This is a genomic window from Streptomyces sp. NPDC025833, assembly GCF_055558055.1.
Map to the genome: position 1 here is coordinate 480,573 of NZ_JBVHNF010000002.1, position 56,113 is coordinate 536,685.

A 56,113-nucleotide genomic window follows, 5' to 3' on the forward strand; every position below is an offset into this window, starting at 1 on the left:
TCCCGATCACCGCCGCCCTGGGCGACCAGCAGGCCGCCCTCTTCGGCCAGACCTGCTTCTCCCCGGGCGAGGCGAAGTGCACCTACGGGACGGGGAGCTTCCTGCTGCTCAACACCGGCACGGACATCGTGCGGTCGCGGCACGGGCTGCTCACCACCGTCGCCTACCGGATCGGCGACCAGCCGCCGTCCTACGCGCTGGAGGGGTCGATCGCCATCACCGGGGCCCTCGTGCAGTGGTTCCGTGACCGGCTCGGGCTGATCGCCAGCGCCCCGGAGATCGAGACCCTCGCACGGGACGTCGAGGACAACGGCGGCTGCTACATCGTCCCGGCCTTCTCCGGCCTGTTCGCGCCCCGCTGGCGCAGCGACGCCCGCGGGGTGATCGTCGGCCTCACCTCGTACATCACCAAGGGGCACCTGGCGCGCGCCGTGCTGGAGGCCACGGGGTGGCAGACGCGGGAGGTCGTCGACGCCATGAACGCCGACTCCTCGGTCCCCCTCCGGCAGCTCAAGGTGGACGGGGGCATGACCGCGGACAACCTGCTGATGCAGTTCGTCGCCGACGTGCTCGACGTGCCCGTGGTGCGGCCGCTGGTCGCCGAGACGGTCTCCCTGGGCGCGGCCTACGCGGCCGGACTCGCCGCCCGCTACTGGCCCGACCTGGAGGTGCTGCGCCGCAACTGGCACCGGGCCGCCCAGTGGATGCCCGACATGGACCCCGGGCGGCGGGAGGCGGAGTACGACAACTGGCAGCGGGCGGTGGAACGGTCGCTGGGGTGGGTCAGGCCGCCCCGCCCGGGCTGACCGGGTCGTGACCGGCGGGCAGCGGCCGTCGGGGGCGGCGCCGGGAGCCGCTCAGCGGCCGGCGCTGACCGGTGCCAGCCACAGGCCGACGACGGCGTCGGCGAGCCCGGTCGCCACCTCGCTCCAGGTGCCGCGGGGGGTCGGGGTGCCCTCGGCCAGTGCCCGCTCCTGCTCGGCGCAGACGTGCAGGATCAGCACCCGGACCATCTGACTGCGTTCGGCGCGGACGTCGGGCGGCAGTTCGGGCAGGGTGCGGTTCAGGCCCACGACCGCCTTGCGCAGCGCCGGCGAGGCCAGCGACTCCTCGACCACGATCCGGTGCAGCGCGGGGTCCGTCATCACCTGGGCGCAGAACCGGGCGTACCAGGTGGGGGCGCCGAGTCCGGCCAGGTGCTCGGTGACCGGACGGACCAGGCAGTCGACCCAGTCGCGGACGTCGGCCGAACCGGTGACCCTTTCGAGGGCCCGCTCCCTGAGCGCCTCGATGGGCCGGGCGTGGCCGCGCGCGACCGCGCGGACCAGGTCGGCCTTGGTGCCGAAGTGGTAACCGACGGCGGCGTTGTTGCCCTGGCCCGCGGCCTCGCTGACCTGGCGGTTGGAGACGGCGTACACGCCCTGCTCGGCGAACAGCCGTTCCGCCGCGGTCAGGATCGCCTCCCGCGTCGCGTTCACCTGCTCGGCCCGCGCCGACCTGCGCGCCATGCTCACCACCGCTCGGGGACGAGGCACCACCCCGGGCGGTCCGTCCCACGCCGCGCCGGGTCCTCCACCGGGGCGGCGAGGTCCTGTGAGCAGCCTACGGGCCGGTTCCGGCCGCTTCCGACCGGCCCGTCCGCCGGACGGCTCCGGGACCGCTACAGTAAGTCAGTCAGTTGACTTAAAACTCGGCCGCTTCCATCCGTCCTCCCGAAAGGCCTTCCATGTCCGACGCCACCGCCCGGTCCGCCGGGTCCGGCAGCCCCGCCCCGTCACGGCCGGGTGCCGTCGTCGCGGTGCTCTCGCTGGCCGGCATCACCGTGTCGCTGATGCAGACCCTGGTGATCCCGATCGTTCCGGAGCTGCCGGACTACCTGCACGCCGCCTCGTCCGACGCCACGTGGGCGGTGACGGCCACCCTGCTGGCCGCCGCCGTCGCCACGCCGGTCGCGGGCCGCCTCGGCGACATGTTCGGCAAGCGGCGCCTGCTGCTGGTCAGCCTGGTCATGCTGGTCGTGGGCTCGGTGGTGTGCGCGTTCGCCGACCGGCTCGTCCCGATGATCGCCGGCCGTACGCTGCAGGGCCTCGCCGCCGCCGTGGTGCCGCTGGGCATCAGCATCATGCGCGACGAGCTGCCGCCGGAGAAGCTGGCCGGCTCCACCGCGCTGATGAGCGCCTCGCTCGGGGTCGGCGGTGCCCTCGGGCTGCCCGCGGCGGCGTTCATCGCCGACCACTTCGACTGGCACGTGCTGTTCTGGACCTCCGCGAGCCTCGGCGTGGTCGCGCTCCTGCTCGTGCTCGCCCTCGTACCGGAGTCCCAGGTGCGCTCCGGCGGCCGGTTCGACGTGACCGGGGCACTCGGCATGGCCGTCGGGCTGGTGGCCCTGCTGCTCGCCATCTCCAAGGGCGCGGACTGGGGTTGGGGCAGCGGCACCACCCTGGGCCTGTTCGCGCTCGCCGTCGTGGTGCTCGCGGTGTGGGGCGTCTTCGAGCTGCGGACGGCGCAGCCGCTGGTCGACCTGCGCACCACGGTCCGCCGCCAGGTGCTGTTCACCAACCTGGCCTCCATCGCGTTCGGCTTCTCGATGTTCGCGATGGCCCTGGCGCTGCCGCAGCTCCTCCAGCTGCCCACCCAAACCGGTTACGGGCTCGGCCGCTCCATGCTCACCGTGGGCCTGGTCATGGCCCCGCAGGGCCTGGTGATGATGGCCACGGCCCCGCTCTCCGCCATGGTCACCAAGGCGCGGGGCCCGAAGATCACGCTGATGACCGGAGCGGTCGTCGTCGCCGCCGGGTACGCCCTCAACATCGTGCTGATGAGCGAGGTCTGGCACCTGGTCCTGGTCTCCTGCGTCATCGGCGCGGGCGTCGGCTTCGCCTACGGCGCCATGCCCGCGCTGATCATGGGCGCGGTCCCGGCGTCCGAGACGGCCGCCGCGAACAGCCTCAACACGCTGATGCGGTCCATCGGCACCTCGGTGGCCAGTGCCGTCGCGGGCGTGATCCTGGCCCACATGACGACCGACCTCGGCGGTCACGCGCTGCCGTCCGAGAACGCCTTCAAGGTCGTCATGGCGATCGGCTCGGGCGCCGCGGTCCTCGCCTTCCTGCTGGCCGCGTGCCTCCCCCGGCACCGTCCGGCCGGCCCGGTCCCGGTCCCCGCCGCCGAGCCGGCGGCCGAGAAGATCGCCTGACCCGCGGCCGGCCCGGCCCGTCCGGCGGACCCGTTCAGGGGAACCGGGCGGGAAAGGCGCGTGCGGGCGGCGGAGCCGGTCGAGACCTTCAGCCGTGACCGCCGAGACCCTGCCGCTCATCCCGCCGATGCTGGCCACCCCGGGCCGCCTGCCGCCCGCCGCCCAGGACACGCGGTGGGCGTACGAGACCAAGCAGGACGGCCAGCGGGTGATGGTCTACCTGCCGGGCGACGGCAGTGTCCTGCTGCGCGCCCGCTCCGGCGAGGAGATCACCGGGGCCTACCCCGAACTGCGGCCGCTGGGCGGGCTCCTGGGCGGCACCCCCGCCGTCCTGGACGGCGAGGTACTGGCCCTGGACGCCCGGGGACGCGCCGACTTCCAGCTGCTCCAGAGCCGGATGGGCCTCGCGCACGCCCCGGCGCGGGCGGCGCGGCGGGCCGCCCGGGTGCCGGTGCACTTGGTCCTGTTCGACGTGCCGTTCCTCGCCGAGCCGCTGGTACGGCTGCCGTACACGCGGCGCCGGGCCCGGCTGACGGAGCTGGGCCTGACCGGGCCGCACTGGTCGACACCGGGCGCCGTGACGGGACACGGCGCCGAGGCGCTGCGCGCCACCCGCGAGCACGGCCTGGAGGGCCTGGTGTGCAAGCGGCTGGACTCGGTGTACGAGCCCGGGGTCCGCTCCCGCGCCTGGATCAAGATCCGGAACACGCGCGCCGAGGACGTGGTCGTCGGCGGCTGGCTGCCCGGCCGGGGCCGGCTGACCGGGCTGCCCGGAGCGGTCCTGGTCGGCCAGCGGGACCCGGACGGCCGGCTGCGGTACGTGGGCGGGGTCGGCACCGGCTGGAGCGGGGCGGAGCGCACCCGGTTGGCGGAACTGCTCCGGGACGCGGCGAGCGACCGCTGCCCCTTCGACCCGGCACCGCGGATCGCGCAGGCGCGCTGGGTGCTCCCCCGCCTGGTGGGCGAGGTCGGCTACAGCACCCGGACCCGCGACGGCATGCTCCGCCACTCCTCCTGGCTCCGCCTGCGCCCGGACCTCACCCCGGAGACCTCGTCGGCGAACCTGCCGCAGGGCGAGGGCACTTGAGGAGGGGGCGGGCCGCGCCCAGGGCCTCCCCGGTCCCACCGGCGCCGGGTGCACCGGGCCCCCGGCCCGCCCGCGCGCCCCTTCGGCCGGCCCGGCTGAGGCCGCCGGCCGCCGGACGCGGCACCGGAGCGTGGTCCACCGGTCCGTGCGGGCCGTCCGGTCCGTCACGGCGTACTGTGACCGGTCGGAAGCGGACCGCTGCCAAGGGCTATCGTGGTCCCATGTCTGTGCCGGAACTGATCCGTATCGTCTCCCGCGACTCCCCCATGGCCCTGGCCCAGGTAGAGCGGGTCCGCGCCGAGTTGGCCGTACTGCACCCGGGTGTCAGGACCGAGGTGGTCCCGGTGAAGACGACCGGTGACAAGTGGCTGGGCGAGCTGTCCGAGGTCGAGGGCAAGGGGGCGTTCACCAAGGAGGTGGACGCGGCCCTGCTGGCCGGGGAGGCGGACCTCGCGGTGCACTGCGTCAAGGACGTGCCCGCCGACCGTCCACTGCCCGCCGGGACCGTGTTCGCCGCGTTCCTGAAGCGGGACGACATCCGGGACGCGCTGGTGCACCCCGGCGGCCTGACCCTGGACGAGCTGCCGGCCGGCGCCCGGATCGGCACCTCCTCGGTGCGCCGGATCGCCCAGCTGGCCGCCACCCACCCGCACCTCCAGTGCGTGCCGTTCCGCGGCAACGCCAACCGCCGGCTGGAGAAGCTGGCCGCGGGCGAGGCGGACGCGCTGCTGCTGGCGGTGTCCGGCCTGGAGCGGATCGGCCGGCCCGACGTGATCAGCGAGGTGCTGTCGACGGAGGAGATGATGCCGCCGATCGGCGCGGGCATCCTCGCCCTGCAGTGCCGCGAGGACGACGCCGTGCTGATCGACGCCGTCAGCGGACTCGGCGACCCGGACACGCACCGCGAGGCGACGGCCGAACGGATGTTCCTGCACGTCCTCCAGGGCCACTGCAACAGCCCGATCGCCGGCTTCGCGCGCGTGGACCGCGGCGGGGAACTCTCCCTGCGGGCCTGCGTGTTCACCCCGGACGGCAAGACGCGGCTGAACGCCCACGAGTGGGCGGGGCGGCTCGACCCGGCCACCCTCGGCACCTCGGTCGCGGTGGCGCTGCTGCGGCAGGGCGCACGGGAGATCATCGACGGCATCGCGCACTGAGCGAGTAGGGCGCGGCGCGTACGGCGCGCCGCGCACCGGACTCCGGCGGCGCCCCGGACCCGCCCCGTCCGCCTCAGGCGGCGCCGGGCTCCGCCTGGTCCCGCAGGAAGGCGGAGACCTGGTGGGCGAGGCCGCCCTGCCCGGCGCCCGTGGGCGCGGGGGCCGCGGTGGCCTCGGTGACGCCGATGCCGCCCGTCCACAGCCGGCGGTCGGCCCACTCGTCGTCCACCCGCACCTGCACCTGTACGTCCACGTGGGTGAGGGCGCCCTCGGGCGCGGCGGCGTAGAGCACGGCGGTGGCCCGGCGCAGCGGATAGACGTCGAAGCCCTCGATGAACTGGGAGTTGCGCCAGTCGATGAAGGCGCCCTCGCCGTCGGGACCGACGCGGACGTCGAGCTGGCCGTCCTCCAGGTGGATGCCGAAGTGCCGCGCGCCGCGGTTCTCGACGGTCACCCGGACACTGAAGTACGTCAGCCCGGCGGCGGCGTCGTCGCGTCCGCGCGGCGGCTCGGCGGCCTCCAGGCGGTGTACGCGGACCCGCAGACCGGCCTGCTCCTCGTACTCCTGCCAGTCCCCGACCACGTTCGGCTCGTACACAGTGCCCCTCTCGACCTTCGAGAGCTGCTGTCTATCTGTGTGCCGAGCGCACTGTCAAATGAGTGGAATGCGCCGTGGCCAGGGAATTCGCCCGCTTTGATCGTTGATCAAGCGCTGCGCAGGCACTATCCGTTCGGGAGCCGCTCCACACGCGTGCGCGTGCGTGCCGCACATCACGTCCGTCCCGGGACCGGTGGGCCGGACGGCGCGGGGACCGGGCCCCCCGCGGGGGGCGGCGGGCCCTGCCGGTGATGACTATGCATTCTCACCCATATGTCTCATTTGTTTTGAGATGTCCACCTGTGGGAAAGTGATGATAGTGCTTCGGACAGGAGGCACTTCCCGTGGGAGCCGGTGACGCCGGGCGCCCCGATGCCCTTCTCGGTCCGCGCGCACCTCCCACGGTGTCTGTTCACCAGCACCTGCTGAGAGAGGTGCGCAATGCCCGTCACCGGCAGCACAAAGCCCCATCCGCACGATGACGCCCCGGACACGGGCGAGGCCTTCGAACGGCTCGCCGCACTGGCCGACGGCCCCGAGCGCCAGGCACTCAGGGACGAACTGGTCCGGCTGTGGCTGCCGATGGCCGAGCGGATCGCCGTACGCTTCCGCGGCCGCGGCGAGGCCCTCGAAGACCTCTACCAGGTGGCCGCGCTGGGCCTGGTCAAGGCCGTCGACCACTACGACCCCGAGCGCGGCCGTGCGTTCGAGGCGTACGCCGTGCCCACCATCACCGGGGAGATCAAGCGCCACTTCCGGGACCACATGTGGACCCTGCACGTTCCGCGCCGGGTGCAGGACCTGCGCAACCGGGTCCGTACCGCCGCGAAGGAGCTGGCGCAGTGCACCTCGGGCCGGGCGCCCACCGTCGCCGAGATCGCGGCCCACACGGGACTCGCCGAGGACGAGGTGCGCGCGGGCATGGAGGCGCTGGAGTGCTTCTCGGCGCTGTCACTGGACGCCGAGGTGGCCGGCACGGACGGTTACGTACTCGGCGATTCGCTGGGCGGTCCCGACCCCGGGTTCGACCTCGTCGTGGACCGGGCCTCCGTCAAGCCGTGCCTGGCGATGCTGCCCGAGCGCGAGCGCACCATTCTCTACCTGCGGTTCTTCCGCGGGATGACCCAGAGCCGGATCGCCGAGCAGCTCGGCATCTCGCAGATGCACGTATCGCGGCTGCTGAGCAGCTGCTTCGAGCGGCTGCGCGAGGAACTGCTGGCGGAGATCCGCTGACCGGCCCCCGCCGGTCCGCCGGCCCGTCCCCTCACCGCCGGGACCCCGGCGGCGGGCCGGCCTGTCGTGCCCTCTCCCCCCTTGCCGTGCCCTCTCCCGCCGGGCGCGGTGGCCTGCCCCTCGGCCGGTCGGGGTACTCGGCGAGCGATCCCACCCCGTCCGGCCGGACACTGGTGTCAGACCGGTGGCCGCCCGGCCCCGAGAGCAGGACGCGACTGCCATGAACCACGACAGCACCGCCGCCGGCGGACCGCGCAGGAAAGACGTCATGTCCACCCACGCCGTCTTCGGCGCACCGTGCTGGGTGAGCCTGACCAGCCGCGATCTCCAGGCCACCCAGGACTTCTACACGGCCGTCCTGGGCTGGCGCTGGCGCGGCGCCAAACTCGGCGAGCACTTCCGGATCGCCCTGGCCGACGGGGTCCCGGTGGCCGGGATCGCGGCCGTCGCCTCCATGTGGCAGATGGCGGTTGCCTGGACGCCGTACTTCGCGGTGCCGGACGCCGACGTGGCCGCGTCCCGGGCCCGGGAGCGCGGTGGCACGGCGGCGGTCGGGCCGCTGTCGTTCCCGCCCGGCCGGGCCGCCCTGCTCGCGGACCGGGACGGGGCCACGTTCGGGATCTGGCAGGGTGAGCTGGTCACCAACTGGGAGACGTGGCGGCACGCGGCACCGACCTTCATACGGCTGCACACCCGGGACGCCTTCGACGCCGCGATCTTCTACGGCGAGGTCCTGGACTGGGCGACCGGGCTGCCGGGCTGCTGCGAGGTCGAGTACAACGGCGACGAGGTGATACTGCGCAGCCGCGGTGACGCGGTCGCGCACATCGACTCGGGCGCGGTGGAGGCCGCCCCGGACCCGTCCGTGCGACCGCACTGGCAGGTGCACTTCACCGTGGACGACGTGCCCGGCTGCGTCCGCGCGGCGGAGAAGCACGGCGGCAGCGTGCTGAGCGAGGACGAGACCGAGGCGATCCTGCGGGACGCCGACGGCGCGCAGTTCACGGTGACGGCACGCCACGCCCGCTGAGCCGCGGGCCGTGGCGCACCCCGGGTGCGCCACGGCCCGCCGCGCGGCCTTCCGTGACCGCTAGCGCGACCGCCGCGGCCTGCGTGATCGCTTGGACCCGCGCGACCCCTGTGACCCGCGTGACTTCTGTGACCCGCGTGCCCGGCGTGACGGCGGTGCCGGACGGGACGGGCGGGAGAGCAGGATGAGGCTGCGGGCCTCGACGCGCAGTCTGGTGCCGGCCTTGTGCTCGCGTTCGTCGGGGACGCCGTCCGGCTCGGCGGTGTCGATCAGCGCGGTCCAGCACTCGCCGAAGGAGTGGCCGGGCAGACGGAAGTCGACCGGCTCCCAGTAGCCGTTGACCAGCAGCAGGAAGGAGTCGTCGACCATGCGGCCGCCGTGCGGGTCGCGCTCGGCGATGGCGTCGCCGTTGAGGAACGCGCCGACCGTGTGCGCGTCGCCGCGCTGCCAGTCCCGGGCGGTCATCTCGCGGGCGTCCGGCCTGAGCCACATCAGGTCGGGCAGCGGCTGCTCGGCGTTGGTCGGGGTCTCGCCGCGGAAGAAGCGGCGGCGGCGCAGCACCGGGTGCGCGGCGCGCAGGGCGATGAGGCGGCCGGTGAACTCCATCAGGGCCCGCTGCTCCCCGGTCAGCCGCCAGTCGATCCAGGAGGTCTCGCTGTCCTGGCAGTAGGCGTTGTTGTTGCCGTGCTGGGTGCGGCCGAGCTCGTCGCCGTGGCTGAGCATGGGGATGCCCTGCGAGAGCAGCAGCGTGGCCAGCAGGTTGCGCTGCTGGCGGGCGCGGAGTTCGAGGATCGCGGGGTCGCGGGTCGCGCCCTCCGCCCCGCAGTTCCACGAGCGGTTGTGGTTCTCGCCGTCCCGGTTGTCCTCGCCGTTGGCCTCGTTGTGCTTGTCGTTGTACGACACCAGGTCGCGCAGGGTGAAACCGTCGTGCGCGGTGACGAAGTTGACGCTCGCGCGCGGCCGGCGCCGGCTGTGCTGGTAGATGTCCGAGGAACCGGTCAGCCGGGAGGCGAACTCGCCGAGCGAACCCGGCTCGGCCCGCCAGAAGTCCCGCACGGCGTCCCGGTACTTGCCGTTCCACTCCGACCACAGCGGCGGGAAGTTGCCCACCTGGTAGCCGCCCTCCCCCAGGTCCCAGGGTTCGGCGATCAGCTTCACCCGGCTGATCACCGGGTCCTGCTGGATCAGGTCGAAGAACGCCGAGAGCCGGTCCACCTCGTGGAACTGCCGGGCCAGGGTGGCCGCGAGGTCGAAGCGGAAGCCGTCGACGTGCATCTCGGTGACCCAGTACCGCAGCGAGTCCATGATGAGCTGGAGTACGTAGGGGTGGCGCATCAGCAGGCTGTTGCCGGTGCCGGTGGTGTCGTAGTAGTGCGCCCAGTCGCCGTCGACCAGCCGGTAGTAGGAGGCGTTGTCGATGCCGCGGAAGGACAGCGTGGGGCCGAACTGGTTGCCCTCGGCGGTGTGGTTGTAGACCACGTCGAGGATGACTTCGAGGCCGGCCGCGTGCAGCGCCTTGACCATGGCCTTGAACTCCTCGACCTGCCCGCCGCGGGTGCCCAGGGCCGCGTACCCGTTGTGCGGGGCGAAGAAGCCGATGGTGTTGTAGCCCCAGTAGTTGGCCAGGCCCCGGTCCTGGAGGACGCCGTCGTGCACGAACTGGTGGACCGGCATCAGCTCCACCGCGGTGACCCCGAGCGAGGTGAGGTGCCCGGTGACGGCGGGGTGCGCGAGGCCGGCGTACGTGCCGCGCAGCCGCTCGGGCACGTCCGGGTGGGTCATGGTGAGACCGCGGACGTGGGCCTCGTAGATCACCGTCTCCGCGTACGGCGTCCCGGGCGGGCGGTCGTCGCCCCAGTCGAAGAACGGGTCGGCGACCACGCCCAGCATGGTGTGGCCCGCGCTGTCGGCCGGGGCGGGTCCGTCCGGCGCCCGCTCGTACAGCGAGGGGTGGTTGTCGATCTGGCCGTCCACGGCGCGGGCGTACGGGTCGAGCAGCAGCTTGGCCGGGTTGCAGCGGTGGCCGAGCGACGGCTGCCAGGGGCCGTGCACCCGGTAGCCGTAGCGCCGGCCGGGGCCGACGCCGGGCAGGTAGGCGTGCCACACGGACCCGTCGACCTCGTGCAGCCGGACGGGGGTGTCGGTGCCGGCGTCGTCGACGAGGATCAGCTCGACGCGTTCGGCCACCTCGCTGAAGAGCGCGAAGTTGGTGCCCTGCCCGTCGAACACGGCGCCCAACGGGTAGGGGTGCCCGCTCCAGACGGGCACCCCTGCACGGGACGGGCGGGCGGTCACCGGCTGCCCTCCAGGACGTCGTCGCCGGCGGGCGCGAGTGCGGCCAGCGCGGCAGTCGGCTCCTCGCGGGGAACCCTCAGGCCCGTCCGCAGCGTGGAGTCCGGGGCGAGGGGCACCAGCGGCACCCGCTGGCCGGCGCGGGCGCGCTGGGAGAACCAGATGATCTTGCTGCCGGTGTCCGGGGCGCAGCAGCCCCAGCCGTCGCTCATGGCGGCGATGTCCGCCAGGCACGAGCGAAGGTCCTGGTCGGGGCGCAGGTCCGGGTCGTCGTCACCGAAGGCGGTGATGAGGTGCTGTCCGTTCCACCACAGCTCGATCGAGGTGTGCTTGTCCGTCGCGTGCGCGTCGATGGCCCGCAGCAGCATTTCGGCGCCGCGGCAGACGGGGTCCACGAGGGTGTCGAGATCCCAGTGGCGGAGGTGGGCGGCCAGGATGCGGCTGACCTGTCCCACCCGTTCCGGACTGACTTCCACGTCGAGGTGGTAGTAGCAGGGCACTGCGGTCTTCATCGTCGCTCGCTCCTCACCGGCGAAGCTCTCGCTCCCCTGGCCCCGTCCGGGAAGCACCCCGGACACATAGCGTGAGCGGTTGTCGCTTCCGAGTCACCTCCACGGTGCGGGCGCTACGCCATTCGTGCAACACGAGCACCCGGCACCCGTAACGGTTGAAGCTCCAACAAGACGCTGCGTCGTCCCGCGTGCACCATGAGTGAAAGCCTCGATCGCCGTAACGGTGCCGCACCCCTGCGCGCGGACACCACCCGACCGTCGGGAACGCGCCCAGTCGAGAGCGTGGAAGGTGAAGAGGGCCATGCTGCTACCCGCCAAGGGCGAAGTGGCCCGGCAGTTGCGGCGTTACCGGGCGTGGGAGCGCGTCATGCTCGCCTCGCCCCACGACCGCGCGGTCCGGGCCACCTTCGAGGACTCGGGTTACACGCTGTGCGTGCTGATGGGCAAACGCTGCGCCCGCGAGGCGGCGGACGCGGCGGAGCGCTATCTGCGCACGAACCCGGTCACCTACCTGCGCGAGCAGGACGGTCGGCCGCAGCCACGCCGGGCGGGGAGAAGAGCGTCGCCACCGGAGCGGCGATCCACGGCACCAAGCCCCTGACCTGGCACCGTACAAGGCGTTCCCCTCGGGCTCGGCACGCGCCGGCCCGACTATCGGATCGCGAAGCCGGGCCGGGTGCCCGGCTTCGCGCACGGCGGAGGTGAGATACATGCGCAGGACCCCGGCCATCGGCCGTGTACCGGTACGTGACGTCCGGCCGGCCGTGGAGTGCGGCAGGCGCCCGGCGAAAGCGGTGGCCGGGGAGACCTTCGAGGTCACCGCCACCGTGTTCCGCGAAGGGCACGACGCCGTGGGCGCCAACGTGGTCCTGCGCGATCCGGCGGGCCGGCGCGGTCCCTGGACGCCCATGCGGGAGCTCGCCCCGGGCAGCGACCGCTGGGGCGCGGAGGTCACCCCGGACTCGACGGGCCACTGGACCTACCGGGTGGAGGCGTGGAGCGATCCGCTGGCGACCTGGCGGCACGTCGCGTCCGTGAAGGTGCCGGCCGGGATCGACACCGGCCTGGTGCTCGAGGACGGCGCCGAGCTGTACGGGCGCGCCGCGGCCGGGGTGCCCCGGGGCCCGGAGCGCGACCTGGTGTCGGCCGCCGCACGGGCCCTCGGTGACGACACCCTGTCGGTGCACCACCGTCTGGAGGCGGCGCTGTCGCCGGAGGTGCGGGGGGTGCTCGCCCGGTATCCGCTGCGGGAGCTGGTGACCGCCTCGGACCCGATGCCGCTGCTGGTGGAACGCGAACGCGCCCTGTACGGCTCCTGGTACGAGTTCTTCCCCCGCTCGGAGGGCACCGCCGAGCAGCCCCACGGCACCTTCCGCACCGCGGCCCGCCGGCTGGAGGCCATCGCGGCGATGGGCTTCGACGTCGTCTACCTGCCCCCCGTCCACCCCATCGGCACCACCTTCCGCAAGGGCCGCAACAACACCCTCACCGCCGGCCCCGACGACGTCGGCGTGCCCTGGGCCATCGGCTCCCCCGAGGGCGGCCACGACGCCGTGCACCCCGCGCTGGGCACCCTGGAGGACTTCGACTTCTTCGTCGCCGAGGCCCGCGCCCACGGCCTGGAGGTCGCCCTCGACTTCGCGCTCCAGTGCTCCCCGGACCACCCGTGGGTCCACAAGCACCCCGAGTGGTTCCACCACCGCCCCGACGGCTCCATCGCCCACGCGGAGAACCCCCCGAAGAAGTACCAGGACATCTACCCCATCGCCTTCGACCAGGACATGGACGGCCTGGTCGCCGAGACGGTCCGGGTGCTGCGGCACTGGACGGACCACGGGGTGCGGATCTTCCGGGTGGACAACCCCCACACCAAACCGGTCGTCTTCTGGGAACGGGTGATCGGCGAGGTCAACCGCGAGGACCCCGACGTGATCTTCCTCGCGGAGGCGTTCACCCGGCCCGCGATGATGCACACGCTCGCCCAGATCGGCTTCCAGCAGTCGTACACGTACTTCACCTGGCGCAACGACAAACAGGAGCTGACCGAGTACCTCACCGAGCTGTCCGGCGAGGCGGCGGCCTGGATGCGGCCCAACCTCTTCCCCAGCACTCCCGACATCCTGCACGCCTACCTCCAGCACGGCGGCCGCCCCGCCTTCGAGGTCCGCGCCGTCCTCGCCGCCACCCTCTCCCCCTCCTGGGGCGTCTACAGCGGCTACGAACTCTGCGAGAACACCCCCCTGCGGGAGGGCAGCGAGGAGTACCTGGACTCGGAGAAGTACCAGCTCAGGCCCCGCGACTGGGAGGCCGCCGCACGCGAGGGCCGCACCATCGCCCCCCTGATCACCCGGCTCAACGAGGTACGCAGGACACACCCCGCGCTGCAGCGCCTGCGCAACCTCCGTTTCCACCCGACCGACAACGACGCCGTGCTCGCCTACAGCAAGAGCACCGGCACGGACACGGTCATCGTGGTCGTCAACCTCGACCCGCAGCACACCCAGGAGGCCACGGTCTCGTTGGACATGCCGCAACTCGGCCTGGACTGGGACGCCGCCCTGTCGGTGCACGACGAACTGACGGGCGAGACGTACCGCTGGGGCAGGACCAACTACGTGCGGCTGACGCCCGGTGACGCGCCGGCGCACGTGCTCCACGCCGGGCGTGCGACGCCCCAGAACGGAGGGCCCGCAGCCTCATGACCGTCAACGAGCCCGTACCGGACACCTTCGAGGACACCCCCGCCAAGGACCGGGACCCGGAGTGGTTCAAACGCGCCGTCTTCTACGAGGTCCTGGTCCGCTCCTTCCACGACAGCAACGGCGACGGCGTGGGCGACCTGAGGGGCCTGACCGCCAAGCTGGACTACCTCCAGTGGCTCGGCGTGGACTGCCTGTGGTTGCCGCCGTTCTTCAAGTCCCCGCTGCGGGACGGCGGTTACGACGTCGCCGACTACACCGCCGTCCTTCCGGAATTCGGCGACCTGGCCGACTTCGTGGAGTTCGTGGACGCCGCCCACCAGCGCGGCATGCGCGTGATCATCGACTTCGTCATGAACCACACCAGCGACCAGCACCCGTGGTTCCTGGAGTCCCGCAAGAACCCCGAAGGCCCCTACGGCGACTACTACATGTGGGCCGACGACGACAAGCAGTACCAGGACGCGCGGATCATCTTCGTCGACACCGAGGTCTCCAACTGGACCTTCGACCCGGTCCGCGGCCAGTACTACTTCCACCGCTTCTTCTCCCACCAGCCGGACCTGAACTACGAGAACCCGGCCGTGCAGGAGGAGGTGCTCGCCGCCCTGCGCTTCTGGCTCGACCTGGGCATCGACGGGTTCCGGCTGGACGCGGTGCCCTACCTCTACTCGGAGGAGGGCACCAACTGCGAGAACCTGCCCGCCACACACGCCTTCCTCAGGCGGGTCCGGCGGGAGATCGACGCGATGTACCCGGACACCGTGCTCCTCGCCGAGGCGAACCAGTGGCCCGAGGACGTCGTCGACTACTTCGGCGACTACAGCACCGGCGGCGACGAGTGCCACATGGCGTTCCACTTCCCCGTCATGCCGCGCATCTTCATGGCCGTGCGCCGCGAGTCCCGCCACCCCGTCTCCGAGATCCTGGCCAAGACGCCGGCCATCCCCACCCACTGCCAGTGGGGGATCTTCCTGCGCAACCACGACGAGCTGACCCTGGAGATGGTCACCGACGAGGAACGCGACTACATGTGGGCGGAGTACGCCAAGGACCCCCGCATGCGCGCCAACATCGGCATCCGCCGGCGCCTGGCCCCCCTGCTCGACAACGACCGCAACCAGATCGAGCTGTTCACCGCGCTGCTGCTGTCCCTGCCCGGCTCGCCGATCCTCTACTACGGCGACGAGATCGGCATGGGCGACAACATCTGGCTCGGCGACCGCGACGCGGTGCGCACCCCCATGCAGTGGACACCCGACCGCAACGCCGGCTTCTCCTCCTGCGACCCCGGACGCCTCTTCCTGCCCACGATCATGGACCCCGTCCACGGCTACCAGGTCACCAACGTGGAAGCCTCCATGTCGTCCCCGTCCAGCCTGCTGCACTGGACCCGCCGCATGATCGAGATCCGCAAGCAGAACCCCGCCTTCGGACTCGGCTCGTTCACGGAACTGACCTCGTCCAACCCGGCGGTCCTGGCGTTCCTGCGCGAGTACGGCGACGACCTGGTGCTGTGCGTGAACAACTTCTCCCGCTTCGCCCAGCCCACCGAACTCGACCTGCGTGCCTACGACGGACGGCACCCCGTCGAGCTGATCGGCGGCGTCCGGTTCCCGGCGATCGGTGAACTGCCCTACCTGCTCACCCTGCAGGGCCACGGCTTCTACTGGTTCCGGCTCACCCGAGTCGCATCCCGCATCGGCCGCCGCTGACCCGCCGGCGCCGAGGAAAGGACGCGTCACCATGCCGAAGACCATCACCCCCCGACCGCGCGCCGCCGCCGGCGCCGACGGGCCCCTGGCCTCGCTGGGCGGTCTGCTGCGCGAATGGCTGCCGAGGCAACGCTGGTTCGCGGGCAAGGACCGGCCCGTCACCGATCTGTCGGTGCTGTCCGTGACCGAGCTGTTCCCGGGCTGCCTGCACCTGCTGGTGCACGCTTCGCACGCGCCGGTGCCCGCCCCCGGCGGCACTCCCCCGCCCGGGGACTGCTACCAGTTGCTGCTGGGGCTGCGCCGGCACCTCGCCCCGCGCCTGCAACGGGCGTTCATCGGCCGCGCCGAGGAGGGCCCGCTGGCCGGCCTCGCGGTGTACGACGCGCTGTACGACCCGCGCTCGGCCGACCTGCTGCTGGAGCGGCTGCGCCGGCCCGGCGCGGCGGGCCCGCTGCGCTTCGGGACGGCCCCGGAGGCCGAGCTGCCCGGGGGGCTGCCGCCGCGGCTGCTGGACGCCGAGCAGTCCAACTCCTCGATCGTGTACGGCGACGCGTACATCCTCAAGGTGTTCCGGCGGATCCAGCCGGGCGTCAACCCGGACCTGGAGGTACCGGCGGCACTGGCCGCGCAGGGCTGCGCGCGGGTGCCCGCGCCGGTGGCGTGGTTCACCACGACCGCCCCGCGCCGGGCCACCCTCGGTGTGCTCCAGCCGTTCCTGCCGGACGCCACCGACGGCTGGTCGCTGGCGCTCGGCGCGCTGGCCGCGGGCGAGGACTTCACCGCCGAGGCCCACGCGCTGGGCCGCGCCATGGCCGAGGTGCACCTCGCGCTGGCCGAGGCGTTCCCGCCGGCCGGGCCGGGCGAGAACGGCCGCACGGCCGACGCGATGTGCGCGCGGCTGGACGCCGCCGCGCACGCGGTGCCGGACCTGCTCCCCTTCGTGCCGGGGCTGAAGGCCGCGTTCGGGGCGCTGGCCACCTGCGACGCCGGACCGCCCGCCCAGCGCATCCACGGCGACCTGCACCTCGGGCAGGTGCTGCGGGCGGGCCGCGACTGGTTCGTCATCGACTTCGAGGGCGAGCCGTCCCGTCCGCTGGCCGAACGGCGGGCCCCGCAGTCCCCGGTGCGCGACGTCGCCGGGATGCTGCGCTCCTTCGACTACGCGGCCCGGCAGCGGCGCCCCTGGCGACCCGAGTGGGCGCGCCGCTGCCGGGAGGCGTTCTGCGCCGGCTACGCGGCCCGCGCGGGCTGGGATCCACGCAAGAAGCACGCGCTGCTGCGCGCGCACGAGACGGACAGGGCGGTCTACGAGGTGCTGTACGAGGCGAGACACCGACCGGACTGGCTGCCGGTCCCGATGGCGGCGATCAAACGGCTCGCCGTGTGGGGAGGCTGACCCATGGCGCTGAAGGACACCACGCGTCCCGAGACCGCGGGCCCCGTGCCGCCCGCGGCCGTCCCGCTGGACCCGGCCGACCGCGGCCGGCTGCTGGCCGGCGCGCACCACGATCCGCACGCCCTGCTGGGCGCCCACCCGGTGCCGGGCGGCACGCTGTTCCGGGCGCTGCGCCCGAACGCGCGGTCGGTGAGTGTCGTGATCGACGGCACCCGCACCGAGATGTGGTCGGAGGGCGACGGACTCTTCGCCACCGTCCTGCCCCTCGCGGAGATCCCGCCGTACACCCTCGCGGTGGCGTACGGCGACGCGGAGCAGGAGGTGCAGGACCCGTACCGCTTCCTGCCCGCCCTCGGCGAGCTGGACCTGCACCTGATCCGGGAGGGCCGGCACGAGCGGCTCTGGCGGGCGCTCGGCGCCGAGCCGATGGTCCACCAGGGCGTGGCAGGCACCCGCTTCACCGTCTGGGCGCCCAACGCGCGAGGGGTGCGGGTGGCCGGGGACTTCACGTACTGGGACGGCACCCAGTACCCGATGCGGTCGCTCGGCGCGTCCGGGGTGTGGGAGCTGTTCCTGCCCGGGATCGGCGAGGGCACCCGGTACAAGTTCGAGATCACCTCCCGGTACGGGCACCGGTTCCTGAAGGCCGACCCGATGGCGCGGTGCGCGGAGGTGCCGCCGGACACCGCGTCGGTGGTGACGTCGTCCGGGTACGAGTGGGGCGACGCCGAGTGGATGGCGCACCGCGGTGACACACCCGTGCACCAGGCGCCGCTCTCGGTGTACGAGGTGCACCTGCCCTCGTGGCGGCCCGGCCTGTCGTACCGCGAGCTGGCGGAGGAACTCCCCGCCTACGCCAAGGACATGGGCTTCACCCATGTGGAGCTGATGCCGGTGGCCGGGCATCCCTTCAGCGGCTCCTGGGGCTACCAGGTCACGTCCTACTACGCGCCCACCCCGCGGCTGGGCTCCCCCGACGACTTCCGCCACTTCGTGGACGCCTGCCACCGGGCCGGTCTCGGCGTGATCATGGACTGGGTGCCGGCGCACTTCCCGAAGGACGACTGGGCGCTGGCCCGGTTCGACGGGGACCCGCTGTACGAGCCCGGGAACGCCACGCGGGCCGAGCACCCGGACTGGGGCACGTACGAGTTCGACTACGGCCGCACCGAGGTGCGCAACTTCCTCGTGGCGAACGCGGTGTACTGGTGTGAGGAGTTCCACATCGACGGGCTGCGCGTGGACGCGGTCGCCTCGATGCTCTACCTGGACTACTCGCGCGACTCCGGCCAGTGGGAGCCGAACGTGTTCGGCGGCCGGGAGGACCTCGACGCGGTCGCCTTCCTCCAGGAGATGAACGCCACGGTGTACCGGCGCTGCCCGGGCGTGGTGACCATCGCCGAGGAGTCCACCGCCTGGGACGGGGTGACCCGGCCCACGGACTCCGGCGGGCTCGGGTTCGGGCTGAAGTGGAACATGGGCTGGATGCACGACTCGCTCCAGTACATCCAGAAGGAGCCGGTGCACCGCAAGTACCACCACGACGAGATGACGTTCTCGGTGGTGTACGCCTACAGCGAGAACTACGTCCTGCCCATCTCCCACGACGAGGTGGTCCACGGCAAGCAGGCGCTGGTGTCGAAGATGCCCGGCGACTGGTGGCAGCGACGTGCGAACCACCGTGCCTACCTGGCCTTCATGTGGGCCCACCCGGGCAAGCAACTGCTGTTCATGGGGCAGGAGTTCGCCCAGGGCGCCGAGTGGTCCGAGGCACACGGCCCGGAGTGGTGGCTGCTCGGCGACGACTACCACTCCGCCGGTGACCACCGGGGCGTGCGGGACCTGGTGCGGGACCTGAACGCGGTGTACCGGGCGACGCCGGCGCTGTGGCAGCGGGACACCGACCCGGGCGGCTTCCGGTGGGTGCTGTGCGACGCCGCGGACGACAACGTCCTGGCGTTCCTGAGGTTCGCCGCCGACGGCGCCCCCCTGCTGGCGGTGTCGAACTTCTCCCCCGTCGTCCGGCGGGACTACCGCCTGCGGGTGCCCGGCGACGTGCCCGCCTGGCGGGAGGTGCTGAACACCGACGACGTCCGCTACGGGGGCGGCGGGGTCGGCACCGGGGCGCCGGCCGGGCCCCGGGACGAGCACCTGACGGTGACGCTGCCGCCGCTCGCCACCGTCTGGCTGGCGCCGGAGGGCTGAGAGCCGCAGGTGTCGGCGGCCGTCCCAGGGGCAGTCGGGGTCGTACGGATCCACGACTGCCCCCGCGGCACGGACAGAAGGGCGGCACCAGGTGCGCACCGTCGGAGTGGAGGAGGAACTCCTCCTGGTCGACCCGGACAGCGGCGACCCCAAGGCGCTGGCGGCGCCGGTACTCGCCCGCGCGGCTCGGGACGGCTCCGGGGACGACGTGTTCGAGAAGGAACTGTTCGGGCAGATGCTGGAGTTCGCCACGCATCCGCAGTCGGACATGACGGCCCTCGGCGAGGAGATCGTCCGCTGCCGCAAGGAGGCGGCCCGGCACGCCGGGGAGATCGGCTGCGGGGTGGCGGCGCTCGCCAGCTCGCCGCTGCCGGTCAGCCCCTCCCTGAACATGAACGAGCGCTACCGGTGGCTGGCCGAGCGGTACGGCGTGCCCACCCGGGAGCAGCTCGTGTGCGGCTGCCACGTCCACGTGTCGGTGGAGTCCGACGAGGAGGGCGTCGCCGTCCTCGACCGGATCCGCCCCTGGCTGCACGTGCTGCGCGCGATCAGCGGGAACTCCCCGTTCTGGCAGGGGCGTGACACCAACTACGCCAGCTACCGCAGCCGGGTGTGGAACCGCTGGCCGTCGGCCGGGCCGACCGAGCCGTTCGGGACCCCGGAGGAGTACCACCGGCGGGTGGCCGACATGGTCGCGACCGGGGTCATCCTGGACGACGGCATGGTGTACTTCGACGCGCGGCTGTCCGCCCGCTACCCCACCGTGGAGCTCCGGGTGGCGGACGTGTGCCTGGGCGCGGAGACCACCGTACTGATCGCGACGCTGAGCCGGGCCCTGGTGGAGACGGCGGCGCGGGACTGGCGGGCGGGCCGGCCGGTGTCCGACCCGGGGGTCAGCCTGCTCCGGCTGGCCGACTGGCAGGCCGCCCGGTTCGGACTGGACGAGGACCTGCTCGACCCGGCCACCCTGCGGCCCCGGCCCGCCCGGGAGGTGCTGGGCGCCCTGCTGGAGCACGTCGGGGACGCGCTCGGCGGCAGCGGCGACGCGGACCGCGCCGAGCGGACCGTCGAGGAGCTGCTGCGCAGCGGCAACGGCGCCCGCGAACAGCGCGAACTGCTGGAGCGGACCGGCAGCCTGCGGGACGTCGTCACCGAGTGCGTGCGGCGCACGCAGGCGTGAGCGCCCCGCGGGCCACCGGGGTTCACAGGATCAGGATCAGGGCGTAGACCAGGAAGAACGCCGCGATCAGCGCGACCAGGAGCAGGATCAGCGTCAGCGGGGCCTTGGCCCAGCCCCGGCTCCTGGCCTCCGGCTCCTGGGGTCCGGCCTCGGGCATGCTGCTCTCGGCGGGCGGTGTCTCACCGGGCGGAACTCCCCCGCCGGGTTCCAGTCCGGTCGTGCGCTCGGGTTCCGGGTCGGGGTTCACATGGCTCATGTCCCCCGAGTCCCCCGGTTACGCGCACATCATCAGCCGATCACGACTTCTCCGTTCCCGTCACCGGGCGCGGACACCTGGGCTACATTCGAGCACCGCCGACACCGAGCCGATCGGCGCAGTGGCCCTCCGCACACCAGGAGCAGCGCATGCGCGACGTCGCCCTCGCTCCCGTCCCGCCGCTCACCGGCGGCCTCGCCGACAGCGTCTTCACGACGGCGGAGCGGACCCCGGACCTGCCGGTGCTGGCGCGCCGCGCCGGTTCCGCCGCGTCCGGCTGGGAGGAGGTGACGGCGGCCGGGCTGCGGGACGAGGTGGTCGGGCTGGCCAAGGGCCTGATCGCGGCCGGGATCTCGCCCGGCCACCGGGTGGCCCTGATGGCCCGCACCCGCTACGAGTGGACGGTGCTGGCCCACGCGCTGTGGACCGTGGGCGCCGAGATCGTGCCGGTCCATCCGGCCGCCGCCCGGGACGAGGTCGAGCGGATCCTGCGGGACACGGGCTGTGTGGCCGTGGTCGTGGAGGACGAGCAGGGCGCGATGACCGTGGGCACCGCGTGTACGCGGCTGCCGCGGCTGCGGCACGTCTGGCAGCTCGACGCGGGCGCGCCGGCCGCTCTCGCCGACCGGGGCTCGGTGATCCCGTACACCACGGTGGAGTCGCTGCGCCGGATCGTGCTGCCGGACTCCACGGCCGCCGTCGTCCACACCTCCGGCACCACCGGGCGCCCGCTGGGCTGCGCGCTCAGCCACCGGGGCCTGGCTCATGCGGGCGACCGGCTGCGGGCCGGCCGGGCGCACCTCGCGGCGCCCCCGGGTGAGCGGCCGTCGGTGCTGGCCTTCCTGCCGTTCTCCCTCGTCCACGGCCTGACGGTCATGGTGATGTGTGTGCGCGGCGGGGTGCTGATGGCGCACGAGCCCGAGCTGACCGAGGCGGCGCTGACCTCGTCCCTGGGCACGTTCCGGCCGACGTTCCTGCCCGGTGCGCCGTGGGTGTTCGAGCGGCTGTACAAGACGTTCCTGCGGACCGCCGGGCAGGACGGCCGGGGCGCCCTGTTCGAGCGGGCCGCGCGGACGGCGCGGGACTTCGCCGCGGCCGAGGAGCGCCGGCGGCTGGGCACCGGACCGGGCCCGGGACTGGAACTGCGGCTCCAGCACGCGCTGTACGAGCGGACGGTGTACCGCGGGCTGCGGGCCGCGCTCGGCGGCCGGGTGCTGCGGGGCGCCTCCTGCGGGTCCGCGCTGGACCGCGAGCTGTGTCTGTTCTACGCGGGCATCGGCGTCCCCCTCCTCGACGGGTACGGGCTCACCGAGTCCTCCGGCGTGATCACCGCGCAGCCGCCCGGCCGGGCGAAGTACGGGACCGTCGGGCGGCCGCTGCCGGGCACGGAGATCGAGGTGGCGGACGACGGGGAGATCCTCGTGCGCGGGCCCTCGGTGTTCCAGGGGTACGCCGGTGCCGGGGCGGCGGCGCGGGGCGGCCGGCTGGCCACCGGGGACCTCGGCCGGCTGGACCCCGAGGGCTATCTGACGATCACCGGGCGCAAGCGGGACACCATCGTCACCAGCGGCGGCAGGAGCGTGGCGCCGGCCCCGCTGGAGCGGCGGCTGCGCCGGCACCCGCTGGTCCGGCAGGCGGTGGTGGTCGGCGACGGCCGGCCCTGCGTCGGCGCCCTGATCACCCTGGATGCGGACTTCCTCGGGCACTGGCGGGCCGCGCTGGCACTGCCGGGAGACCGTCCCGTCCGGGAGCTCCGCGAGGAGAACGCGCTGCGGGAGGAGATCGCGCGGGCCGTGGCCCACGCCAACAGCGGGGTGCCCCGCGCGGAGTCGATCAGGGTCTACCGTGTGCTGCAGGAACCGTTCGCGCCGCACGACGGGTTCCTCACACCGTCCATGACACTGCGCCGGGACGCCGTCGTGCGGCACCACGCGGCCGAGATCGAGGCGATGTACCAGGCGCGTCACCGGTCACGCCCGTTCGTCCCGGAGCCCGCCGAGTGGGACGAGACGGACGACGTCTTCCGCTGAGCAGGGGTGCCCGGCCCACCGGGCCGAAGGGAGACGGATAGTCCGCGCAGCCCGGGGAACCCGCAGCGGAGCGAGAGATCAGCAACGACGAGCGTGCTGGTCGGAGGGACCGACCCCTCCGGGCCGGGACCGGAGATTGCGAGATGGTGACGGAGCCGCGTTGGGACGACACACCGCCCTCGGAGGAGAGCCACGAGCGTACGTTCTCCTTCCCGGGTGAGCTGCGCAACGTCACGGGGGCGCGGATCGCGGCGGAGGAGTACCTGTGCTCGCTCGCCCGGAACGCGCCGCCGGGCGAGCACGAGTACTGGGACGACATCCTGCTGGTCGTGACGGAGCTGGCCGCGAACGCGATCCAGTACGCGCCCGGCCCGTTCGACCTGCGGATGCGCCGTACCTTCGACGGGGTGCACGTGACGATGCGGGACACGAACCGGACGGCGCCGGAGCCACGGCCCTTCCACCCGCGCACGGGTGGCGGCGGCATCGGCTGGCACCTGATGCACACACTGTGCACCCAGGTCAGCGTCGTCGTGCACGACAAGGGCAAGGACATCCACGCCTTCCTGCCCTGGTGACGGCTGCCGGCGTGCAGGCGCGGGCGGGCCGGTCACCCCGTCTGGCGCGGGGGCCTTCCGGTCCGCACACGTTCGGCTGCCTGCCGCGCCCCGCTGGCGCAGCGGTCGGGGGCGCGGTGAGATCGGAGTTGGTGCGCGCTGATCCGGGACAGGCGGACGGCGTCGGTTCGGACCGCCTGAGGCCGCAGAAAGGGATGGACACAGTGACACGACCCAGGATCCTGGTGGTGGGCGCCGGCTTCGCCGGAGTCGAGTGCGTTCGCCGCCTGGAGCGAAAACTCGCCCCCGACGAGGCCGACGTCGCCCTGGTGACGCCGTTCGCCTACCAGTTGTACCTGCCGCTGCTGCCCCAGGTCGCCTCCGGTGTGCTCACACCGCAGTCGATCGCCCTGTCCCTGCGCCGGAGCACGCGGTACCGCACCCGGATCATCCCGGGCGGCGCGATCGGCGTGGACCTGAAGTCCAAGGTGTGCGTCGTCCGCACCATCACGGACAAGATCGTCAACGAGCGCTACGACTACATCGTGCTCGCCCCGGGCAGTGTGACCCGCACCTTCGACATCCCCGGCCTGACCGATCACGCCTTCGGGATGAAGACCCTCGCCGAGGCCGCCTACATCCGCGACCACGTCATCTCGCAGCTCGACCTGGCGGACGCCAGCGACGATCCGGCCGAGCGGGCCGCGCGGCTGCAGTTCGTGGTGGTCGGCGGCGGCTACGCGGGCACCGAGACCGCGGCCTGCCTGCAACGGCTGACGCACGCCGCCGTCGAGCGCTACCCGCGCCTGGACCCGGGCCTGATCAAGTGGCACCTGATCGACATCGCGCCCAAGCTCATGCCGGAGCTGGGCGACAAGCTCGGCCGCAGCGCCCAGGCGATCCTCGGGCGGCGCGGCATCGAGATCTCGCTGGGCGTGTCGATCGCCAAGGCCGGACCGGAGGAGGTCACCTTCACCGACGGCCGGGTGGTGCCGACGCACACCCTGATCTGGACGGCCGGTGTGGTCGCCAGCCCCCTGATGGCCACGCTCGACGCGGAGACGGTCAAGGGCCGGCTGGCGGTCACCGCCGAGATGTGCCTGCCGGGGTACGACGGGGTGTTCGCGCTCGGTGACTCGGCGGCCGTCCCGGACCTGGCCAAGGAGCAGGAGGGCGCGTTCTGCCCGCCCACCGCGCAGCACGCCATGCGGCAGGGCAAGCGGGTCGCCGACAACGTCATGGCGACGCTGCGGGGCCTGCCGATGCGGCCGTACGAGCACCGGGACCTGGGGCTGGTGGTGGACCTCGGCGGCAAGGACGCGGTGTCCAAGCCGCTCGGCATCGAGCTGCGCGGGGTGCCCGCGCAGGCGGTGGCCCGCGGCTACCACTGGTCGGCGCTGCGCACCAACGTCGCCAAGACCCGGGTGATGACAAACTGGCTGCTGAACGCGGTCGCGGGTGACGATTTCGTCCGCACGGGCTTCCAGGCCCGCAAGCCCGCCCGGCTGAAGGACTTCGAGTACACCGACTCGTACCTGACGCCGGAGCAGGTGCGCGAGCGGGTGGGGGACATCGCTCTCGACCGGCCGTGATGTGACCGGGAACACCCCGAGGCCGCCGATCATTTCCCACCCGACCGGCGGTCTTCCCCTGTGACCGCACCACGTCACACGGATGGGACGCACCAACGATGACCGAGAAGACCGTCAAGGGCCCGGCGAGCTACTTCCCCTCGATCGAGAAGAAGTACGGCCGCCCGGTCGCCGAGTGGCAGGAGCTGATCCGCTCCTCGCCGCTGACCCGGCACATGGAGCTGGTGGGCTGGCTGAAGTCGGAGCACGGGATCGGGCACGGCCACGCCAACGCCCTGGTGGCCGCGACCCTGGCCGAGGGCAGGTAGTCCGGACCCGCGTGCGATGCTGGGACGGAGATCTTTTTCTTACACGGGAGAGAGCACGGCGGCGTGAGCGCAGCGGCACGGTCGGGACGGGTACGCATGTGGGACCGGCTCGCGGCGTCGGACCCAGGACTGCTCCGGCTCACCGCGGGACTGCGCACGGTCGTCGCGATCGCCCTGACGCTCGCCGTGCTCGCCGTGCTGCGGGTCCCGGTGCCCCACCTGGTGGCCGGCGCCATGGCGGCCATGGTCTCCACCTTCGCCATCCGGGAGAAGCAGCGCGGCCCGCAGGCCGTCACGCTCGCCCTCGGCCTGCCGGTGGCGCTGGTCTCGGTGTCGCTCGGCGCCGTGCTCAGCCAGCGGGTCGTCGCCGGGGACCTGTTCTTCGTCGTCCTCATCGCGTGCGCCGTCTACGGCCGCCGGTTCGGCGACCGGGGCACGGCGCTCGGGCTGATCGGCTTCCAGATCTACTTCCTCTCCCTGTTCGTGGGGGCGACGACGTCCGGGCTGCCGGCTCTGTTCGGCGTCATCGCGGTGGCGTTCGCGTGCAGCGCCGCCGCCCGCTTCGTGCTGCTGCCGCAGACCCCGGCGGGCACCCTGGACCGGATGCGGCGGGCCTTCCGCGCCCGCCTCGCGCAGCTCATCGCCGCGCAGACCGAGCTGCTGGACGCCGGACCCGACGACGTGGACAAGGTCCTGGAGGACCTGCGCACCGGCACCGCGCGGCTGCACGAGACGGCCCTCATGATCCAGGGGCGGCTGGAGGACGGCACCTCCGACCCGGCGGTGGCCCGGCTGCTGCAGCGCCGCATCGCCGACGCCGAGATCGCCGCCGAGCGGCTCGGCCTGCTGCTGCTCACCGCGCGCAGCGCCGAGCGGACCGACACCCTGACCCTGCACCTGCCCGGCGCCGCGCTGCCGTCCGGCGGCGAACTGCCGGTGCGCGACGAGGCGACGGCCGCGCTGCGCCGGGACCTCAAGTCGCTGCGGGTGCTGATGCTGCGCCCGGCCGGCGAGGCGTCGGGGACCGCGCTCGCCCAGGTGCGCAACCGGCTGCTGGGCTACCGCGAGGAGGAGAACCTGCCCGCGGCCGCCCCGGCGGTCCAGGACGTCTTCCGCGGGCTCGGTGAGGCCGCCCGGGCCGCGCTGGGCCTGCGGGTCGCGCTGGACGGACCGCAGGACGAGTCCGACGACACCCCCGCCACCGCCCGCTCCCGCGAGGAGCTGGACGCGGAGGACGCCGCGATCGAGATCAGCGAGGAGAGCGAGCCGGAGAAGGCGGAGCCGACCGGGCTCCAGCGGCCCACCACGCGGGCCGCGGTGCAGGTGGCCGTCGGCTCGTCGCTGGCCATCGCCGGTGGCGAACTGCTGTCCAGTCAGCGCTGGTACTGGGCCGTGCTGACCTGCTGGATCGTGTTCATCAACACCGCCTCCACCGGCGAGATCCTGGTGAAGGGCTACCGGCGGCTGCTGGGCACGGTGCTCGGCGTGGTGGCCGGGATCGGGCTCGCCGGGCTGGTGGGGCACCACACGTGGACGGCGTTCGCGCTGGTGCTGCTGTTCATCTTCGCGATGTTCTACACCGCGCCCCTGTCGTACACGCTGATGTCGTTCTTCGTCACGGCGATGCTGGGGCTGCTGTACACGCTGCTGAACACGTACAGCGCGGCGGTGCTGGTGCTGCGGATCGAGGAGACGGCGCTCGGCGCCGCCTGCGGGGTGATCGCGGCGGCCGTGGTGCTGCCGATCCGCACCGACCGCCGGACGAACGACCTCCTCGTGGCGGTCCTGGACCGGCTCGCCGAGCTGACGCGGGAAGCCGTCGACCAGCTGAGCGGCGGCTCCTCCGGCGACCTGGTGGAGCAGGCGCGCGAGCTGGACCAGGCGCTGGCCGACCTGCGGGCGGCAAGCCAGCCGCTGACCCATCCGATCACGCCGCTGCGCTCACGCCGGGACACCGCCCGGTACGTGGTGGCCCTGCTGGAGACGTGCGCCTACCACGGGCGCTCCCTCGCGGCCACGGCCGAACTGCTGCCGACTCACCCGGCGATCGCGGCGGACCCGCGGCTGAAGGGGGCGTGCGGGCGGATCGTGCACAACATCGAGGCGATCGCCGCGCACGTGGCGGACCCGCGGGCCGCCGTGGAGATCGAGACCGGCTCCAGCATCGCGTCGATGCTGGAGCCGGGAACCCTGCGCACCCCGCGCTACGGCCGGGTGACCGACCGGGTGCTGCGTCATCTGCAGCGGCTGGACGAGGCCGTCTCCGGCCTGGCGCGTCCGCTCGGCGTCGCGGGCGGGCCGGCCCAGCCCCGCGGGTGAGCGGTCACCGGGGGCCGGCGCCCGGGCGGCGGCTGCCCAGCACCTCGTCGCGGACGCGGGCGCAGCTCCGGCTGATCAGCCGGGAGACGTGCATCTGGGAGATGCCGAGCCGGTCGGCGATCCGGCTCTGCGTCATGTCCTCGAAGAAGCGCATGTAGAGGATGGCCCGCTCCCGCTCGGGCAGCCGGCGCAGCCCCTCCTTGGCGGCCTCGCGGTCGACCACGACGTCGTAGGAGGTCTCCGTCTCGCCGAGGGTGTCGGCGAGGCTGTAGCCGTCGTCGCCGGCGGACAGCTCGGCGTCCAGGGAGAGGGTGCTGAAGCTCTCCAGCGCCTCCAGGCCGGCGTTCACCTCCTCCTCGGTGAGCCCGGTGTGGGCGGCGAGGTCGGCCACGCTGGGTTCCGGGCTCCCGGGGTGCTGGGTGAGCTCACGCCGGGCCACCCGCACCCGGTTGCGCAGCTCCTGTACCCGGCGGGGCACCCGCAGGGCCCACATCCGGTCGCGGAAGTGCCGCTTGACCTCACCGGTGATCGTCGGCACCGCGTAACTCTCGAAGGCACCGCGGGAGGGGTCGAAGCGGTCGACGGCCTTCACCAGTCCCAGTGCGGCCACCTGCCGCAGGTCCTCGACGGACTCGCCGCGGTCGCGGAACCGGCCGGCGATCCGGTGGGCCATGGGCAGCCAGGCGGTCACGAGCTCGTCGCGCACGGCGTCCCGCTCGGGTCCCTCGTCCAGGTTCGCCAGCCGGGAGAAAAGTTCCGCGGTGTCGGGCGCGTCGTCGTGGTTGCGGCGGCCAGGGGCGGGGGAGGTGGCGGCGTGGGCGCCGGCGGGCGCGGTCGCGCCGGGACGGTTCGTCGACAGGTCGGTCAGCATGCGGAATCGCTCCTGAACGTGGTTTCAGGGCACGGCCGGAACAGTGGTTCCGGGTCAGGCCCGAACGGTGGTGTCAGGGGTCGCCGCGGGGAGCCACGGGGCACGCGAGGTGCGTGCCCCGGCAGCGGTTCCCCGCCGGGCGCGCGCCTCCGGTCCGAAGCACGAAACTCCGCCTGCCCCCCGGTGGTGGGGGCAAACGCCGCGTCGCGGAACTTCCGCCACCGCTTCAGTTCAGGGGGACGACGGCCGTGATGCGCTTGCCCCCGCAGGGCAGCTCGGCGACGCGGACGTCCCGTGCCAGCCGGCACACGAGGGGCCAGCCGCGGCCGTGCGGCCGGGTGCGGTCCTGCTCGTCCCCGGGCCGGGGGGCGACCGGGAGCTCGTCGCTGCGGTCGCTCACCGAGACCCGGACGCCGCCGGAGTCGACGCCGACGTCGAAGCCGGTGATGCCGCCGCCGTGCAGGAGGGCGTTGGTGGTCAGTTCGGAGGTGACGAGCAGCGCGTCCGACACCGCCTCGGGCGGGCACGGCAGGGCGCGTGCCCGGCAGGCCTCGGTCATCGCCCGCTCCACGGTCCTGCGGGCCTCGGCCGGCCGGCCGGGCACGCGTGGACGGGGATCCGGCCGGGCCGCGGAGGAGTTGGTCCGGTGCATGGCGAGCATCCTTTCCTCCCTGGACGGTGCCCGGATTGCCAGGTTCTCTCCCCTTCGGCTGACCCCCGGGGGCATCGTCAAACACCTTCGACGCCGGTGCCATCACCCGCCTTCCGGCGGGTACCCGCCCCTCATGACGGATGTCGTGGACGCGGACGAGTTGTTGCGGCGGATCCGGCGGGGCCGGGAGTACGCGGCCGACGAGGAGCGGGCCTGGCGGGAGCGGGCGCGGAGACTGGCGGCGACGGACCCGGAGGGCGCGCGGGAGGCGGCCGAGCGGGCGCGGGCGTTCGAGGCCGTGCTGCGGGTGCTGGCGGAGATCGTCAGCCCGGGCAGTGCCGCGGACCGGGCGGACGGAGTGAAACAGGTCACTTGACCCGCTTTGGGGTACCCATCGGTCCGGCAAGTGGTTTACCGTTCATACATACGTGATGCGGGAGTGGCGCGGAACCGTCCTCCCCCCTCCTACGCGTCACCTCCTACTGCCCTGGCTGGCTTCCCCCGTCCAGCCAGGGCTTTCTCATGCCCGGACGGGGGCACGGCGGCGGAGAACGGTGCCCTTCGAGGTGCCCGGCGCGACGGCAGCGGCTGAAATGGGTCTGAGCACCGCACCCGCTACCGCCTCCGGCGAGGAGCCCCGAGCCATGACCAAAGCGATCAAACTGCTCACCGCCCTCCCCCAGGCGCAGCGCGAGCGCCTGATGGAGGTCGCCAAGGAGGTCTCCTTCCCGGAGGACAGCCGCATCTTCGACTCGGGCGGCACGGCCGACCGGTTCTGGGTGATCCGCTCGGGCGCGGTCCACCTGGACCAGCAGGTGACCTCCCGGCAGCGGGTGACCGTGGCCACGCTCGGCGCGGGCGACCTCCTCGGCTGGTCCTGGCTGTTCCCGCCGTACCGGTGGGACTTCGGCGCGGTGGCCTTCAGCAACGTGCGCGCCTATGAGTTCGACGGGCCCTCGGTGCTCGCCCTGTGCGTCGAGGACCCGCTGCTCGGGCTCTCGGTGGTCCGGACGGTGGCCGAGATCCTCGCCCACCGTCTGGAGACGACCCGCGGCAAGCTGATGGAGCAGTACACGATGCGCCGGGCGCGGGGGCCGCTGTAGCCCGTCAGACGCGGTAGCGGCGCAGGGCCGGGACCGCCGCGGTCAGGGCCAGCATCCCGACGACGACCAGGGCCCCGCCGCCCGCGACCGCCGCCCGCGGGCCGAACGCCGCTCCGGCGGTGCCGTGCAGGACGTCGGCCAGGCGCGGCCCGCCCGCGACGACAACCGTGAAGACGCCCTGCATCCGGCCGCGCATCTCGTCGGTCGCGGCCGACAGCAGGATGGCGCCGCGGAACACCATCGAGACCATGTCGGCGATCCCCGCCGCGGCGAGGAAGACGACGGCGAGCCAGAGGTTGGCGCTGAGCCCGAACCCGGCGATGGCCGCGCCCCAGGCGACGACCGATCCGATGACCATCCAGCCGTGCCGGCGGGCCCGCGAGAACACGCCGGAGAACAGGCCGCCCAGCACCGCGCCGACCGGGATGCCGGCGAACAGCACGCCGAGCGCGAAGCCCGAGCCCCAGGAGCCGTACGTCTGGGCCGCGAGCTGCGGGAAGAGGGCGCGGGGCATGCCGAACACCATGGCGACGATGTCCGCGAGGAACGACAGCAGGAGCACCTTGTGCCGGGAGATGTACCGGAACCCGGCCGCTATCTCGCGCAGGCCGGCCCGGCGGGCGACGGACCCGTCGAGCGGCGGCAGCGCGGGCAGCCGGTGCACCGCCCACACCGTCACGCACAGCGCCAGCGCGTCGACGAGGTACAGCTCGGGCAGCCCGATCACCGGGATGAGCACACCGGCGAGCAGCGGGCCGGCCACCAGGCCCGTCTGCATCACCGTCGAGCCCAGCGCGTTGGCGGCGGGCAGCTGCTCGGCCGGCACCAGGCGGGCTATGGAGGCCGTGCGGGCGGGCGAGTTGAGCCCGAAGAACGCCTGTTGCAGCGCGAGCAGGACCATCAGGACGACGACGGAGTCGAGACCGGAGGCGGCCTGCGCCCAGAACAGCAGCGAGGTCACCGCGATGCCGATGTTCGTGACCAGCAGCAGCTTGCGGCGGTCCACGGTGTCGGCGACCGCCCCGCCCCACAGCGCGAACGCGACCATGGGCACCAGCCCGGCCAGGCTCGCGTAGCCGACCCAGGCCGAGGAGTGGGTGATGTCGTAGATCTGCTTGGGCACGGCCACGGCGGTGAGCTGGCTGCCGACGGCGGTGACGATGGTCGAGGTCCACAGGCGCCGGTAGGCGGGGATGCGCAGGGGGCGGGTGTCCATCGCCCAGCGGCGCCAGCCGCGCCGGGGCGGGGCCCCGTCCGCCGGCGCGCCGGTACCGCTCTCGGTCGTACTGCTCTCGCTGGTGTCCACGGATGTCCTGGTTGCTCGTTACATCTTTTCGCTTCGCGAAGCTGACTATCCCAGCAACATCCGTGTGGTTCGAACCGATTCCTCAGGCCCCGAGGACCAGGGACGCGCCCAGGGCCAGCATGGTCACCGCGACCAGACCGTCCAGCACCCGCCAGGCGCCCGGGCGCGCCAGGTGCCGGCCGAGCAGCCGGGCCCCGAAGCCGAGCGCGGTGAACCAGCACAGGCTGGCGAGCGCGGCCCCGAGCCCGAAGGTCCAGCGCAGCGGGCCCCGGTCGGCGGCCAGGGAGCCGAGCAGGAACACGGTGTCCAGGTAGACGTGCGGGTTCAGCCAGGTCATCGCCAGGCAGGTGAGCACCGCGCGGCGCCGTGAGCCGGCCGCCGCGCCCTCCGCGCGCAGGCCCGTGCCGGGCCGCAGGACCCGGCGGGCGGCCAGGGCGCCGTAGCAGAGCAGGAAGGCACCGCCGGCGAGCCCGATCGTCCGCAGCGCGCCGGGCCAGGCCACGACCACCGCGCCGACCCCGCCGACGCCGAGCGCGATGAGCACCGCGTCGGACAGCGCGCAGATGCCCACCACCGCGAGGACGGCGTCCCGGCGCACCCCCTGCCGCAGGACGAAGGCGTTCTGGGCGCCGATGGCGACGATCAGGGAGAGGCCGGTGCCGAATCCGGCGACCGCGGCGGTCAGGGCGTGGTTCATGCTCCCGACGGTAGGAAAGCCGTGGTCACAAGTACAGCTAAAGATTTTTACGTACCCTTAGCCGTCATGATCTCGGATCTTCCCGTGGAACAGGTGCGGACACTGCTGGCCGTGGTGGACGAGGGCACCTTCGACGCGGCCGCCGCCGCGCTGCACCTGACGCCGTCGGCCGTCAGCCAGCGGGTCAAGGCCCTGGAGCAGCGCACCGGCCGGGTGCTGCTCCAGCGCACGAAACCGGTGCGGCCCACCGAGTCCGGTGCGGTCCTGGTCCGGTTCGCCCGGCAGCTCGCCCGCCTGGAGCGGGACGCCTGGGGCGAGCTGGGGCTGGAGGAGCCGAGCAGGCCGACGCGGGTGTCGGTGGCGGTGAACGCGGACTCGCTGGCGACCTGGTTCCTGCCGGCCCTGTCCCGGGTTCCGGGCCTCTGCTTCGAGCTGCACCGGGAGGACGAGGACCACACGGCGGCGCTGCTGCGGGAGGGCCTGGTGATGGCGGCGGTGACCTCCCTCGCCGAGCCGGTGCCGGGCTGCACGGTGCGCCCTCTCGGCCGGATGCGCTATCTGCCCGCGGCCGCCCCCGAGTTCGCCGGGACCCACCTGTCGGGGTGTCCCCTGCCCGATGCGCTGGCCCGCGCGCCGGTCGTCGTCTTCGACCGGAAGGACGACCTCCAGGACGGCTTCGTGCGCCGCCTCGGCCGCCGGGCCGCCGGCCCGGTCCGGCATCAGGTGCCCACCTCGGAGGGGTTCCTGGACACGGTCGCCGCGGGGCTCGGCTGGGGCATGGTCCCCGAGCCGCAGGCCGGGCCGCTGCTGCGGCGGGGGCGGCTGACCCTCCTCGCCCCCGGTGAGCACGTGGACGTGACGCTGTACTGGCAGCAGTGGAAGCTCGACTCCCCCGCGCTGGCGGCGTTGGCCGACGCGGTGACCGAGACCGCGGCCGGCGCGCTGCGGCGCTGAGGGGCACGGCGGGCGGGCCGCGCTCGGCGCCGGGCCGCCGGGCCTCGTCGGCAGGGCGGCGGGCGGGCCGCCCGAACTCCCGGTAGCCGGTGGCCGGTCGGGGTGCCCGGCGCCCTTCGCCCGCCGCCTCCCGGCCCGTTGAGCGGCCCCGCGGGGCACGCGTTCCGGGGCGCCTCACGGTGACCGGAGTCGGATCGCCGCCCGATCGTCCGCGGTTGTGCCGTTTCACGTCGTCCCGACCGGTCACCCGAACCGGAGAGCGCATGCCGGACGCATGCGGCAAGGCACGGACGACTTCGATCGATCCAGGAGACTTCGATGGACAACTGGCGCGAGCATGCCGCGTGCCGTCACGAGGACCCCGATCTGTTCTTCCCGATCGGCACCACCGGGCCTGCGCAGGTGCAGGCGCAGCAGGCCAAGGCGGTGTGCGGGCGATGCCCGGTCCGGGAACAGTGCCTCGACTGGGCGCTGGACACCGGTCAGAGCATCGGTGTCTGGGGCGGTACGACGGAGCTGGAACGGCGGGCGCTGCGGCGCCGGGCGCGCTCCCGGCCACGCTCCGGCTGACGGACGGAAGGACGGACGGCCGGCCCGCGGCGACGCGGCCGGCCGCCGCCGTGTCCGGGGGCCGCCACCGGGTCACCGGGCGCCCGCCCGGGCAGCGGCGCGACGGGCCCTGCCCCTACCCCCGGCTCCCGCTCCCCGGTACCGGGGACACCTTGTTGGCCGGTGACATGGCGAACCGGGCCGGGTTCTGGTCGCCGATGCCGAGGAACAGCTCGGCCTGCTCCTCGTCGTCCCCGGCGACCAGTCATGTGCGCGGACGAGATCCCAAGGTCCTCAGCGGGCGAGCCAGTCCGCGGGTCCCATGACCACGACCGGGTGCCGGGCCGGGTCCAGGGTGCGCAGGAGGTCCTTCATGTGGGCCTTGGCGACGCTGACGCAGCCGTGGGTGGGACCGCCGTGGTCGACGTGCAGCCACACCCCGCCGCCGCGCTCGGGGCCGAGGGGCCGGGTCCAGTCCAGGGGCGAGGTGCCGGGTTTCCGGTTGTAGTCGATGGCGACGACGTAGTCGAAGGAGCCTTCCAGCGGTTCGCCCCGGAAGCCGGTGCCGGGCGAGTGGAAGCCGCCGGACCGGTCGTACGGGAGCCTGCTGCCGGGGTCCGGGAGCAGACCGCCGGCGTCGGAGAGGGTGTAGACGCCGATCGGGGAGCGCAGGTCGTCGACGAGGTGGTGGGCGCTCCAGCCGCGCAGCGCGTTGTGCGCGGGCCAGGCCGGGCCCGCCTGCCAGCCGGTGTCGGTGCGCCGGTACAGGACGACGGTGCAGAGCGGGGAGTTGCGGCCGCGCCCGGTGACGACGACGGCCTGCTCGCAGCGTTCGGGCATCTGCGCCAGCCGCGCGGGGCCGAGCCCGGGTATGCCGCGCGGCGCCGCCCGGGTGGAGCTCTTCGGGGTGGGCGCCGGCGCGGGGCGGCCCGGCGGCGTCCGGCGCTCGGTCGCCTCGGCCCCGCCGCAGCCGGTGAGCAGTAGCGGGGAGGCGACGAGGGCGACGGCGGTTCTGCGTCGGATCATGGGGCGGCCTTGGCCGACGGATGCTTGGAAGTGGTCAGGGCTCACAGTCCGCGGGCGTGGTCGGGGCCCGCACCGCCCGGGGTGACCGGGGCGCGGGCCGTAGGGGACGGGTCGTGTCTCAGGGGCTGTTCGGCTTGCCCGGCGCGTACAGCCAGGTGTGGAGCAGCCCTTTCAGCGGCTTCCCCGACTTCTCCTCGGCAAGCCTGACGAACTGCGCGGTCGTGCCGTGCCCGTCGCGGTGCCCGGTCGCCCAGGCGCGCAGGATGCGGAAGAAGTCCCCGTCGCCGACGGCCCGGCGCAGCTCGTGCAGGGCCATCGCGCCGCGCGCGTAGACGGGCGCGCCGAAGAGGCCCGCGCCGCCGCCCGGGTCACCGGGCGGGTAGGCCCACAGGCCGTCGCTCGCCGGCCGGGCGTACAGGGCGTCGAAGGTGCGCTGGGCGCTGTCGCCGCCGTGCCGTTCGTTCCAGAGCCACTCGGCGTAGGTGGCGAAGCCCTCGTTGAGCCAGATGTCCCGCCAGGCGGTGAGCGAGACGGAGTTCCCGAACCACTGGTGGGCGCTCTCGTGGACGAGGGTGCCGAGATCAGGCGCGGAGTCGTAGAGGGGCCGGGTCTGGGTCTCCAGGGCGTAGCCGACGTCCGGGGCGTGGTCGACGATGGCGCCGGCGGCCCGGAAGGGGTAGGGCCCGAACAGCCCGCTCTCCCACCGGAGCACGTCGGGCAGCCGCTTCAGGACGGGTGCGGCGGCGCGCGCCTCGCGGGCGTCCACGGCGTTGTACACCTGGATGCCGTCGCGGGTGGTGTACCGCTCGACGCGGAACCTGCCGATGGTGGCGGTGGCCAGGTAGGCGGCCATGGGCCGGGTCTCGCGCCAGCGGAACGTGGTCCGGCCGTGCGCCGTGCGCTGCCCGAGCAGGACGCCGTTGGCGACGGCGGTACGCCCCCGCGGCACGGTGAGGGTGAAGTCGTAGGACGCCTTGTCCCTGGGGTGACCGTTGACGGGGAACCAGGTCATCGCGCCCTGCGGCTCGCCGGCGACGAAGGCGCCGTCGTCGGTGGGTATCCAGCCGTCCGGGGAGCCGTCGGGGTCAGTGACGGGCTTCGGGGTGCCGTGGTAGGCGACCCGGACGCGGAACCCCTGCCCCGCGCGCAGGGCGTGGCGTGGGGTGACGACGAGTTCCTGGCCGGCGCGCCGGAAGGCCGCCGCCCGGCGGTCGACGGTGACGGCGGTGACCGTCAGGCCCTTCAGGTCGAGGTCGAAGCGGTCGAGCCGTTCGGTGGCGCGGGCGGTGAGCTGCGCCGTGGCGTCCAGGCGGCGGGAGCCGGTGTCGTAGCGGAGCGTCAGGTCGTAGTGCCGGACGTGGTAGCCGCCGTTGCCCATGAGCGGGAAGTACGGGTCGCCCGCGCCGGAGCCGCCGGTGCCGCCGGGTGCCGGGGGTGCCGCGGCGCCGAGGAGCGCGGCCACGGCGACGGAAACGGTGGCGAGGGCGGCGGTACGGCGGCGGGGCTGTCTGCGCGGTGGCGTCACGTGCGCTCCTCAGGGATGACCGGTGCCGGGGTGGCCGCCACACTAGGGGCGGCGGCGGCCGCCCTTCGCCCTTGTTCCGGTCAAGTCGTGCCGCGTCGCCGCCGGTGGGCGTGGTGCCGCGCAGTACGCTCGCACGACCGTCCCCCACGCGGAGAGGCCCGACCGTGAGCGTGCGCGTACGCCGGATCTACGATTCGCCCGAGCCCGACGACGGGCTGCGCGTGCTGGTCGACCGGCTGTGGCCGCGCGGAGTGAGCAAGGAGGAGGCACGGATCGACGAGTGGCCCAAGGGCATCACGCCGTCGAGCGAGCTGCGCACCTGGTTCCACGGCGGCGGCTCGTACGAGGAGTTCCGCAGCCGGTACGAGGCGGAGCTCGACGCGCCGGAGGCCGCCGAGGTGCTGGACGGCCTCCGCAGGTCGGCCCGCGAGGGAAAGGTGACGCTGCTGACGGCGTCGAAGAAGACGGACGAGAACCACGCGACCGTGCTGGCGGAGCTGCTGAACGGCTGAGGTCAGGCCGTCTGCCGCGCCGCCGCGCGTCCCGCGGCCCGCCCGGAGAACAGGCAGCCGCCGAGGAAGGTGCCCTCCAACGCGTTGTAACCGTGGACGCCTCCCCCGCCGAAACCGGCCACCTCGCCCGCCGCGTACAGCCCCGCCACCGGGGTGCCGTCGGCGCCGAGCGCGCGGGAGTCCAGGTCGGTCTGGATGCCGCCGAGTGTCTTGCGGGTGAGCACGTGCATGCGGACGCCGATGAGGGGGCCGGCGGCCGGATCGAGGATGCGGTGCGGGGCGGCGACCCGGCCGAGCCGGTCCCCGATGTAGCGGCGGGCGTTGCGGATGCCCTGGATCTGGGAGTCCTTGCTGTAGGGGTTGGCGATCTGCCGGTCGCGGGCCTCGATCTGGCGGCGCACCTCGGCCGCGTCCAGCAGCGGTTCGCCGGTCAGGGCGTTCATCTTCTCGACCAGTCGCTCCAGGGTGCCGGCGGTGACGAAGTCCGCGCCCTTGTCGAGGAAGGCCCGCACGGGGGCCGGGGCGCCCTTGCCGAGCAGCCGGTCGCGCAGCACGGCCTTCCGGTCCTTGGCGGTGATGTCGGGGTTCTGCTCGGAGCCGGAGAGCGCGAACTCCTTCTCGACGATTCTCCGGGTGAGGACGAACCAGGAGTGGTCGTAGCCGGCGATGTCCTCGGTGGTGCGCAGGTGCCTGAGGGTGCCGAGGGTGTCGTAGCCGGGCAGGCAGGGGTCGGGCAGCCGGCGGCCGCGGGCGTCCAGCCAGACGGAGGACGGCCCGGGCAGGATGCGGATGCCGTGGCCGGGCCAGACCGGGTCCCAGTTGTGCAGGCCCTCGGTGTAGTGCCACATCCGGTCGCGGTTGACGAGCCGTACGCCGGCCTCTGCGCTGATGTCGAGCATGCGGCCGTCCACGTAGGCGGGGACGCCGGTGACCATCCGGGCGGGGGGCGTGCCGAGCCGTGCGGGCCAGTGGCGGCGGACGATGTCGTGGTCGGCCCCGATGCCTCCGGTGGTCACGACGACGGCCTGGGCGGTCAGTTCGAAGTCGCCGGCGCGGTCGCGGCGGGAGGGGGCGCCGCGCGGGGAGTCGTCGGGGACGAGGACGGTTCCGCGGACGCCGCGCGCCGTGCCGTTCTCGACGACCAGTTCGTCCACCCGGTGGCGGTGGTGGAAGGTGAGCAGTCCGTCCCGGGCGGCCTGCCGGGCGTACCGGACGAAGGGCTCGACGACGCCGGTGCCCGTGCCCCAGGCGATGTGGAAGCGGGGCACGGAGTTGCCGTGGCCGTCCGCCCGCAGGTCGCCGCGCTCGGCCCAGCCGACGGTGGGGAGCAGTTCGATGCCGTGCCCCTGGAGCCAGGACCGCTTCTCGCCGGCCGCGAACTCGACGTAGGCGCGGGCCCAGCGCACCGCCCAGGAGTCCTCGTCGGCCAGGCGGTCGAAGCCCGCGCTGCCCTGCCAGTCGCTCCAGGCGAGGTCGAGGGAGTCCTTGACACCGAGGCGGCGCTGCTCGGGCGAGTCGACGAGGAAGAGGCCGCCGAAGGACCAGAACGCCTGGCCGCCGAGGTTGGCGGCGTTCTCCTGGTCGACCAGGGCCACCCGGCGGCCCCGGCTGGTGAGTTCGTGCGCCGCGACCAGGCCGGCGAGGCCCGCTCCGACGACGATGGCGTCCGCGTCCATGGCGTCCGTGTCCTTCCCGAGGGTGCTCGTGCCGGGTCCCGTGCGGGGCCCGTCGGTGTGGGTGGCCTAGGGGGTGCGGCCGCTGCCGTCCGTCAGCAGCGCGGTGAGCAGTTGCCTCAGCCAGGCCCGGGCGGCGTCGACGTCCCGGTCCAGCAGGAGCTGGGTGGTGACCCCGTCGTAGGCGGCGACCACGGCGTGCGCGGCGCCCTCGTCGGTGCCGGGGACGGCGGGCGGCGCGGTGTGTCCCGGGGCTCGGCGGAGCCGGTCGGCGATGGCCTCGCGCAGGCGTGCGCGGTGGTCGAGGAGGGCCCGTGCGACGGTCGGCCGGCGGGCGGCGTGCACTAGGAAGTCGGTCTTCACCAGCAGCCAGTCGACGTCGAGCAGCAGCACCTCGGTGACCCGGTCCACGGCCGCGGTCACGTCCGCGCCGGGCCCGTCCTGGGCGAGCGCGTCGGAGACCTGGGCCGCGATGAGGTCGGCACGCTCCCGGTACAGGGCGAAGAACAGCTCGTCCAGGGTGGCGAAGTTCGAGTAGAAGGCGCCCCGGCTGAAGCCGGCCGCCTCGCAGACCTCCTCGATGGAGACCCGGCCGAAGCCCTTGGCGGCGAACACCGTGAACGCGGCGTCCAGCAGGCGGGCCCGGGTGCGCATCCGGCGCCGGGTGACGCGCCCGGGCATCGCCCGTGTCGGTTCCGTCGGCATGGCCCCTCCCGTTCCGATACGGGAATGTATCCGATGCGCCGGTGTATCGAAAGGGCCCGGCAGCCGTCTTCCACACCCCGCTCGATGGAACATATTTTCGATTCAGGAGTACCCTGGACGCATGGCCACGCACCTCCAGGGCTCCCTGTTCGACCAGACCGACGAGCTGCGGCTCGGCCCGCTGCACGGGCTGCGCCGGACCGAGCTGGGCGCGGGCGCCTGGATCGACCTCCTGCCCGGCTGGCTGAGCGGCGCCGACACACTGTTCGAACGGCTGGCGGCGGACGTGCCGTGGCGGGCGGAGCGCCGCACGATGTACGAGCACGTGGTCGCCGTACCCCGGCTGCTGCGCTTCTACGGCGCCCGCGACCCCCTCCCCCACCCGGTGCTGGACGAGGCCCGCACCGCCCTGTCCCGGCACTACGCCGACGAGCTGGGCGAGCCCTTCACCACCGCGGGGCTGTGCTTCTACCGGGACGGCCGGGACAGCGTGGCCTGGCACGGGGACCGCATCGGGCGGGGCGCCCGCGAGGACACCATGGTCGCGATCCTCTCCGTCGGCGCGCCCCGGGACCTGCTGCTGCGCCCGGCCGGCGGGGGCGGCGGCACGCTGCGCCGGCCCCTCGGCCACGGCGACCTCGTCGTGATGGGCGGTTCCTGCCAGCGCACCTGGGAGCACTGCGTCCCGAAGAGCGGCCGCGCCACGGGCCCGCGCATCAGCATCCAGTTCCGGCCGCACGGGGTGCACTGAGACGCCCCGGCGGGGCGGGGGCGGACGGCGGCGCGGCGCCCCCGTGCGGGACGGCGCACCGTCTGGTTGGCTGTCCCCCGACGAATCGCCGCCCAGCGCTCGGGGAGATCATGCGGGCTGACGTACGACAGGTCGCCGACGGCACCTTCCTGGTGCACGGCCACAACACCAACTGGGTGATCCTCAAGGACCGCGACGCCGTCACCCTGGTGGACACCGGGTACCCCGGGGACCGGGCGGGGCTGCTGGAGTCCCTCGCGGCCGTGGGCAGTTCGCCGGACGCGGTCGCCGCCGTCCTGATCACCCACGCGCACAACGACCACCTGGGCTCCGCCGAGTACCTGCGCGCCGCCCACGGCACCCCGGTCCTCCTGCACCCGGCCGAAGTCCCGCACGCGCGGCGCGAGTTCCTCCAGCAGGCCACGGTCGGCGACGTGGTCCGCAACGCCTGGCGGCCCGGCGTCCTGCCCTGGGTGGTGCACGTGGTGCGGGTGGACGGCCTGTCCGGCCACCCCGTCACCGCGCCGGAGCCGTTCCCGGCCGAGGGGCCGCTCGACCTGCCGGGCCGGCCGGTTCCCGTGCACACCCCCGGCCACACCGACGGCCACTGCGCCTACCACGTGCCCGCCACGGGCGTCGTGATCTCCGGGGACGCCCTGGTCAGCGGGCACGCGACCTCCCGTGTCAAGGGCCCGCAGATGCTGCTGGACTTCTTCCACCACGACCGCGCCGGGGCGCTGGACTCGCTGGAGCTGATCGGCGCGCTGGACGGCGACACCCTGCTGCCCGGGCACGGACCGGTCCACCGCGGCCCGGTGCGGGCCGCGGCCGACCTGGCCAGGGAGCGGGCGGCCTAGGGGTTCCGTCCGGGGAGGCGTACGGCGCGTGCGCCCTACCGCTCCCCGGCGGTGCTCAGCGGCTCACTCGTGCGGGACCACGGCCACCGGGCAGCCGGCGTGGTGCAGCACCCCGTGCGCGACCGAGCCGATCCGGGCGCCGACGGCCGTCCGGCGCGCCCGGCGCCCGACGACCATGAGCTGGGCCCGCCCGGTCATCGACAGCAGCACCTGGCCCGCGCTGCCCATCTCGACGTGCTCGGCCACCGGCACCTCCGGGAACCGCTCCCGCCAGGGCCGCAGGGCGTCCGCCAGGGCCTGCTTCTCGTACGGCTCCAGGCCGCCCGCCTCGTCCAGGAGCTTGAGCGAACCGGGGCTGTAGGCGAAGACCGGCGGCAGGGTCCAGGCGCGGACGGCTCGGACGGCCGCGCCGCGGGCCGCCGCCGTCTCGAACGCGAACCGCAGCGCCGCGGCGCTGTCCTCGGGCCCGCCCTGCTGGCCGACCACGATGTCCCGGCCGGCCGCCTCCGCGGCGGGTTCGTCCCCGGCGCGCACCAGGACGACGGGCCGGACCGCCTCCGCGATCACCTGCTGGCCGACCGAGCCGAGCAGGAACCCCACGACGGGGCCGTGCCCGCGCGAACCGAGCACCAGCAACTCCGCCTCGGCCGCCGCACCGGCCAGCGCGTGCGCGGCGGCGCCCTCGACGACGTCGGTGGTCACCGTCAGCCCCGGGTACCGCCCGGTGACGGTGCGCACGGCCTCCGACACCCCCTCCGACACCCAGCCCTGCTGGGTGCCCCGGTCGGCGGCGGCCAGCGCCTCGGCGTACCGCCAGGCGTGCACCGCGCGCAGCGGCAGGTCCCGGCGCACGGCCTCGCGGGCCGCCCAGTCGAGCGCGGCCAGACTCTCCTCCGTGCCGTCCACCCCTACCGTGATCGGGCGTGTCATCCGTGGGCCTCCTAGAAGATGTTCATACGGTGCGAGGTCAGTCTTCCCCAGGGTGTGCTCATGACCTTGCAGTGGGAGCAGGTGATCGTCGACGCGGCCGATCCGGCGGCCCTGGGCCGCTGGTGGGCCGGGGCGCTGGGCTGGGTGGTGGTCGAGGACGATCCCGAGGAGTTCGAGATCCGGGCCCCCGGACCGCCCGCCCGGGGTGCTCTTCGTCCCGGCGCCCGAGGAGAAGGCGATCAAGAACCCTCTGCGTGCTGGGCGACCGGCGCGGCTGAGCCCCCGCTCCCGGAGCGCACCCGGGCGGTCGAACATACGATGGCCTGGAACCGGCGCGGTCGTCCGCACGACACCGCACGGGTGATCCAACGCTCGGGTGGGGAGCAGCATGGCACAGGCCGCCGACGCAGCGCGGACCGTCATCCTGACCGTGGACGACGACCCGGGGGTCTCCCGTGCCGTCGCCCGCGATCTGCGGCGCCGCTACGGCGAGTCGTACCGGATCGTGCGCGCCGAGTCCGGCGAGTCCGCGCTGGAGGCGCTGCGCGAACTGAAGCTCCGCGGTGACCTGGTCGCGGTGATCCTGGCCGACTACCGCATGCCGCGGATGAACGGCATCGAGTTCCTGGAGCAGGCGCTCGACGTGTACCCGGGCGCCCGGCGGGTGCTGCTGACCGCGTACGCGGACACCGGCGCGGCGATCGACGCGATCAACGTGGTCGATCTGGACCACTACCTGCTCAAGCCCTGGGACCCGCCGGAGGAGAAGCTCTACCCGGTGCTGGACGACCTGCTCGACGCGTGGCGCACCAGCGCCTACCGGCCGGTGCCCAGCACCAAGGTCGTGGGGCACCGCTGGTCGGCGCGGTCGTCGGAGGTGCGGGAGTTCCTGGCCCGCAACCAGGTGCCGTACCGCTGGTACTCGGTCGAGGAACCGGAGGGGCGGCGGCTGCTGGCGGCGGCCGGGCAGGACGGCCGGCGGCTGCCGCTGGTGATCACCCCGGACTGCGCGGTCCTGGTCGAGCCCGAGGCGCCGGAGCTGGCGGCGCGGGTGGGCCTCGCCACCACGCCGACGGCCGGTTTCTACGACCTGATCGTGATCGGCGGCGGCCCGGCCGGGCTGGGGGCCGCCGTGTACGGAGCCTCGGAGGGGCTGCGGACCGTGCTGGTGGAGCGGTCCGCGACCGGCGGCCAGGCCGGGCAGAGCTCCCGGATCGAGAACTACCTCGGCTTCCCCGACGGCGTCTCCGGAGCCCAGCTCACCGACCGGGCACGCCGGCAGGCGGCCAAGTTCGGCGCCGAGATCCTGACCGCCCGCGAGGTGACGGGACTGGAGGCCAGCGGTCCCGCGCGGATCGTGCGCTTCGCCGACGGCTCCACGATCGCCGCGCACAGCGTGATCCTCGCGACCGGGGTGCAGTACCGGCAGCTGGACGCCGCCGGCTGCACCGACCTGACCGGCTGCGGGGTGTTCTACGGCTCGGCGCTGACCGAGGCGGCCTCCTGCCAGGGACAGGACGTGTTCGTCGTCGGCGGCGCCAACTCGGCGGGCCAGGCGGCGATGTACCTGTCCCGGTTCGCCAAGTCGGTGACGCTGCTGGTGCGCGGCGCCGACCTGTCGGCGTCGATGTCGTACTACCTGATCCAGCAGATCAACGACGCCCCGAACATCTCCGTGCGCGGCCGCACGGTGGTGGACGCCGCGCACGGCACGGACCGCCTGGAGCGGCTGACGCTGCGCCACGTGCCGTCCGGGGAGACCGAACAGGTCGACGCGGGGTGGCTGTTCGTGTTCATCGGCGCCGCCCCGCTGACCGACTGGCTGGGCGAGACGGTGCTGCGCGACGAACGCGGTTTCATCCTGGCCGGGCCCGATCTGTCCGCCGGCGGGCGGCCCCCCGCCGGCTGGGAGCCGGACCGGCCGCCGTACCACCTGGAGACCAGCGTTCCGGGCGTGTTCGTGGCGGGCGACGCCCGCGCCGAGTCCGCCAAGCGGGTCGCGTCCGCCGTCGGAGAGGGAGCCATGGCCGTGATGCTGGTCCACCGGTACCTGGAGCAGTCGTGAGCGGGCAGCCCATGCCGTGCAGCCCCCGCGAGGTCGGGGCGCTGTTCCTGTTCGAGAAGCTGAGCCCGGAGCAGTTGGGCCGGCTGTGCGCGGCGGGACGGGTGGAGCTGTTCCAGCCGGGCCCGGTGTACACCGAGGGCGACCCCGCCACCTGCCTCTTCGTGATGATCGAGGGCACGGTCGTACTGTCCCGGCGGGTCGGCGGCGACGACGTCGAGGTCACCCGGACCTCGCAGCCCGGGGTGTACGCGGGCGCCATGCAGGCGTACCTCGGCGACCGGGTCCGCCAGGTCTACACCAACTCCATGCGGGTGACGGAGCCGACGCGGTTCTTCGTGCTGCCGGCCGACCTCTTCGCGGACGTCATGCGCGACTGGTTCCCGATGGCCGTGCACCTGCTGGAGGGACTGTTCTTCGGGACCAAGAACACCCAGGCGATGATCGGCCAGCGCGAACGGCTGCTGGCGCTCGGCTCGTTGTCGGCGGGGCTCACGCACGAGCTGAACAATCCCGCCGCGGCGGCGGTCCGGGCCACCGCGACCCTGCGGGAGCGGGTCGCGAAGATGCGGCACAAGCTCGCCCTGATCGCCGAGGGCCCCTTCTCGCGCGACGTGCTGGCGAGTCTGGTCGAGATCCAGGAGCGCACCGCGGAACGGGTGGCGAAGGCCCCGGCGCTCGGTCCGCTGGAGGCCAGCGACCGCGAGGACCTGCTCGCCGACTGGCTGGAGGACCACGGCGTCGGCAACGGCTGGCAGGTGGCGCCCATCTTCGTGCAGGCCGGGCTCGACGTCGACTGGCTGGAGCAGGTCGCGGCGGCGGTGGACGAGGAGATCCTGCCCAAGGCGGTGGGGTGGCTCAACCACACCGTCGAGACCGAGCTGCTGATGAACGAGATCGAGGACTCCACCACCCGTATCTCGCACCTGGTCGACGCGGCCAAGCAGTACTCGCAGCTCGACCGGGCGCCGTACCGGGTGGTGGACGTGCACGGGCTCCTCGACAGCACGCTGCTGATGCTGTCCGGGAAGTTCGGGCCGGGCATCCGGGTCGTCAAGGAGTACGACCGCACCCTGCCGCCGGTGCCCGCCTACCCGGCCGAGCTGAACCAGGTGTGGACCAACCTGGTCGACAACGCGGTCTCGGCCATGCGGGGCGCCGGCGGCGAGGGGACGCTGACCGTGCGCACGGGTCTCGACCGGGAGCGGCTGCTGGTCGAGTTCCGGGACACCGGGCCCGGCGTCCCGCCGGAGATCCGGGACCGGATCTTCGACCCGTTCTTCACCACCAAGCCGGTCGGCGAGGGCACCGGGCTGGGCCTGGACATCTCCTGGCGGATCGTCGTCGACAAGCACCACGGCAGCCTGCGGGTCGAGTCGGTGCCCGGCGACACCCGCTTCCAGGTGCTGCTGCCGCTGACCGCCGAACCACCCGAGGAGGAACCGGCATGAACGACACCGACGGCATCGATCCGCAGGCCGTGCCCAGCGGCACCGGCTGCGCGGAGTGCGAGGAGGCCGGCGGCTGGTGGTTCCACCTGCGCCGCTGCGCGCGGTGCGGGCACATCGGCTGCTGCGACGACTCCCCCGCCCGGCACGCCACCGCGCACTTCCGGGCGACGGGGCACCCGGTGATCCGCAGTTTCGAGCCGGGCGAGTCCTGGTTCTGGAACTACGCCACCCAGGAGACCCGCGCCTCGGGGCCCGAACTCGCCCCGCCCGCGGCGCATCCCGCGGACCAGCCGGTCCCGGGCCCCGCGGGCCGCGTACCGGAGGACTGGGCGCGCACCCTGCGGTAGCGGACCCGGCCCCACCGGCCGGAGCGCGACGGGACGGGGCCGGACGCACCGGGACGACACCAGGACCGGACGACGGCGGCACCGGACAACAGCGGCACCGGACGACGGCGGACCGGGAAGACGTCAGGGCCGGACGACGACGGACCGGGCGACGGCAGGACCGGACGACGGGCGGGCGCCGCCGGTGCCGCGTGCCAGGATGGGGGCGTGCCGCCAACTGCCTTCACCACAGCACCGTTGATCGGCCGGGACGGGGAACTGGCCCGGCTCACGGGCGTGCTGGAGCGTGCCCGGGGCGGTGCCGCCGGCGCGGTGCTGCTCGCCGGGGACGCCGGGGTGGGCAAGACCCGGCTGCTCGACGAGGTCGCCGGGCGGGCGGCGCGGGCCGGGACGACGGTGGTCACCGGGCACTGCGTGGACCTCGGGGACGTGGGCCTGCCCTATCTGCCGTTCACCGAGATCCTCGGGGTGCTCGCCGCCGACGAGCGGTTCACGGCCGTGCTGACCGCGCACCCGGCGGCGGACCGCCTGCTGGGCGCCGGCCCGGACCCGGCCGGTGCCCCGGACGAACGGCTCAGGCTGTTCGAGGACGTCGCCGCCCTGCTGGCCGACCTGGCCGCCGTGGCCCCGCTGCTGCTGGTCCTGGAGGACCTGCACTGGGCCGACCAGTCCTCCCGCGACCTGCTGCGCTTCCTGCTCAGCCGGGGCGTGCCGCACCGGCCGGGCCGCGACCCGCGGCGCCGGCTCGCGGTCCTCGCCTCCTACCGCGCCGACGACCTGCACCGCCGGCACCCGCTGCGGCCGCTGCTGGCCGAGCTGGTCAGGCTGCCGGGGGTGGAGCGGCTGGAGCTGCGGCCGCTGCCGGACCCCGAGGTCGCGCGGCTGGTGCGGGCCCTGGAGGGCCGGCCGCTGTCCGACGCCGTCGTGCACGGCATCGTCGCCCGCGCGGAGGGCAACGCGTTCTACGCGCAGGAACTGCTCGCCGCGGCCGGCGGGGACCCGGCCCGGCCGGTCGGGGCCGGGGACGCGGCGCCGCACCCCGACGGGGTGCCCAGCGGTCTGGCCGACCTGCTGCTGATCCGCGTGGAGCGGCTGTCCGAGACGGCCCAGCAGGTGCTGCGGACCGCCGCGGTGGCCGGCCGGCACGTGTCCCACGCGCTGCTGCGCGAGGCGGCCGGGCTGCCCGAGGAGACGCTGGAGACGGCCCTGCGGGAGGCCGTCGGCCACCAGCTCCTGGTGGCCCGGGACGACGCGGCGTACGCGTTCCGGCACGCCCTGACGCGCGAGGCGGTCTACGCCGATCTGCTGCCGGGCGAACGCTCCCGGCTGCACGGCGCGTTCGCGCGGCTGCTCGCGGCCCGCGGCCGGTCCGCGCAGACCGCGGCGGAGCGCGCCCACCACTTCCGGGAGAGCCACGACCTGCCCGGCGCGCTCGCGGCGCGTCTGGAGGCCGCCGACCACGCCCGGCGGCTGGGCGCGCCCGCCGAGGAGCTGCGGCACCTGGAGGCCGCCCTGGACCTGTGGCCGTCGGTGCCGGCGCCGGCCCGGCCCGCCGGGCGGGAGCTGGACCGGACCACGCTGACCCTGCGCGCCTCGGCCGCCGCGGCCCACGCCGGGGAGTTCCACCGCGCGGTCTCGCTGACCCGCGCGGCGCTCGCCGGGATCGGCCGGGACGCCGACGACGAACTGGCCGCCCGGGTCCGGTACACGCTGGCCGGGAACCTGCTGACCGTGGACAGCCTGACGGCCGCCCACCGCTACAGCAGCGAGGCGCTGGCCATGATCCCCGCCGAGCCGCCGTCGCGCACCTGGGTGTGGGCGGCGGCCACGCACGCCGCGGCGGCCCGCCAGATCGGCGAGCGGGAGACCGCGCTGCGCATCGGCCGGCAGGCCCTGCGGGCGGCCGAGGAACTGGGCATGACCGCGGCCCAGGCCGACCTGCTGATCTCCCTGGCGAACACCGAGGGCGGCGGCCGGCGTTCCGCGGAGGGCCTGGAGCGGCTGCGGCGGGCCCTCGGCCTGGCCCGCACCGCGCGGAACGCCCCGGTGGAGCTGCGCGCGCTGTTCAACCTGGCGACGGGCATGTTCGAGGCCGGTGACCTGGCGGAGTGCCTGCCCGTGCTGGCCGAGGGACTGGACCGGGCCGGGCGGGCCGGGCTGCTGTCCTCGGTGTACCCGCTGGGGATGCGGTACCTGCACCTGCTGACGCTCTTCACGCTGGGCCGCTGGGACGAGTGCCTCGGCGCGGCGGCCGAGGCGGCGCCCGAACTGCCCGCGACGGGCGGTGCCTTCGCCACGAGTCCCGCGCTGTACGTGGCGCTGGCCCGCGGCGACGAGAGCGCCACCGGCCGGGCCCGGGCGCTGCTGGCGGGCCCGTTCGACTGGATGGGCACGCTGGTCGCCGGTGTCGTGCTCACCGACGACGCCGTGCGCCGCGGCGACCCGGAGGGGGCCGTGACGCGGATGCGGGAGGCGGTGGCGGCCCTCGACGACGGCACGCCGTTCCGGCCGGGCGTGGCGCTCCGGCTGGCCGCGCTCTGCCTGGCGGCGGTGGCCGACCGGGCCGTGGAGCCGCGCGCCGCCGGCGGTGACCCGGCCCGTCTGGCGCGGACGGGTGAGGAGTTGGTGGAGCTGGCGCGGGCCACGGCGGCGCAGCACGGGGTGGAGCGGGCGCAGGGCCCGGAGGGCCGGGCGTGGCTGGCCCGCGCCGAGGCGGAGTGGGCCACGGTCGCGTCCGGGCCGGACCCGGCGGCCTGGGAGGAGGCCGTGGCCGCGTTCGGGTACGGCGATGTGTACGAGCAGGCCCGCTGCCGGGAGCGGTGGGCGCGGGCGCTGCTGGCCGCCGGGCGGCCGCGGGAGGCGGCGGAGCAGGTGCGGCTCGCGCGCGCGGTGGCGGCCGGGCTGGGCGCGGCGCCGCTGCTGGAGCGGCTGGACGCGCTCGGCACGCCGGCCCGGCGGGACCGTCCGGCGGGGGGTGCGGACGCGGCGCCGCTGACCGCGCGGGAACGGGACGTGCTGCGGCTGCTCGTCCGGGGCCGCAGCAACCGGCAGATCGGCGAGGAGCTGTTCATCACCGGCAAGACGGCCAGCGTGCACGTCTCCAACATCCTGGCCAAGCTGGGTGCCGCGAGCCGCACGGAGGCGGTGGCGGTCGCCTACCGGAAGGGCCTGGTCGCCCCGGAGCCGACCGGTCAGGGGTGAGCCCGGCGGCGGATCCCGGACAGGCGGATGCCCCGCGCGGGGCGGGGCATCCGGTGGTGCTGGCGGTGCTGGTGCTGCTGTCGCGCGCCGGGGTGCGTCAGCGGTGGGCGCGCGGGGTGTTGGCGGCGGTCACGTTGACCGCGGCCCACGACCGGTTGACCGTCTTGTACTCGGTGCTGGTCGCGCCGTACAGGTCCTTGGCCGCCTTCAGGGTCGCGATGCGCGCCTGGTGGAAGTCGGTCGTGGAGACCATGTAGCGGGTGAGCGCCCGGTAGTAGATGGCGGTCGCCTTGGTCCGGCCGATGCCCTTGACCGCGAGGTTGCGGTAGGTCGGCGAGTTGTAGGTGACGGTGCCGATCTTCTTCTTGCCGCTGCCCTCCGCGAGGAGGTAGTAGGCGTGCGACGAGACACCGGAACCGGCGTGCACCTCGGTGTAGTAGGTGTCCGCCGACCAGTAGTCGATCGTGCCCTCGAGCTTGTCGAGGGACGGACGGTCCAGGCGGCGCAGGAACTTCTGCGCGAGGCCCAGCTTCTCACCGATGAGGTAGTCCGGCGTGTCCTTCGCGTTCTTGGCGTAGAACTCGACGTTCGAGCCGAAGATGTCCGCGAGCGACTCGTTCAGCGAGCCGGGCTCGCCGTACTGGTTGCCGTCCGCGTCGACGAAGGTCGGCTGGAGGTTGGCGGTCGCCTCGACCACGCCGTGGGTCAGCTCGTGACCGGTGACGTCGAGGACGACGAGCGGCTTCTTGAACATCTGGCCGTCGCCGTCGCCGTACAGCATGCAGTTGCAGGTCGGGTCCCAGAAGGCGTTGGCGACCTTCTTGCCCCAGTGCACCATCGCCTGGGCGGCCTTGCTGTTGTTGGCGATGCCCTTGCGCCCGAAGGTGCCCTTGTAGAAGTCCAGCGTCTTGGTCACGCCGTACTGGGCGTCGGCCGCGGCGCTGACCCGGCTGGTGGTCGCGCCGTTGCCCCACACGTTGGTCGTGTTGGTGAACTTGGTGCCGGCGCTGAACTTCTCCGTGTACGAGCCCTTGGCGTCCCGGGTCTCGGTGCCGTACCGGCTCGGGTCCTTGAGCAGGTAGTGGCCGCGCGAGGTCGCCGTGGTGGTGAGGCCGACGTTGCCCACGAAGAGCGTCTTGCCGGTGCCCTTGGCGGACGTCGGGTAGCGCGTGACACCGGTGAGACCCGAGCCGGTCGGGCCGGGGGCCGCGGCGCCGGAGGCGGTGCCGGTGGCCGGGTCGAGGGTCTCGCCGCGCCGGCGCAGGGTGTCGAGCAGCTTGGGCGACAGGAACTCGTCCCGGTCGGGCGTGTTGCTGCGCACCTTGCCGCTGACCGCGTCGACGACGACGGTGCGGGAGCTGTCCTTGCCGGTGACGGTCACCTGGTAGGCGAGCGCGGAGGCGCCGGCCCGGGCGTCCACCACGAGCTGGGCGCTGCCGGCTGCGCCCTTGGCCGCCTGGGCGGCCTTGGCGGCGGCCTGGGCCGCGGTCAGCCGGGCCTTGCCGGTGGCCGGGGCGACGGCGTGGCCGGCCGCGCGGGTCACGCCCGCGTAGCCGAGCTTGCGGTCGAGGTGCACGATGAGGTCGCCACCGAGCACCGGCAGACCGTCGTGGGTGCGGACGAAGCGGACGTGGCGGGCGCCCTCGGGGTCGACCATCACGTCCTGGGCGTGCAGCGCGTCGTCCTTCGAGACGCCCGTCGCCGAGGCGTGCGCGAAGGCCGCGGTGCGCGCCGCCTCCACCACCACCGTGGCGTTCGAGGCGGCGGAGGCGGCGGACCGCTCCACTCCGGTGGAGGGACCCGCGAAGGCCGTACCGGCCAGGCCCGTGGCAGCCGTCGTCACCGCGACGGCGACCGCCATGGTGCGTATGTGCGGTCTACGCAATCTGATCAGGGTTCCTTCGTTCGAGGCGGTCGGGTGTCAACCGCCTTGAGGCATGGCGCACTCGGGCGCCAAGGGGGCCTGTCCGGCCCCGCGGGGGTAACCCTTGCGGATCAGTCATGGGCACGTAAAGCCGGAATGATCCATTTCGCGAATTTCTATGACAATCCTTTACGTACAGGAGAGCCACAGGGTGGTTGTCGGACCGCCGACTGTGTGTCGGGGGTGGAGACGCCGCCCCCGCCCCCTAGGTTCCGTGCAGGGAATGTGACCGACATCGCATCAGCGGGCGAACCGACGGGAGTGGGTACGGGATGGTCTCAGCAACGGCGGGGCGGTCGGCGGTCCTCGCAGCGGTCGCGCTGTCGCTCCTTGCGGTGCCGGCGCGGGCCGCGTCCGGGCGGCCGGACGGCACGGCGGCGGCGCTCCCGGCGCCCGACACGGCCGGCCTGGCCGCGGTGCTGCGGTCCGCGGTGGGCCAGGGCGCGCCCGGCGCGCTGGCCCGGATCGACGACCACGGCCGCACCTACCGGGCCACCCGCGGCGTCGCCGACCGCGGCACCGGGCGGGCCGTCTCCACGGACGACCGGTTCCGGGTGGGCAGCATCACCAAGACCTTCTCGGCCGTCGTACTGCTCCAATTGGCGGACGAGCACCGGCTCGCGCTGGACGCGCCGGTCAACCGCTACCTGCCCGGGCTGCTGCCGGACGACCGGATCACGGTCCGTCAGGTGCTGAGCCACCGCAGCGGCCTGTACGACTACGCGAACGACATGTTCGCCGACAGCGTCGCCGGCTTCGAGGCGGTCCGGAAGAAGGTCTTCACCTACCGGCAGTTGGTCGCCCTCTCCCTGGCGAAGCCGCGCACCAACGCGCCGGGCGCCGCCTACGCGTACTCGAACACCAACTTCGTCGTCGCCGGCCTGCTCATCGAGAAGCTCACCGGGCGGCCCGTGGGCACGGCCTACCGCGAGCGCGTCATCGCCCCGCTCGGGCTGCGCGACACGTTCTACGTCCATCCGGCCACCGCGATCCCGGGCCGGTACGCCCGCGGCTACCTGACCCCGGACCGGGCGGGCGCCCCGCTGGTCGACGCGACCGCGCAGACCGCGTCCTGGGCGCAGAGCGCGGGGGCCGTCATCTCCAGCGCACGGGACCTGGACGCCTTCTACGGCGCGCTGCTCGGCGGGAGGCTGCTGCCGCCCGCACGGCTCGCGGAGATGGAGAAGTTCACCAGGGTCGACGCCACGACGGCGTACGGGCTCGGGCTGCGGCGGCGCGACCTGTCCTGCGGGATCTCGGTGTACGGGCACACGGGCGCGGTGCAGGGCTACTACTCCTACGCGTTCGCCACGAAGGACGGGGGACGCAGCCTGACCGCCATGGCCACCACCTCGAACAACGCCAAGGTGCTGAAGACCCTGGCGGGAACCCTGGAGTCGGCGTTCTGCGGGAAGCCGAGGAGCGGGAAACCGCGGGCGCACCGGGGGGCGTGACGGGTCCCGGCCGCCGCCGGGACGCGGTGCCGCGACCGCCACGTTCCGTGATCTTGGCGGAGCGACGCGTTCCGGGCCACCATGCCCCGCATGAAGGGTGATCTCTTTTCCAGCCGGCACCTCGTGCAGCCGGCCACGCAGCCGGGCATGTCCGTCGAGAACGCCAAGTGCCTCCGGTACGCGGTCGACGGCGAGATGCACGCCCGCCAGGGCGCGATGGTCGCCTACCGCGGCGACCTCCAGTTCGAGCGCAAGGGGCAGGGCGTCGGCGGCATGCTCAAGCGTGCGGTCACGGGTGAGGGACTGCCCCTCATGGCGGTGCGCGGGCGGGGCGAGGCGTGGTTCGCGCACGAGGCGCAGAACTGCTTCATCGTCGACGTCGAGCCCGGCGACCTGTTCACCGTCAACGGCCGCAACGTGCTGTGTTTCGACGCCACGCTGTCGTACGAGATCAAGACGGTGAAGGGGTCGGGCATCGCCGGCGGCGGCCTGTTCAACAGCGTGTTCTCCGGACAGGGCCGGCTCGGTCTGGTCTGCGAGGGCGACCCGCTGGTGATCCCGGTGTCCGCGCAGGCGCCGGTGTACGTGGACACGGACGCGGTGGTGGGCTGGACCGCCCACCTGGAGACCTCGCTGCACCGCTCGCAGTCCATCGGCTCGATGCTGCGCGGCGGTTCCGGCGAGGCCGTGCAACTCGTGCTGCGGGGCGAGGGGTTCGTCGTGGTGCGGCCGAGCGAGGCGACACCGCAGAAGGCCCAGCAGCACTGAACCTTCACATGTGAGCCGGGCCGGGGGGCAACCCTCCGCGCCGCACCGGCGTCTTGACCGACGACAGACCGAGCCCCGGCCCGGCAGGGCCGGGGCACTTCTCCGAGACGCTATACACGGCATGTATACATATCGTGTATAGAAGGGTACGCATGTACGGCAAGGCTTTCGCCCCGGAGTACCAGGGCGCCCTCACGACACTGTCCGTGAACTCCTCGTTGGTCGACGTGCTGGCCGAGGCCACCGAGCGGCTGCGCGAGGCGGAACGCGCCGGCCGTCCCGCCGAGGCGGCGCGCTGCGGCCTGGCCGTCGCCGAGGCCAGCCGGCGGCTCGGCCACGTGGACGACGCCGACCGGGCCTGGAAGGCGAGTTACCGCGCCGCCCGGGAGGCCGGCGACACCGCGGCGATGGCCTGGGCCCTGTGGAGCGGGGGCACCCTGGCCCGGCAGCGCGGTGCCTTCCCGCTGGCCTGGCGGCTGCTGGGGCTCGCGGCCGACCTCGGCGAGCGCGGCGGGGACGTCGTGGTGCGCGGCTACTCGCTGGCCGGCCTCGCGGAGACCGGCCGCATCCAGGGCGACTACGCGGCGGTGGGCCGGCTGCACGAGCGGCTGCTGGCCGAGGCGCGCAAGCGGGGCGAGGCCCGGCACACGGTGTGGGCGCTGGAGGGCATCGCGCAGATGCACCGCAACACGGGCGAATACGACCGCGCGTACGCCCTCTTCGAGGAGGCGGCGGAGATAGCCGGCCGGGCCGACGACCGGCGCGGGCACGCCTGGGCGCTGCGCGGACTCGCGGACGTCCTCTCGGTGCGCGACGGCGCCACCGAGCGGGCCCTGGAGCTGCTGGCCGAGGCGGAGGCGACCTGCCGGGAGATGAACCTCTCCAGCGCGCTCGCCTACAACCACAAGATGCAGGGCAACGTCCTCTACCGCGCCGGCCGCCACGCCGAGGCCCGCGACCGCTACGAGCTGGCGCTGGCGGAGTTCCGGACGATGGGCGAACCGCGCGGCGAGGCGCTGTCCCGGCTGGGCCTCGCCAAGTCCCTCGCCCGGCTCGGCCGCGACCGCGCCGAGACCGCGGCCGAACTCGCCGACCTGGCACGGACGCTGGAGCGCAGCGGGCTGCGGCACGCACGGGAGATGGTGGCCCGGGCCCAGCGGGAGTTCGGCCTCGACGCGGCGGCCGTACGGTGACGGCGCTCACCTCACCGGTGCGGGAGTCCGCGCCGCAGGTCCTCGCCCGCTGCCGGGAGCTGGTGCGGCCCGGGCTGCGCGAGGCGGTGCAGCGGCTGCACCCCTGGCCGGCCGAGATGGCCGCGTACTCCTTCGGCTGGTGCGAGGTCGGCGGCGCGCCCGCCGCCGCACCGGGCGGCAAGGGCGTGCGGCAGGCGCTGGCCGTGCTGGGCGCCGAGGCGGCCGGCGCGGACGGGCGGGCGGGCGTCCCGGCGGCGGTCGCGGTGGAGCTGGTCCACGCCTTCTCCCTGGTGCACGACGACATCATGGACGGCGACGCGACCCGGCGCCGCCGTCCCGCCGTGTGGCGGGCGTACGGCACGGGTCCGGCCGTACTGGCCGGGGACGCCCTGTTCGCGCTCGCGCTCGACGTCCTCGCCGCCGCGCCCGAGGGGCCCGGGGCGGTACGGCTGCTCTCCTCGGCCCTCACCGACCTGGTGCGCGGGCAGGCCGACGACCTGCTGTTCGCCGCCCGGCCCTGGACGGGACCGGACCGGGTGACCCCGCGCGAGTACCGGGCGATGGCGGAGGGCAAGACGGGCGCGCTGCTGGGCTGTGCCCTCGCGCTGGGCGCCGCGCTCGGCGGGGCGTCCCGGGACACGGCCGCCGTGCTGGACCGGGCCGGGCGGCACCTCGGAGTCGCCTTCCAGCTCGTCGACGACGTGCTCGGCATCTGGGGCGACCCGGCCGTCACCGGCAAGCCCGTGGGCGGCGATCTGCGGGAGGGGAAGAAGACGTTCCCGGTGCTGGCCGCGCTCGGTTCACCGGCGGCCCGGCGGCTGCCCGCGCTGCTCGGTGCCGCCGAGCACGCGCCGGAGGCCGCCGCGCTGATCGAGGCGGCGGGCGGCCGGGCGGCGGCACTGGCCGAGGCCCGCACCCACACCGCCGCCGCACGGGAGCTGATCGGCACCGCACGGCCGGCCGCCGGGCCCGCCGCGGAGCTGACCGCTCTGGTGGACCACCTGGCGGACCGGGAGCTGTAGGGCCGATCCATGATCCGGGACGGCGGTTGACCGGCGGCCTCCCCGCGGGCCAGGGTGCGAGCGGCGCGGTTCCCGTCCGCGCCGGAAGGGTGAGCACCTTGATCGACATCTCGGACATCGAAGCAGCCGCGCAGCGGATCGCCGGACACGTCGTACGGACCCCGACGGTGCCGAGTCCCGGACTCGGCTCGCTGCTCGGTGTCCCGGTCACCGCCAAGCTCGAACTGCTCCAGCGGACCGGCTCGTTCAAGGCCCGCGGGGCCACGGCCAGGCTGCTGTCGCTGAGCGAGGCGGAACGGGCGGCGGGCGTGGTCGCGGTCAGCGGCGGCAACCACGGGATCGCGCTCGCGGTGATGGCGGCGGCCCTGGACGTGAAGGCCACCGTCGTCATGCCGCGCACCGCGCCCGCGCGGTCCATCGCGCTCGCGGAGGACGCCGGGGCGTCGGTGCGGCTGACCGACGGCATGGACAGCGCCTTCCAGCTGGTGACGCGGCTGCGGGACGAGGGCCTGACCCTGGTCCACCCGTTCGACGACCCGGTGGTGATCGCCGGACAGGGCACCGTGGGGCTGGAGTTGGCCGAGGACGCCGGGGAGCTGACGGACGTCGTCGTCAGCATCGGCGGCGGCGGCCTGATCGCCGGGGTCGCGGCGGCCCTGCGCGCCCTGCGCCCGGGGGTGCGGGTGTGGGGCGTGGAGACCGAGGGCGCGGAGGCGATGTCCGGCGCGCTGAAGTCCGGCGGCCCGGCGCCGGTGCCGCTGTCCTCCCTGGTCACCACGTTGAGCGCGCCCTCGGTGTCGCAACTGACCTACGACCACGTGTCCGCGCTGGTCGAAGAGGTCCTGGTGGTGCCGGACCGGGAGGCGGTGCGGGGCTGCCTGGACCTCGCCGAGCACGCCAAGGTGTGGGCCGAACCGGCGGCGGGCTGTCTGCTCCCGGCGGCCCGGCAGGTGGCGGCACGCACCGGCGACGGCGCGCGGATCGGGCTCGTGGTCTGCGGGGGCAACACGACGCCCCGGGAAATCCTCGGCTGGGCCGACCGCTTCGGCCTGCTCTGAGCCTGCTCTGAGCCCTGGTCTCCGCCTGCCCTGCGCCTGCTCCGAGCGACCCCGGCGGCCTCCCGCGCCGCCGGGGGCCCTGTCCCCCGCGACGGACCACCGTGGCGGGGCGGCCACGGCGGGGCGCCGATCGTGGGACGGTGGCCGCGGGGTTCGGTGG

The 56,113-nt window shown here is 74.0% G+C and carries 48 protein-coding genes and 1 pseudogene (1 of these 49 running past the window's edge); 34 read left to right on the plus strand and 15 right to left on the minus strand.

Features of this window, described 5'->3' with window-relative positions; all coding sequences use genetic code 11:
• A protein-coding gene (glpK, locus tag ACZ4K2_RS04700; protein WP_467470442.1) for a glycerol kinase GlpK crosses the window boundary here: on the plus strand, positions 1–806 show its 3' portion. The gene continues 709 nt to the left of window position 1, outside the view; the window shows 806 of its 1,515 coding nt (coding positions 710–1,515); the start codon falls outside the window, past its left edge; it ends in the stop codon at positions 804–806.
• 51 nt (positions 807–857) lie between these two features.
• On the opposite strand, the gene ACZ4K2_RS04705 is transcribed toward glpK, so the two are convergent.
• Complete coding sequence (locus ACZ4K2_RS04705; protein WP_467470443.1) at positions 858–1,508, minus strand: TetR/AcrR family transcriptional regulator; 651 nt, start codon at positions 1,506–1,508, stop codon at positions 858–860.
• Between the two features lie 218 nt (positions 1,509–1,726).
• Between ACZ4K2_RS04705 and ACZ4K2_RS04710 the strand changes: the two genes are divergently transcribed.
• From ACZ4K2_RS04710 to hemC, 3 genes are all read left to right on the plus strand, one after another.
• Positions 1,727–3,196, plus strand: a complete 1,470-nt coding sequence (locus ACZ4K2_RS04710) for an MFS transporter (protein ID WP_467470445.1) — start codon at positions 1,727–1,729, stop codon at positions 3,194–3,196.
• Positions 3,197–3,323: 127 nt separating this feature from the next.
• Positions 3,324–4,283: an ATP-dependent DNA ligase gene (locus tag ACZ4K2_RS04715; RefSeq protein ID WP_467470497.1), complete on the plus strand. Its 960-nt coding sequence runs from the start codon at positions 3,324–3,326 to the stop codon at positions 4,281–4,283.
• 221 nt (positions 4,284–4,504) lie between these two features.
• Positions 4,505–5,440, plus strand: coding sequence for a hydroxymethylbilane synthase (gene hemC, locus ACZ4K2_RS04720; RefSeq protein WP_467470447.1), 936 nt, complete (start codon positions 4,505–4,507; stop codon positions 5,438–5,440).
• Between the two features lie 73 nt (positions 5,441–5,513).
• On the opposite strand, the gene ACZ4K2_RS04725 is transcribed toward hemC, so the two are convergent.
• Positions 5,514–6,038: a hypothetical protein gene (locus ACZ4K2_RS04725; protein WP_467470449.1), complete on the minus strand. Its 525-nt coding sequence runs from the start codon at positions 6,036–6,038 to the stop codon at positions 5,514–5,516.
• A gap of 441 nt (positions 6,039–6,479) precedes the next feature.
• On the opposite strand from ACZ4K2_RS04725, the gene ACZ4K2_RS04730 reads away from it, so the two are divergent.
• Together ACZ4K2_RS04730 and ACZ4K2_RS04735 are read left to right on the plus strand one after the other, a co-directional pair.
• Positions 6,480–7,271, plus strand: coding sequence for an RNA polymerase sigma factor SigF (locus ACZ4K2_RS04730; protein ID WP_467470451.1), 792 nt, complete (start codon positions 6,480–6,482; stop codon positions 7,269–7,271).
• Between the two features lie 220 nt (positions 7,272–7,491).
• Complete coding sequence (locus tag ACZ4K2_RS04735; RefSeq protein ID WP_467470453.1) at positions 7,492–8,301, plus strand: VOC family protein; 810 nt, start codon at positions 7,492–7,494, stop codon at positions 8,299–8,301.
• A gap of 60 nt (positions 8,302–8,361) precedes the next feature.
• On the opposite strand, the gene glgX is transcribed toward ACZ4K2_RS04735, so the two are convergent.
• Together glgX and ACZ4K2_RS04745 are read right to left on the minus strand one after the other, a co-directional pair.
• Positions 8,362–10,596: a glycogen debranching protein GlgX gene (gene glgX / locus ACZ4K2_RS04740; RefSeq protein WP_467470455.1), complete on the minus strand. Its 2,235-nt coding sequence runs from the start codon at positions 10,594–10,596 to the stop codon at positions 8,362–8,364.
• Positions 10,593–11,105: a pep a2 gene (locus ACZ4K2_RS04745; RefSeq protein ID WP_467470457.1), complete on the minus strand. Its 513-nt coding sequence runs from the start codon at positions 11,103–11,105 to the stop codon at positions 10,593–10,595. Before ACZ4K2_RS04745 ends, glgX begins: the two co-directional genes overlap by 4 nt.
• Positions 11,106–11,406: 301 nt before the next feature.
• On the opposite strand from ACZ4K2_RS04745, the gene ACZ4K2_RS04750 reads away from it, so the two are divergent.
• The 6 genes from ACZ4K2_RS04750 (at position 11,407) to ACZ4K2_RS04775 (ending at position 20,300) form a co-directional block, all read left to right on the plus strand.
• Entirely contained in the window at positions 11,407–11,706 is a 300-nt protein-coding gene (locus ACZ4K2_RS04750) for a DUF5133 domain-containing protein (protein WP_467470459.1), read from the plus strand.
• 109 nt (positions 11,707–11,815) lie between these two features.
• Positions 11,816–13,807, plus strand: a complete 1,992-nt coding sequence (locus ACZ4K2_RS04755; protein WP_467769942.1) for an alpha-1,4-glucan--maltose-1-phosphate maltosyltransferase — start codon at positions 11,816–11,818, stop codon at positions 13,805–13,807.
• On the plus strand, positions 13,804–15,519 hold the full coding sequence (gene treS, locus ACZ4K2_RS04760; RefSeq protein ID WP_467769943.1) for a maltose alpha-D-glucosyltransferase: 1,716 nt from the start codon (positions 13,804–13,806) through the stop codon (positions 15,517–15,519). Before ACZ4K2_RS04755 ends, treS begins: the two co-directional genes overlap by 4 nt.
• 31 nt (positions 15,520–15,550) lie before the next feature.
• Positions 15,551–16,915, plus strand: a complete 1,365-nt coding sequence (locus ACZ4K2_RS04765) for a maltokinase N-terminal cap-like domain-containing protein (RefSeq protein ID WP_467479847.1) — start codon at positions 15,551–15,553, stop codon at positions 16,913–16,915.
• Between the two features lie 3 nt (positions 16,916–16,918).
• Positions 16,919–19,120 (plus strand): 1,4-alpha-glucan branching enzyme, encoded by a 2,202-nt coding sequence (glgB, locus tag ACZ4K2_RS04770; RefSeq protein WP_467479848.1) that lies wholly within the window; start codon positions 16,919–16,921, stop codon positions 19,118–19,120.
• Positions 19,121–19,211: 91 nt separating this feature from the next.
• Positions 19,212–20,300, plus strand: a complete 1,089-nt coding sequence (locus tag ACZ4K2_RS04775; protein ID WP_467479849.1) for a glutamate--cysteine ligase 2 — start codon at positions 19,212–19,214, stop codon at positions 20,298–20,300.
• 22 nt (positions 20,301–20,322) lie between these two features.
• On the opposite strand, the gene ACZ4K2_RS04780 is transcribed toward ACZ4K2_RS04775, so the two are convergent.
• On the minus strand, positions 20,323–20,556 hold the full coding sequence (locus tag ACZ4K2_RS04780; RefSeq protein ID WP_467479851.1) for a DUF6480 family protein: 234 nt from the start codon (positions 20,554–20,556) through the stop codon (positions 20,323–20,325).
• A gap of 149 nt (positions 20,557–20,705) precedes the next feature.
• Here ACZ4K2_RS04780 and ACZ4K2_RS04785 point away from each other — a divergent pair, with 149 nt between their 5' ends.
• The 5 genes from ACZ4K2_RS04785 to ACZ4K2_RS04805 all read left to right on the plus strand — a co-directional run bounded on the left by ACZ4K2_RS04785 (position 20,706) and on the right by ACZ4K2_RS04805 (position 27,362).
• Positions 20,706–22,586 carry an AMP-dependent synthetase/ligase gene (locus ACZ4K2_RS04785; protein WP_467479853.1) on the plus strand — a complete coding sequence of 627 codons (1,881 nt, stop codon included), beginning with the start codon at positions 20,706–20,708 and terminating at the stop codon, positions 22,584–22,586.
• 143 nt (positions 22,587–22,729) lie between these two features.
• Positions 22,730–23,164 carry an ATP-binding protein gene (locus ACZ4K2_RS04790; protein ID WP_467479855.1) on the plus strand — a complete coding sequence of 145 codons (435 nt, stop codon included), beginning with the start codon at positions 22,730–22,732 and terminating at the stop codon, positions 23,162–23,164.
• A gap of 194 nt (positions 23,165–23,358) precedes the next feature.
• Complete coding sequence (locus tag ACZ4K2_RS04795) at positions 23,359–24,735, plus strand: NAD(P)/FAD-dependent oxidoreductase (RefSeq protein WP_467479857.1); 1,377 nt, start codon at positions 23,359–23,361, stop codon at positions 24,733–24,735.
• Positions 24,736–24,833: 98 nt separating this feature from the next.
• Positions 24,834–25,043: a DUF4287 domain-containing protein gene (locus tag ACZ4K2_RS04800; protein ID WP_467479859.1), complete on the plus strand. Its 210-nt coding sequence runs from the start codon at positions 24,834–24,836 to the stop codon at positions 25,041–25,043.
• 96 nt (positions 25,044–25,139) lie between these two features.
• Positions 25,140–27,362 carry an FUSC family protein gene (locus tag ACZ4K2_RS04805; RefSeq protein WP_467479956.1) on the plus strand — a complete coding sequence of 741 codons (2,223 nt, stop codon included), beginning with the start codon at positions 25,140–25,142 and terminating at the stop codon, positions 27,360–27,362.
• A 4-nt stretch (positions 27,363–27,366) separates the two neighbouring features.
• On the opposite strand, the gene ACZ4K2_RS04810 is transcribed toward ACZ4K2_RS04805, so the two are convergent.
• On the minus strand, positions 27,367–28,233 hold the full coding sequence (locus ACZ4K2_RS04810; protein WP_467479861.1) for a SigB/SigF/SigG family RNA polymerase sigma factor: 867 nt from the start codon (positions 28,231–28,233) through the stop codon (positions 27,367–27,369).
• 226 nt (positions 28,234–28,459) lie between these two features.
• Positions 28,460–28,894 (minus strand): ATP-binding protein, encoded by a 435-nt coding sequence (locus tag ACZ4K2_RS04815; RefSeq protein ID WP_467479863.1) that lies wholly within the window; start codon positions 28,892–28,894, stop codon positions 28,460–28,462.
• A gap of 124 nt (positions 28,895–29,018) precedes the next feature.
• On the opposite strand from ACZ4K2_RS04815, the gene ACZ4K2_RS04820 reads away from it, so the two are divergent.
• A complete protein-coding gene (locus ACZ4K2_RS04820; RefSeq protein WP_467479865.1) occupies positions 29,019–29,261 on the plus strand; it encodes a hypothetical protein in 243 nt (80 codons plus the stop codon).
• Positions 29,262–29,529: 268 nt separating this feature from the next.
• Entirely contained in the window at positions 29,530–29,988 is a 459-nt protein-coding gene (locus ACZ4K2_RS04825; protein WP_467479867.1) for a cyclic nucleotide-binding domain-containing protein, read from the plus strand.
• 4 nt (positions 29,989–29,992) lie between these two features.
• Here the strand turns inward: ACZ4K2_RS04825 and ACZ4K2_RS04830 are convergent, their stop codons facing one another.
• The gene (locus tag ACZ4K2_RS04830; RefSeq protein ID WP_467479869.1) at positions 29,993–31,294 is read right to left on the minus strand and encodes an MFS transporter; all 1,302 of its coding nucleotides are present in this window, start codon (positions 31,292–31,294) and stop codon (positions 29,993–29,995) included.
• 82 nt (positions 31,295–31,376) lie between these two features.
• Positions 31,377–31,991: a LysE/ArgO family amino acid transporter gene (locus tag ACZ4K2_RS04835; RefSeq protein ID WP_467479871.1), complete on the minus strand. Its 615-nt coding sequence runs from the start codon at positions 31,989–31,991 to the stop codon at positions 31,377–31,379.
• Positions 31,992–32,057: 66 nt separating this feature from the next.
• On the opposite strand from ACZ4K2_RS04835, the gene ACZ4K2_RS04840 reads away from it, so the two are divergent.
• Positions 32,058–32,945: a LysR family transcriptional regulator ArgP gene (locus ACZ4K2_RS04840; protein WP_467479873.1), complete on the plus strand. Its 888-nt coding sequence runs from the start codon at positions 32,058–32,060 to the stop codon at positions 32,943–32,945.
• 318 nt (positions 32,946–33,263) lie between these two features.
• Entirely contained in the window at positions 33,264–33,515 is a 252-nt protein-coding gene (locus ACZ4K2_RS04845) for a WhiB family transcriptional regulator (protein WP_467479875.1), read from the plus strand.
• 273 nt (positions 33,516–33,788) lie between these two features.
• Here the strand turns inward: ACZ4K2_RS04845 and ACZ4K2_RS04850 are convergent, their stop codons facing one another.
• Complete coding sequence (locus ACZ4K2_RS04850; protein ID WP_467479877.1) at positions 33,789–34,520, minus strand: L,D-transpeptidase family protein; 732 nt, start codon at positions 34,518–34,520, stop codon at positions 33,789–33,791.
• Between the two features lie 118 nt (positions 34,521–34,638).
• Positions 34,639–36,045: a M1 family metallopeptidase gene (locus ACZ4K2_RS04855; RefSeq protein WP_467479879.1), complete on the minus strand. Its 1,407-nt coding sequence runs from the start codon at positions 36,043–36,045 to the stop codon at positions 34,639–34,641.
• Between the two features lie 164 nt (positions 36,046–36,209).
• Here ACZ4K2_RS04855 and ACZ4K2_RS04860 point away from each other — a divergent pair, with 164 nt between their 5' ends.
• Positions 36,210–36,557: a DUF488 domain-containing protein gene (locus ACZ4K2_RS04860; protein WP_467479881.1), complete on the plus strand. Its 348-nt coding sequence runs from the start codon at positions 36,210–36,212 to the stop codon at positions 36,555–36,557.
• A gap of 2 nt (positions 36,558–36,559) precedes the next feature.
• Here the strand turns inward: ACZ4K2_RS04860 and ACZ4K2_RS04865 are convergent, their stop codons facing one another.
• On the minus strand, positions 36,560–38,233 hold the full coding sequence (locus tag ACZ4K2_RS04865; protein ID WP_467479883.1) for an FAD-binding dehydrogenase: 1,674 nt from the start codon (positions 38,231–38,233) through the stop codon (positions 36,560–36,562).
• A gap of 66 nt (positions 38,234–38,299) precedes the next feature.
• The gene (locus ACZ4K2_RS04870) at positions 38,300–38,935 is read right to left on the minus strand and encodes a TetR/AcrR family transcriptional regulator (protein ID WP_467479885.1); all 636 of its coding nucleotides are present in this window, start codon (positions 38,933–38,935) and stop codon (positions 38,300–38,302) included.
• A 121-nt stretch (positions 38,936–39,056) separates the two neighbouring features.
• On the opposite strand from ACZ4K2_RS04870, the gene ACZ4K2_RS04875 reads away from it, so the two are divergent.
• Both ACZ4K2_RS04875 and ACZ4K2_RS04880 read left to right on the plus strand, forming a co-directional pair.
• The gene (locus ACZ4K2_RS04875) at positions 39,057–39,686 is read left to right on the plus strand and encodes an alpha-ketoglutarate-dependent dioxygenase AlkB (protein ID WP_467479886.1); all 630 of its coding nucleotides are present in this window, start codon (positions 39,057–39,059) and stop codon (positions 39,684–39,686) included.
• 110 nt (positions 39,687–39,796) lie between these two features.
• The gene (locus tag ACZ4K2_RS04880) at positions 39,797–40,543 is read left to right on the plus strand and encodes an MBL fold metallo-hydrolase (protein ID WP_467479888.1); all 747 of its coding nucleotides are present in this window, start codon (positions 39,797–39,799) and stop codon (positions 40,541–40,543) included.
• Between the two features lie 63 nt (positions 40,544–40,606).
• Here the strand turns inward: ACZ4K2_RS04880 and ACZ4K2_RS04885 are convergent, their stop codons facing one another.
• Positions 40,607–41,473 carry a universal stress protein gene (locus ACZ4K2_RS04885; protein ID WP_467479889.1) on the minus strand — a complete coding sequence of 289 codons (867 nt, stop codon included), beginning with the start codon at positions 41,471–41,473 and terminating at the stop codon, positions 40,607–40,609.
• 60 nt (positions 41,474–41,533) lie between these two features.
• Here ACZ4K2_RS04885 and ACZ4K2_RS04890 point away from each other — a divergent pair.
• The 5 genes and pseudogenes from ACZ4K2_RS04890 to ACZ4K2_RS04910 all read left to right on the plus strand — a co-directional run.
• Positions 41,534–41,726, plus strand: a pseudogene (locus ACZ4K2_RS04890) (VOC family protein); the annotation flags it as partial.
• 135 nt (positions 41,727–41,861) lie between these two features.
• Complete coding sequence (locus ACZ4K2_RS04895; protein ID WP_467479890.1) at positions 41,862–43,538, plus strand: NAD(P)/FAD-dependent oxidoreductase; 1,677 nt, start codon at positions 41,862–41,864, stop codon at positions 43,536–43,538.
• Entirely contained in the window at positions 43,535–44,986 is a 1,452-nt protein-coding gene (locus tag ACZ4K2_RS04900; protein ID WP_467479892.1) for an ATP-binding protein, read from the plus strand. Before ACZ4K2_RS04895 ends, ACZ4K2_RS04900 begins: the two co-directional genes overlap by 4 nt.
• Positions 44,983–45,333, plus strand: a complete 351-nt coding sequence (locus ACZ4K2_RS04905; RefSeq protein ID WP_467479894.1) for a UBP-type zinc finger domain-containing protein — start codon at positions 44,983–44,985, stop codon at positions 45,331–45,333. Before ACZ4K2_RS04900 ends, ACZ4K2_RS04905 begins: the two co-directional genes overlap by 4 nt.
• 207 nt (positions 45,334–45,540) lie before the next feature.
• Positions 45,541–48,534 (plus strand): helix-turn-helix transcriptional regulator, encoded by a 2,994-nt coding sequence (locus tag ACZ4K2_RS04910; protein WP_467479896.1) that lies wholly within the window; start codon positions 45,541–45,543, stop codon positions 48,532–48,534.
• 97 nt (positions 48,535–48,631) lie between these two features.
• Here the strand turns inward: ACZ4K2_RS04910 and ACZ4K2_RS04915 are convergent, their stop codons facing one another.
• Positions 48,632–50,395 carry a M4 family metallopeptidase gene (locus tag ACZ4K2_RS04915; RefSeq protein WP_467479897.1) on the minus strand — a complete coding sequence of 588 codons (1,764 nt, stop codon included), beginning with the start codon at positions 50,393–50,395 and terminating at the stop codon, positions 48,632–48,634.
• 335 nt (positions 50,396–50,730) lie between these two features.
• On the opposite strand from ACZ4K2_RS04915, the gene ACZ4K2_RS04920 reads away from it, so the two are divergent.
• The 5 genes from ACZ4K2_RS04920 to ACZ4K2_RS04940 all read left to right on the plus strand — a co-directional run bounded on the left by ACZ4K2_RS04920 (position 50,731) and on the right by ACZ4K2_RS04940 (position 55,953).
• On the plus strand, positions 50,731–51,912 hold the full coding sequence (locus tag ACZ4K2_RS04920) for a serine hydrolase domain-containing protein (RefSeq protein ID WP_467479898.1): 1,182 nt from the start codon (positions 50,731–50,733) through the stop codon (positions 51,910–51,912).
• 90 nt (positions 51,913–52,002) lie between these two features.
• Positions 52,003–52,680, plus strand: coding sequence for an AIM24 family protein (locus ACZ4K2_RS04925; protein WP_467479900.1), 678 nt, complete (start codon positions 52,003–52,005; stop codon positions 52,678–52,680).
• 152 nt (positions 52,681–52,832) lie between these two features.
• Positions 52,833–53,873, plus strand: coding sequence for a tetratricopeptide repeat protein (locus ACZ4K2_RS04930; RefSeq protein ID WP_467479902.1), 1,041 nt, complete (start codon positions 52,833–52,835; stop codon positions 53,871–53,873).
• Entirely contained in the window at positions 53,870–54,895 is a 1,026-nt protein-coding gene (locus ACZ4K2_RS04935) for a polyprenyl synthetase family protein (protein ID WP_467479904.1), read from the plus strand. Before ACZ4K2_RS04930 ends, ACZ4K2_RS04935 begins: the two co-directional genes overlap by 4 nt.
• A 98-nt stretch (positions 54,896–54,993) precedes the next feature.
• On the plus strand, positions 54,994–55,953 hold the full coding sequence (locus ACZ4K2_RS04940) for a threonine/serine dehydratase (RefSeq protein WP_467479906.1): 960 nt from the start codon (positions 54,994–54,996) through the stop codon (positions 55,951–55,953).
• Positions 55,954–56,113 lie beyond the last annotated feature (160 nt).

Bases quoted from the DNA above. Each gene is read 5' to 3' on its own strand.
- ACZ4K2_RS04735 (WP_467470453.1), top strand. From the start codon at position 7,492: ATGAACCACGACAGCACCGCCGCCGGCGGACCGCGCAGGAAAGACGTC.
- ACZ4K2_RS04745 (WP_467470457.1), bottom strand. From the start codon at position 11,105: ATGAAGACCGCAGTGCCCTGCTACTACCACCTCGACGTGGAAGTCAGT.
- ACZ4K2_RS04865 (WP_467479883.1), bottom strand. From the start codon at position 38,233: ATGGACGCGGACGCCATCGTCGTCGGAGCGGGCCTCGCCGGCCTGGTC.
- ACZ4K2_RS04715 (WP_467470497.1), top strand. From the start codon at position 3,324: ATGCTGGCCACCCCGGGCCGCCTGCCGCCCGCCGCCCAGGACACGCGG.
- ACZ4K2_RS04765 (WP_467479847.1), top strand. From the start codon at position 15,551: ATGCCGAAGACCATCACCCCCCGACCGCGCGCCGCCGCCGGCGCCGAC.
- ACZ4K2_RS04930 (WP_467479902.1), top strand. From the start codon at position 52,833: ATGTACGGCAAGGCTTTCGCCCCGGAGTACCAGGGCGCCCTCACGACA.
- ACZ4K2_RS04705 (WP_467470443.1), bottom strand. From the start codon at position 1,508: ATGGCGCGCAGGTCGGCGCGGGCCGAGCAGGTGAACGCGACGCGGGAG.
- ACZ4K2_RS04915 (WP_467479897.1), bottom strand. From the start codon at position 50,395: ATGGCGGTCGCCGTCGCGGTGACGACGGCTGCCACGGGCCTGGCCGGT.
- ACZ4K2_RS04905 (WP_467479894.1), top strand. From the start codon at position 44,983: ATGAACGACACCGACGGCATCGATCCGCAGGCCGTGCCCAGCGGCACC.
- ACZ4K2_RS04805 (WP_467479956.1), top strand. From the start codon at position 25,140: ATGTGGGACCGGCTCGCGGCGTCGGACCCAGGACTGCTCCGGCTCACC.
- ACZ4K2_RS04780 (WP_467479851.1), bottom strand. From the start codon at position 20,556: ATGAGCCATGTGAACCCCGACCCGGAACCCGAGCGCACGACCGGACTG.
- hemC (WP_467470447.1), top strand. From the start codon at position 4,505: ATGTCTGTGCCGGAACTGATCCGTATCGTCTCCCGCGACTCCCCCATG.
- ACZ4K2_RS04870 (WP_467479885.1), bottom strand. From the start codon at position 38,935: ATGCCGACGGAACCGACACGGGCGATGCCCGGGCGCGTCACCCGGCGC.
- ACZ4K2_RS04750 (WP_467470459.1), top strand. From the start codon at position 11,407: ATGCTGCTACCCGCCAAGGGCGAAGTGGCCCGGCAGTTGCGGCGTTAC.
- ACZ4K2_RS04825 (WP_467479867.1), top strand. From the start codon at position 29,530: ATGACCAAAGCGATCAAACTGCTCACCGCCCTCCCCCAGGCGCAGCGC.
- ACZ4K2_RS04925 (WP_467479900.1), top strand. From the start codon at position 52,003: ATGAAGGGTGATCTCTTTTCCAGCCGGCACCTCGTGCAGCCGGCCACG.
- ACZ4K2_RS04795 (WP_467479857.1), top strand. From the start codon at position 23,359: ATGGACACAGTGACACGACCCAGGATCCTGGTGGTGGGCGCCGGCTTC.
- ACZ4K2_RS04845 (WP_467479875.1), top strand. From the start codon at position 33,264: ATGGACAACTGGCGCGAGCATGCCGCGTGCCGTCACGAGGACCCCGAT.
- ACZ4K2_RS04815 (WP_467479863.1), bottom strand. From the start codon at position 28,894: ATGCTCGCCATGCACCGGACCAACTCCTCCGCGGCCCGGCCGGATCCC.
- ACZ4K2_RS04730 (WP_467470451.1), top strand. From the start codon at position 6,480: ATGCCCGTCACCGGCAGCACAAAGCCCCATCCGCACGATGACGCCCCG.
- ACZ4K2_RS04835 (WP_467479871.1), bottom strand. From the start codon at position 31,991: ATGAACCACGCCCTGACCGCCGCGGTCGCCGGATTCGGCACCGGCCTC.
- ACZ4K2_RS04785 (WP_467479853.1), top strand. From the start codon at position 20,706: ATGCGCGACGTCGCCCTCGCTCCCGTCCCGCCGCTCACCGGCGGCCTC.
- ACZ4K2_RS04920 (WP_467479898.1), top strand. From the start codon at position 50,731: ATGGTCTCAGCAACGGCGGGGCGGTCGGCGGTCCTCGCAGCGGTCGCG.
- glgB (WP_467479848.1), top strand. From the start codon at position 16,919: ATGGCGCTGAAGGACACCACGCGTCCCGAGACCGCGGGCCCCGTGCCG.
- ACZ4K2_RS04880 (WP_467479888.1), top strand. From the start codon at position 39,797: ATGCGGGCTGACGTACGACAGGTCGCCGACGGCACCTTCCTGGTGCAC.
- treS (WP_467769943.1), top strand. From the start codon at position 13,804: ATGACCGTCAACGAGCCCGTACCGGACACCTTCGAGGACACCCCCGCC.
- ACZ4K2_RS04790 (WP_467479855.1), top strand. From the start codon at position 22,730: ATGGTGACGGAGCCGCGTTGGGACGACACACCGCCCTCGGAGGAGAGC.
- ACZ4K2_RS04710 (WP_467470445.1), top strand. From the start codon at position 1,727: ATGTCCGACGCCACCGCCCGGTCCGCCGGGTCCGGCAGCCCCGCCCCG.
- ACZ4K2_RS04820 (WP_467479865.1), top strand. From the start codon at position 29,019: ATGACGGATGTCGTGGACGCGGACGAGTTGTTGCGGCGGATCCGGCGG.
- ACZ4K2_RS04875 (WP_467479886.1), top strand. From the start codon at position 39,057: ATGGCCACGCACCTCCAGGGCTCCCTGTTCGACCAGACCGACGAGCTG.
- ACZ4K2_RS04895 (WP_467479890.1), top strand. From the start codon at position 41,862: ATGGCACAGGCCGCCGACGCAGCGCGGACCGTCATCCTGACCGTGGAC.
- ACZ4K2_RS04800 (WP_467479859.1), top strand. From the start codon at position 24,834: ATGACCGAGAAGACCGTCAAGGGCCCGGCGAGCTACTTCCCCTCGATC.
- ACZ4K2_RS04850 (WP_467479877.1), bottom strand. From the start codon at position 34,520: ATGATCCGACGCAGAACCGCCGTCGCCCTCGTCGCCTCCCCGCTACTG.
- ACZ4K2_RS04810 (WP_467479861.1), bottom strand. From the start codon at position 28,233: ATGCTGACCGACCTGTCGACGAACCGTCCCGGCGCGACCGCGCCCGCC.
- ACZ4K2_RS04840 (WP_467479873.1), top strand. From the start codon at position 32,058: ATGATCTCGGATCTTCCCGTGGAACAGGTGCGGACACTGCTGGCCGTG.
- ACZ4K2_RS04885 (WP_467479889.1), bottom strand. From the start codon at position 41,473: ATGACACGCCCGATCACGGTAGGGGTGGACGGCACGGAGGAGAGTCTG.
- ACZ4K2_RS04755 (WP_467769942.1), top strand. From the start codon at position 11,816: ATGCGCAGGACCCCGGCCATCGGCCGTGTACCGGTACGTGACGTCCGG.